This window comes from Nesterenkonia suensis (assembly GCF_054782935.1).
This window is the reverse complement of the sequence record NZ_BAAGRN010000027.1, coordinates 169882-213381: the sequence shown is the minus strand read 5'-3', so window position 1 is coordinate 213381 and position 43500 is coordinate 169882. Positions and strand designations below refer to the sequence as shown.

Below are 43500 nucleotides of genomic sequence, written 5' to 3'. Positions count from 1 at the left end.
ATCACGAAGCTCAACAGTCGCAGTGCCCTCCGGGGTGTAACCCTCACCAGTCACCTGGGTCGAGTCACCAGCAGGAACCTCATCCGGGTCAACCGCCAGCTGCGGGTCAACCACCGGGTCCTCATCAGACTCAGTGATCACCAGCGTCTCGGAGATGTCCTCACCGGTGGTGTCGTCCGTGGCGACCACGGTGTAGTCGCCCGGCTCAGCATCAGCCGGAGTCGGCAGCTCAGTGGTGAAGTCACCGTTCTCGTCGGTCGACACCTGGATCGGGTCACCCACGTCGTTACCGTCCGGGTCGACCAGCTGCACCGTGGCGGTGGAGTCCGGAGTGAATCCGTCACCAGTCACCTGAGTGGAGTCACCGGCAGGAACCTCAGACGGGTCGACCAGCAGGCCGAGCTCCAGCTCATCCTCGAAGAGACCACAGGCATCGATACGAGCACCTGCGTTGCCGAAGTTCAGACGAGCGCCCTCACCTTCGAACAGCCCGATGCTCAGGGCGGAGACCTCCAGGGACTCCGTCAGCACGGAACCGTCAGGAGCCTCGCAGAACTCCTCCACCTGGTGGTTCAGCTGCACCGAGACCACAGTGGCCAGGGTCTCGATGAACGGCTCCAGGGCCTCACGGATCGGCACCGTGATGGCACCGGTCTTGATGTCCCGGATCAGCAGGTCGAAGAGCTCCTGACCGGCGTCACCCACCAAGAAGTCCCGCACCGGAATCAGCGCGGTCTCCACGGCTGGCTCGATGATGGTGTTGAAGGTGGTCGTCAGCGTCGTGCACAGTGCTGCACCACCGAAACCAGTGGACTCACAATTGAACGGCTCCAGCTCGTCACCCATGAGGTTGACGCTCCAGGTGCCGGTCGCCGTCCCAGTCGCCCCACCGTCGAGAGTCATCTCGAAGTCCAGCGTGATGCTGCCCAGTGCACCCTCGACCGCGCCGAGCGTGATGTTGGTGACCTCTTCCATCAGATCGTGGACGGTCTCCGCGATCATCGGGTAGAGCTCATCATCGATCAGCTCAGTATTGGGGTTCTGGTTGTTCATCCCAGTGGGCTGATCCGGACGCAGCTCCCCTGAGAGCAGCTGGTCCAGGTGCAGCTCCGCAGTGCCGGTGGAGAAGTCCACCGTGAGCACCTGGTTGTTCGTGGTGATCGGCTCCGCCAAGATGGCGGCGAAGATCTCTTCCTGCATCTCCGAGGTCACCGTGACGTCCAGCGAGGTGTCCCCCGGCAGTGCATCGATCAGGTCGGTCAGGTCGAGGAGGTCGTTGACGGTCTCCTCGGCCAGATCGTCCATCTCACCGATGGTGTCGTAGATCATCCCCGCGGCCTCTTCGATGGCCGGTGAGGCGAAGAGCACGCTGGCCTCGCCCACCCGGTACTGGCCCAGGCCGCCGACACCGTCCTGGTCGAGGAACTCACCGTCTTCGGCGATCACCTCGGCACCACCAAGACCGAACAGCAGAGTCGCCTCAGAGACGATGTCTTCCGTGATGCCATCAACACCTGCTGCGCTGAACAGCGAGAGCAGGTCCAGCTCAGCAGCACCGAAGCCGGCGTCATCACCGTCCAGGGTGACTGAGCCGTCCCCTCCGGCGATGCCGGAGATCGCCCGGGCGTCCACCGGGCCGGTCGTCTCAGACTCTGAAAGCAATACTCCAGCCTGACCGAAGTCGAGGATCTGATCCACCGGCACTTCGATGTTGCCGATCCCGATGAGCTCATTGCCCAACAGGTCGACGTTCAGTGCCTCGTTGTTCGGCCCCGGGTTCCCATCCCAGAAGGCTGTCGTACGCCCAGCGCCGGCCAGATCCAGGCCAGCCAGCGTGGAGTCGACGTTGCTCGCTTCAGCCTCGGCTGGCGCGTCAGGATGATTGTCGACAGCGGCGACTGCCGGTACTACGTAGGCGCCGACAGAGATCGTCGAGGCCGCGCCGATCGCGAGGGCGCGTTTGAGCGCCCTTTTCCAGGGGGGCCGCGATTTGCCCCCACTTGCATGATGCATGGATTCCCCTTGCATGCCTTCCTCTCCATTCAGGTGGTTGGCGAGAGACCGACTCTCCGGCGCGCAGGCCGGTCGGGTCCCTGTATCAGCCAATCCAAATGAGAGGGTCGTGTCAAGGCCTTCTTCAGGTTCTTTGAAGGACCGCCGTGGAGCTTTTCTTTCAGATCTGAAACGGCGGAGAAGGCCTCATCAGGAGTGGTTGCGCCGCCCAACGACCAGCGCCTACTATGGGGTCTGCATATGCCCGAGACGGAGCCCCTCCAGGATTCACCGGGGTTTCACAGGTCGACTCCCCTGGAAACACGGCCTTGACCGGCCTCTCCGTCACCTGCGGGAACGGCGCCCGCCGACAACCATGCATATGAAGCGGTTCTTTCATGACACATGGAGGACATCCCACGGCGTCCTTTGTGCCACCTGTGCCGAAGCTGTGAATTCTCTGGACTCTGCTGTGTGACACCAGGGTGAGCAGCCCCGCAGACGGGACCTCCCTGGACATCCAGCCGGACACACAGAAAGCCCCGGGCCGGAGATCCGACCCAGGGCTTTCCCTGACTGTGGAGCCTAGGAGATTCGAACTCCTGACATCCTGCTTGCAAAGCAGGCGCTCTACCAACTGAGCTAAGGCCCCGCGATCCTATGAACGTGTCACAGCTTCCTGGTCCTGTGGACGTGATCAGAGGGAGTCCGTCGCCCCGTGCCATACTCGGCGACCCTCTTCGCTCTGCTTCCAGCGTCGATATCCGAGGATGCCCACCACCAGCAGGGCAGTCACCGCTAGACGTCGCATGGAATGCTCCTCCCGATCGCCGAACGATCGTGGATTCCGTCTGTGCTCACAGACCAGGAGTGGGCGTACGAGGACTTGAACCTCGGACCTCATCGTTATCAGCGATGCGCTCTAACCGCCTGAGCTATACGCCCTGGAACGCCGTCACCGAGGGATTCAGCCCATCCGGGCCTCGCCTCCTCAGGACGACCACTCCACATTACATCAGCTGCAGAACTGCTTCCAAATCGAGGACTCAGTCATCGGTGAGAGTCACACCGACCCCGCCCACCAACGAGGCGGAGAGGTTGTAGAGCACCGCTCCGAGCATGGCCAGCACGGTCAGCAGCACCACGTTGATCACAGCGATGATGGTCGCGAAGGACGCGACCTGACCCAGCGTCACCATCTGCTCCACGGCGAAACCCTCGCCCTCTGTGCCCAGCACCTGAGCCAGCAGGTCATTGACCCGATCGAAGATGCCGGTCAGATCCATGACCGACCACAGCATCACCGCACACACCACCGTCATGATGCCCAGCGCCACGGAGAGCAGGAAGCTCATCTTCAGCACCGACCACGGATCCATCTTCGAGATCAGCAGACGCGCCTTGCGAACCTTCGCCTTCGGCGTCGGACGCACCAGACCCGGCTGACGAGCTCCCCCACGAGGAGCCTGCGGGCGCGCCGGGCGCCCCCCTGCGCCTGGGGCAGGACGCGGGGCCGCCTGGGGACGCCCCCGGCTTGCCGTCGGACGCGGTGCGGCACCGCCCGCGCCCGACGACGGCCGAGACGCGGTCACAGTGCTGCCGTCCTCGGCAGACCCGGAACCCTGGGCACGCGGACGGGGCGCCGGAAAACGGTTCGTCTGACGTGCCGAGGAGGAGCCTGTCTGGCTCTCAGGGGTGTTCGCGCTCACTGATGACCTCCATCGCTGTCAGAGTCCAACGCTACTCCATCGACCGCATCAGACCCCTGCACCGGCGCGACATCGCCCTCCGGTGTCGTCTCCTCGGAATCCTGGCCCTCCCCCGTGGCGGCCAGGGCCGCCCCCGAGCTCCGCGCCACCTTGATGATCCGGTCCTTCCCCCGCGGCTTGGCGAAGATCACACCCATAGTGTCGCGACCCTTGGACGGCACGCCCTCCACTGCGGAGCGCACCACGTTGCCCGACTGCATCACCACCAGGACCTCGTCATCGTCCTCCACGACCATCGCACCGACCAGGTCCCCGCGATCCTCGACCAGCTTGCCGACCTTGATGCCCAGACCACCACGGCCCTGCACCCGATACTCATCGACATGTGAACGCTTCGCGTAACCGGCCTCGGTGACCACGAAGACGTAGGAGTTCTCCGTGATGACATCTGCGGTGAGCAGCTCGTCGTCCTCGCGGAACTTCATGCCCGTCACTCCCGAGGTCGCCCGACCCATCGGGCGCAGCGCCTCATCGGTGGCGGTGAACCGCAGAGACTGCCCCCGCCGGGAGACCAGCATCAGATCATCCTCGGAGGAGACCAGCTTCGCCGAGACCAGCTCGTCGCCGTCGCGCAGGTTGATGGCGATGACGCCCGCCTGCCGGGGAGAGTCGTAATCGGTCAGCGGAGTCTTCTTCACCAGGCCGTTCCGTGTGGCCAGCACCAGATACGGCGCATCCTCGTAGCTGCGCAGCGGCAAGACTCCGGCGATGGTCTCATCCGGCTGGAAGGCCACGATGTTGGCCACGTGCTGGCCCTTGGAGTCACGGCCGGCCTCCATCAGGTCATAGCACTTGGTGCGATACACCCGCCCCAGGTTCGTGAAGAACAGGATCCAGTGATGCGTGGTGGTCACGAAGAAGTGCTCCACCACATCATCGGCACGCAGCTGCGCACCTCGGACGCCCTTGCCCCCACGGTGCTGGGCCCGGTAGTTGTCGATCCGGGTCCGTTTCACGTAACCGTCCCGGGTGATCGAGACGACCACATCCTCCTCGGGGATGAGATCCTCCATGGACATGTCCCCGTCGTAGCCGCGCACGATGTGGGTGCGCCGCTCGTCACCGTGCTTCTCCACGATCCCGTCGAGCTCATCGGAGATGATCTGACGCTGCCGCACCTCGTCGCTGAGAATCTCCTTGTACTCGGCGATGCGGCGCATCAGCTCGTCATACTCCTGCTGCAGCCGCTGACGCTCCAGAGCTGCCAGCTTGCGCAGCTGCATGTCCAGGATCGCCTGCGCCTGGTCATCGTCGATGTCCAGCAGGTCCTTCAGGTTCTGCCGCGCTGCCTCCACCGTGGAGGACTCGCGGATCGTGGAGATGACCCGGTCCAGGTCATCGAGGGCCTTGAGCAGACCCACCTTGATGTGCGCCTCCGCCTCGGCCTTCGCCAGACGGAACTGTGTGCGCCGGACGATGACGTCGATCTGGTGGGTCACCCAGTGGTGGACGAAGGCGTCCAGGCTCAGCGTGCGCGGAACCCCGTCGACCAGCGCCAGCATGTTCGCCGAGAAGTTCTCCTGCAGCTGGGTGTGCTTGTACAGGTTGTTCAGCACCACCTTGGCCACGGCGTCCCGCTTCAGCACCACCACCAGGCGCTGACCGGTGCGGCCGGAGGACTCATCCCGCAGATCCGCGATGCCGCCGACCTTGCCGTCCTTGACCAGATGCGCGATCTTGATCGCCAAGTTGTCCGGGTTGGCGTGGTACGGAAGCTCCGTGATCACCAAGCAGGTCCGGCCCTGCAGCTCCTCCACGCTGACCACCGCCCGCATGGTGATCGAGCCACGGCCGGTCCGATAGGCCTCCTCGATGCCGCGGGTGCCCAGGATCTGCGCCCCGGTGGGGAAGTCCGGTCCCTTGATCCGCTCCAGCAGCGCCTCCAGGAGCTCCTCCCGGGAGGCCTGCGGATTCTGCAGATACCATCGGACACCGGCGGCGACCTCCCGCAGGTTGTGCGGCGGGATATTGGTGGCCATGCCGACGGCGATGCCGGAGGAACCGTTGACCAGCAGGTTCGGGAAACGGGCCGGGAGCACCACCGGCTCCTGCTGCTTGCCGTCGTAGTTGTCCTGATAGTCGACGGTATTCTCGTTGATGTCCCGGACCATCTCCATGGCCAGCTGGGCCATCTTGGTCTCGGTGTACCGCGGGGCCGCCGGACCGTCATTGCCCGGGTTGCCGAAGTTCCCCTGGCCCGCGGCCAGCGGATAACGCATCACCCAATCCTGGATCAGACGCGCCAGCGCATCATAGATCGCCGAATCACCATGCGGGTGATAGTTGCCCATCACGTCGCCGACCACGCGCGCGCACTTGTTGAAGGACCGGTCCGGGCGGTAGCCGCCGTCGTACATCGCGTAGAGCACACGCCGGTGGACCGGCTTGAGCCCGTCACGGACGTCAGGCAGCGCGCGCCCCACGATGACAGCCATCGCGTAGTCCAGGTAGGACCGCTTCATCTCCGTCTGCAGGTCCACAGCCCGGACCCGGTCGGTCATCACGGTCCCCTCGACGCCCGCCTCAGGCTGCGGCTGGTCGGGGTTCTCGGTGTTCTCGCTCACGTGTGGTGCTCTCCCTTGGGAAGGTGACGATCAGGCGATCAGATGTCGAGGAAGCGGACATCCTTGGCGTTCTGCTGGATGAAGCCACGCCGAGACTCGACGTCCTCCCCCATCAGGATGGAGAAGATCTCATCCGCAGCGGCGGCATCATCCATGGACACCTGCAGCAGGGTCCGGTGATTCGGGTCCATGGTGGTGTCCCACAGCTCCCCATAGTCCATCTCCCCCAGACCCTTGTAGCGCTGGATGCCCAGGTCCTTGGGCAGCTTCCGACCAGCGGCCAGGCCCTCCTGCAGCGCCTGATCCCGCTCCGCGTCGGTGAAGACATAGTCATGGGGGGCGTTCGACCACTTCAGCCGGTACAGCGGCGGCTGGGCCAGATACACGTGGCCGTGCTCGATGAGCGGACGCATGTAGCGGAACAGCAGGGTCAGCATCAGCGTGGAGATGTGCTGGCCGTCGACGTCGGCATCAGCCATCAGCACGATCTTGTGATACCGCAGCTTCGAGATGTCGAAGTCCTCACCCACACCAGTGCCGAAGGCGGTGATCATCGACTGGATCTCCTGGTTGCCCAGGGCCTTGTCCAACCGGGCCCGCTCCACGTTGAGGATCTTGCCGCGCAGCGGAAGGATCGCCTGGGTCTCCGGGTTCCGGCCACGCTTGGCCGACCCTCCTGCCGAGTCCCCCTCCACCAGGTAGACCTCACACCGCGAGGGGTCCTTCGAGGAACAGTCCGCCAACTTGCCCGGCATGCCCAAGGTCTCCAACGGCGACTTCCGCCGGGCGTTCTCCCGGGCCTTGCGGGCCGCCATGCGCGCCTGGGCGGCCGACTGGGCCTTGCGGACGATGTCCCGGGCCGGACCGGGGTTGCGCTCCAACCAGTCGCCGAGATGTTCGGTGACCACCTTGTGCACGAAGGCACGGGCCTCAGTGTTGCCCAGCTTCGTCTTGGTCTGGCCCTCGAACTGCGGCTCCGAGAGCTTCACCGAGATCACCGCGGTCAGCCCCTCGCGAATGTCTTCACCGGTGAGGTTGTCGTCCTTCTCCCGCAGGATCTGCTTCTCGCGCGCGTAGCGGTTGACCAGACCGGTCATCGCCGCACGGAAGCCCTCCTCGTGGGTACCGCCCTCATGGGTGTTGATCGTGTTCGCATAGGTGTGGACCGACTCCGAGTAGGTCATCGTCCACTGCATCGCCAGCTCAGCGGTGATGCCGCGCTGGTCGTCGTCGGACTCGAAGGCGATGACGTCCTCATGGACGTCCTCCGCCTTCTTCGCGGAGTTCAGGTGGTTCACATAGTCCAGCAGTCCGTGGTCGTACTGGTAGACGACAACACGCCCGGCCCGAGTCTCCCTGACGACGTCGGTGGCCTCGCCCGGCTCCGACGAAGAGCCCTCCTCCTCTTCGGCCTCCGCGGCGGCGTGCTCTCCCTCGACGATCTCGTCAGAGACGATCCGGTTGGCCTCGATGCTGCGCTCATCGGCCAGCGTGATCCGCAGCCCCTTGTTCAGGAACGCCATCTGCTGGAAGCGGGCCCGCAGCGTCTCGAAGTCGAACTCGGTGCTCTCGAAGATGTCCGGGTCCGGGTAGAAGATCTGCGTGGTGCCGGTCTCCTCCGTCCCCTCCCCGCGGCTGAGCTCCTTGACCGTCTTGCCCCCGTCGGCGAAGGAGATCGACCACTGGTGGCCCTGGCGCCTCACGATGGTCTCCACCCGGGTGGAGAGCGCGTTCACCACAGAGATGCCCACCCCGTGCAGACCGCCGGAGACCGCATAGCCGCTGCCGCCGAACTTCCCTCCTGCGTGGAGGACCGTCATGACGACCTCGACCGTCGGGCGGCCTTCGGTCGGATGCATGTCCACCGGGATTCCACGGCCGTCGTCGCTGACACGCACGCCGCCGTCGTCCTGCAGGGTGATCTCGATGTGCGAGCAATGCCCGGCCAGAGCCTCGTCGACGGAGTTGTCCACCACCTCATAGACCAGGTGATGCAGGCCCCGCTCGCCAGTGGATCCGATGTACATCCCTGGGCGCTTGCGAACCGCCTCGAGCCCTTCCAGGACAGTGATGTCCGAGGCGCCGTAGTCCCCGGACTGTGCCGGGATCGCGGGTGAGACCGGCTGGTCAGGCTGCTCGGCGTCGGACGGGGGGATGTTCTCTTCCGAGGTCACGGGCTCTGCCGTCTCCTTTATCACCAGGGGCGCGGCCGCACGAGGCGACCGGGTCATGACATGGACTGACCCGAGAACCAGATGCGCTCGGGTCAGGCTCCCATTCTACCGCGTCATCGACTGAAATCCCGATTCCCCGGACGATACGGACACGCCGAAATCACTCCCTAAAGCCGTCGACGGCTGGTGGAGCGCCCTGGAGGACCCACAGATGAGGACCTGTTCCACCTGCGGGCTGTGGACGCGGCAGGATCGCATCTGAGACCCCGGCCGTCATCGCCCCGTCCTGGGCCCCCGATGTGGAGGACTCATCCGTAGGTGTCCCGGGGGCCCGGCCCACGCACCGACCACCGGCCCTTCTTCCAACTGGGCGCCTGCGGCCCACGGATGCGCAGCCCCGTCACGATCCCGCGGCCCAGCTCCCGGGTGAACATCTCCATCAGCTGCGGCTGCATGAGCTTCAGGTTCGTCGCCCAGGCCGTGGAGTCGCAGACGACGTCGACCACCCCGTTCTCGAAACGCTCCGGTCGGCAGTGCGCCGCCACCTGGGCGCCGACCAGCTGGTCCCAGCGCGCGATGACCGAGCCCACCGCCACCGGTGAGGACCAGCCACGGGTGTTGATCAGCCCGTCGACCACCGAACCCAGCAGGCTCGGATCGCGGCGGTCCCCTGCTCCGGCCCGCCGCGAGGTCTCTTGCGGGGCCCCCGCCTTGCGCGGATCACCGGCCAGGGAGGACCCCCGAGGCAGGCCCCGCATCCGGTGCTCACCGCGGGCCTCCGCCGCCCGCCTCATCCGAGCCAGGATCAGCGCGGCGGCGTCCTCCACCTCATGAGCCGGGACACCGTCAGGGCTGGGCTCCAGCTCCGGCGTCTCCTGGCCTCCAGCTCTGTGCTCCCCACCGCGTGGCCCACCACGGCTCATCGCGGCACTCCTCCCGGCGGATCTTCGGCCGCATCGAAGGCGCTGATCCGACTGAGCTGGTCGACTGACTCCACACGCAGAGCGTGCTGCAGCAGAGACTCGGGGACGTCGTCGTCGACCGCGGCGGTGACGATGAGCTGTTCCGCCTCGCCGGCCAGTTCGGCCAGGCGGCGACGCCGACGAGCATCCAGCTCGGCGAAGACATCGTCGAGGATGAGGATCGGCCGGGCACCGTCGGCGGGATCATCCTCGACCATGGTGCGGTAGGCGGCCAGACGCAGCGCCAGCGCGAAGGACCAGGTCTCCCCGTGGGAAGCGAACCCCTTGACCGGCACATCGTCAAGGTTGAAACCGATGTCATCACGATGCGGCCCGACCAGCGTCTGGGCCCGATCACGTTCCTCCCGGCGGGCATGCTCCAGTCCACGGAGCAGCATATCGGCCAGCTGACTCCGCTCGGCGTCCTCCAGCGCCGAACGGTCACCTGCAGGGTCGGCGTCCTCTCCCCAGGTCTGGCCGGCCCCATCCTGCAGCCCGGACTCATAGCGCAGGCGGGCCGTGCGCACGCTGCCCGAGAGCTGCCGATAGGCCTCGGCCACATGGGGACGCAGCGCAGCGAGGACCTCCAACCGCGCCTGCAGCAGCCGGGAGCCCGCCTCGGCGAGCTGCTGGTCCCAGACCGCGAGCGTCGACTCATGGGTAGGGGTGAGGCCCTCATGCCGGATGGACTTCAACAGAGCGTTGCGCTGCCGGAGCACCTTCTCATAGTCCAGCCGCACACGCCCCAACGCCGGGCGCAGCTGCACTGCCAGATCGTCGAAGAGCCGGCGCCGGACTCCAGGAGAGCCTTTGATCAGCTCCAGATCCTCCGGCGCGAAGAGCACTGTGCGCAGGATCCCCAGGACCTCCGTCGCCCGCACCGCGGCACCCCGATTGATCCGCACCCGGTTGCTGCGCCCCGGGGTGATCTCCAGCTCCAGCATCGCATCTTGGGAACCCCGATGCGCCTGGGCACGGATGATCGCCCGCGGCTGACCATGGCGCACGAGCGGAGCGTCATGGGTGACTCGGTGCGAGGACAGTGTGGAGAGGTAGCCCACAGCCTCAGCGATGTTGGTCTTGCCGACCCCGTTGAAACCCAGCAGCACGTTCGGGCCGGGCTGCAGAGTCAGCTCGACGTCGGCATAGCTGCGGAAATCGTTCAGGGTGAGGGTGGAGAGCCGCATCGCCGGAGGCAGGCTACTGGTTGATCAGCCGGACCGGCATCAACAGGTAGCGGAAGTCGGTGGAGTTCTCCCCGTCAGGGGTCTCCTGGCCGGTGATCATCGCCGGCTTCGGAGCCGAGACGAAGGAGAACCGCAGGTACTCCGTGTCGATGACGTTCAGGCCCTCGTTGAGGTAACTGGGGTTGAAGCCCACGGTGATGGGTTCGCCGGTGAGGTCCGCGGAGATCACCTCGGAGGCGGCTGCGGCGTCGTCGGCCCCGGCATCCAGGATGACCTGCCCCTCCTCGGTGAACTGCAGCCGCACGTGAGAGTTCCGCTCCGCGACCAACGAGACGCGCCGCGAGGCCTCGATCAGCTCCGCAGTGCGCACCACGGCGTGGATGGGGGTCTCCTCCGGGAAGAGCTGGCGGATCTTGGGGTAGTCTCCGTCGACCAGCACACTGGTGGACCGGCGTCCGCCCGAGCTGAAGCCGACCAGCTCGGCCTGCTCGCTGAGCGCGATGGAGAGTTCCCCGGAACCCGCCAGCGATTTGGCGACGTCGTTGAGGGTCTTCGCCTTGATCAGCGCTGAGGTCGAGATGTCGGGCTGGGCCGGCGCCCAGGTGATCTCACGCATGGCCAGGCGGTAGCGGTCCGTCGCCAGGAAGGTCATCGTGTCACCTTCGAACTCGACCTTCACTCCGGTGAGGATCGGCAAGGTGTCGTCCTTCGAAGCCGCGGTGATGACCTGTGAGACGGCACGGGCGAAGGCGGCGCCGTCGACCGTGCCGGCAAGCTCCGGAAGCCCGGGAAGCTGCGGGTACTCGTCGACCGGCATGGTGGCGAGGGTGAAACGTGAGGACCGACAGGTCACCACCGCTTTGGAATCGACCAGCTCGATGGTCACCGGAGCATCCGGCAGAGCCTTGACGATGTCGTTGAGGAGGCGACCGGAGACGAGCACAGTGCCCTGCTGCTCGACATCGGCCTCGATGTGCAGTTGCGCTGAGATCTCGTGATCGAAGCTGGCGATGGAGACCGTCTGGTCCTCGGCGGTGATCAGCAGACCCGAGAGGACCGGGGCCGGAGGCCGGGGGGAGAGGGAACGAGCCGTCCAGGAGACCGCCTCGGTGAGGACGTCACGCTCCGCAGTGAACTTCACTGATCTCCGCCTTTCGGTGCTTCCGGTGCTCACCAGCCGTGAAGGACCCGTCCTGTCAGACCGATGGAGTGCCTGAGGAGCGGATGTCAAGCATCACGGCTGCTGTGTCGAAAGTCGAGCTTACCTGCTGGTCCGCTCTTGATGCCACCGGGGTGACCACGATATATGCCCACGATGGTGAAGATCAGAACCACATCTTGTAGCAGGGCGTGTCTCAGGGCTGTCTGCGACAGCCACCGTCATGTGCATGTCGTGTGCTGGTCGTGGGTGGGTCGGATGCGGGTCACCTCGGGAGGTCAGGCTCGGCCCTGTAGATGTTCTCTTTTTCTCAGTAGGGGAGTGGAGCAGTGTTAACAACAGGTGTGGATTCTGTGGATAACCCGATGCATCGGCGGATGCGCCAGGATCATGCTGTGCACTCCGTGGTGAAGTTCCGCCGCTTGCGCTGTGGGCGTCCGGTGGAGTTCCACGAGGGGGTCCATCCCGTTCTCCGCAGGCCAGGGCGGATCGTCCCCAGGATCTGGGCAGTTCTTCACCGGTCTCTCCACCTGGTTTTCCACAGGTGTGAGAACGGCCGTGGAGAAACTCCACCGGTGCCTGTGGATATGTGGGAAAAACTGTGGAATACGGGGACGAGCGAGGAGCCGGATCCCGCTGATCCAGGGAAACTACATCCGTGTGAGCTGTGCATGAACTCGTCGTCCACAACCGTGGACCACGGACTTGACACCGGTCCCGCTCAGGATCAGCGCTGCTGCTTGATCTTGTTGGTCAGCTCCGTGACCTGGTTGAACACCGCACGACGCTCGGCCATCAGCTCCCGGATCTTGCGCTCGGCATAGATCACAGTGGTGTGATCCCGGCCGCCGAGCGCCTGGCCGATCTTCGGCAGAGACATCTCGGTCAGCTCCCGCAGCAGGTACATCGCGATCTGCCGCGCCGTCACCAGCGTGCGATTGCGCGACTTCGACATCAGGTCTTCCACTGTGAAGCTGTAGTACTCCGCGGTGGCATCGATGATCTGCTCGGCGGTGATCTCCTGGACGTGATCATCGGAGATCAGATCCCGCATCACCTGCTCGGCCAGCGGAAGGTCCACCGGCTGCTTGTTCAGGGAGGCATAGGCGGTGACCCGGATCAGCGCCCCCTCCAGCTCACGGATGTTGGTGGAGATCTTCGAGGCGATGTACTCCAGGACGTCGTCCGGGCAGGAGAAGTTCTCCGCGGTGGCCTTCTTGCGAAGGATCGCGATACGGGTCTCCAGATCCGGGGGCTGAATGTCGGTGATCAGTCCCCACTCGAACCGGGAGCGCAGACGCTCCTCGAACCCTGAGAGCTGCTTGGGCGGCAGGTCCGAGGTGATCACGACCTGCTTGTTGTTGTTGTAGAGCGTGTTGAAGGTGTGGAAGAACTCCTCGACGGTGCGCTCTTTGTCCGCGAGGAACTGGATGTCATCGAGCAGCAGCACATCGACGTTGCGGTACAGGTGTTTGAAGCTGGCACCCTCGTCGTCACGGATGGAGTTGATGAAATCGTTGGTGAACTCCTCCGAGTTGACATAGCGGACCCGGATCCCGCTGTAGAGCCGCTGGGCGTAGTGGCCGATCGCATGCAGCAGGTGGGTCTTGCCCAGACCGGAGTCCCCATAGATGAACAGCGGGTTGTACGCCTTGGCCGGGGCCTCGGCCACGGCGTTGGCCGCCGCGTGGGCGAAACGGTTGGAGGAGCCGATGACGAAGGTGTCGAAGGTGTAGCGCGGATTCAGCCGCGAGGTCTCGAAGATCTCGCTGGACTGCAGTCCCGAGGTGGCCGGAGGGATCGTGCCGTTGTCAGCCAGCCCCGACGGCGGCACAGGCACCTCGGCCGGTGCGCGGGGAGGCCGGGCCGGGCTGTGACCAGGCAGGTCCTGTCCGGCATGGACCCGCGGGCCGCCATGGGCCTGGCTCGGACCCGGGTAGACGTCGTCGACGGCGGTGGAGGAGGCTGAGGACGCCGAGGTGGCCGACGGAGCGGCGGGTTCGCCACGGTCCTCGGCGGCAGGAGCTTCGGTGGACTCGGCCTTCTGCCGAGCGGCGAGATGAGGGTCGATCACATAAGCACAGAGGATGTCCCGACCGAAGACGCTCCGCAGTGCCTCGGAGAGCTGCTGCTGCAAAGTGGACTGCATCAGCTCGCGCACGCGTTCATGCGGCACAGCCAACAGAAGGGTGTCTCCGATGAGCTGGTCGCCCTGGGGCACGGCCCGGCCGACGTCGGTCAGCTTCAGCCCGGTGATGCCATGGTTCTCGCGGAGTTCCGTGAGCACCTGCTGCCACTTGACCGGCACGTTGACTTCCGAGTCGGCAGACACGCTGCTCCTCCCTGCGACGATGATCAGTTGACGACGGGAGAGCATCTCCGACGCCCGCCCTGTGCCCTCGACTGTATCGCGCACACCTGTGGATTTCCGCGTCCACCATGTGAAGAAGCTGTGCAGTCGATGTGCACTCTGCCTGGGCGGAGCGTGTCAGCATCGCGGCCGGGCAGTGGGGCGAGTCTACTGCCTGCGCAGCCGCCACGTCAGGCCGGGATCCGGGTCACATCCCCTGCCATGACAGGGGAAGCGGGGCGTTATCACGGATCTGCCGCCCGAGCTGGAGCCGGGGCCTGGCGCCCGGTGAGGAGGGCTCTCCCCCGGGCTGCGGACGCGGTCGCCGCCCACTGTGGAGCCCTGAGTCCCCAGCCTGTGGACAGTGTTGTGGAAATGTGGACGATCCGCAGTCAGCGCGGATCGACCTCCCGGCCTCGCCAGCCCACCAGGCCCACTCCGATTCCGGCGGCGCCGACGCCGAGGAGCCACAGCAGCGGTGTCAGCGCCACCGCCTCCACCGGAACCTGTGCCAGATGACCGAACAGGTTCAGCGCCAGGACAGGCTCCGGCAGCTCGAGCAGCGGGCCGAAGTTCGTCGCGATGCCGGCGAAGGCGATCATCACCCAGCCGAGGGCCCCGGCGATCCTCGGCACCCAGCCGAAGAGGGCCACCACCAGTCCCACCACAGCGAACACCGCAGGGAACTGATGCAGACCGGCCAGCAGCAGATCGCCGGTGAGAGAGGCATCGCCGAGCGCCGCCGCCGCCCCCACAGCGGTGCCGAGTCCGATCAGCAGCAGCATCACCACCAGGCCGATCAGCAGCACGACCAGATGCGCCGCCAGCCAGCGGACGCGGCTCAGCGGCAGCGAGAGGACGAGCTCCGCGCGGCCGTGGACCTCCTCACCGCGGAGGACCTGCATCCCGCTCACCCCCGCGGCGGCCACGAAGATCGCCAGGAACAAGGACATGTACGCCAGGTAGCCCAGCATCAGGTCATCGCCGCTCATGAGCATCGCGACCTCCTCAGGCAGCCCCTCGGCGGCGTCGACCATCGACTCCGCGTAGCCGCCGAACATCATCGCGGCCAGCACCAGGGCCACTGCCCAGCCACGCAGCACCCCGCGCAGCACCCGCAGGGCCAGTCCCGTCGCCGTTCCCAGGGACGGCCGCGCGGTGGCCCGGCCCAGCCGCGGAGGCAGCAGGCTCGCGCCGACGTCGCGGCGTGCACTCAGCCACAAGCCCAGCGTGATGAGCGCGGCCGCCGAGCACAGGGGCAGCAGCAACGGCCACCATCGATCCTCGACATAGGGTGCGGTCTGCTGGGACCAGGCCAGCGGGGAGAACCAGGACAGCGCGCTGCCGCCCTGCTGAACCATGTCCCCACCCAGACGGATCAGATAGGCCAGCCCCAGCACTGCACCGGCCATCGCGGAGGCGCCGCGGGAGGACCGCGTGATCTGCGCCGAGACCGTCGCAGCCCCCAGGAAGAACAGGCCGACGGCGAATCCGCCCGCGGCCACCAGGGCGGACCCGACGGCGTCGTAGCCGGCGAGCGGCCCGGAGGCCGTCCAGACCAGCACCGCCACCACCGCGTTGGCCGCAGCGGTGAGCAGCAGTGCGGCGGTCAAGGTGGCGTGCCGGCCCACCGCCGTGGCTCGGATCAGCTCGACCCGGCCGGCCTGCTCCTCCGCTCGGGTGTGCCGCACCAGCAGGAAGATGCTCATCAGCGCGATGAGCAGGTAGACGAAGAGCACGTACCCGGCGGAATAGAACCGTGCGAAGGAGGGCGCGTCCATGCCGAAGGCGGGTCCGGTCATCATCCGGCCGACCGGATCGCCGAAGAGCGTGGCCATCTGCGCGAGTTCGGTGACGTCGTCGGCGATCATCTGGATGGCGGTCGCGAAGTACAGGGCCAACACCCCGATGCCGAGCACCCAGATGCTCAGCCGGAGCCGATCACGGCGGAGCATGAACCGGATCAGGGCACCGGTGCGAGCCCACGGGGAGGTCTTCGCCGGGACCGGGGCGGCAGTGGAGGTGGCCGGGGAGCGCGTGTCAGCCATCGGTGCTCACGCTCTCGGGGCGCTGTCGGTCGGGGCGTTGTCGGTCGGGGCGCTGTCGGTCGGGGCGTTGTCGGTCGGGGCGCTGTCGGTCGGGGCGTTGTCGGTCGGGGCGCTGTCGGCCGTCCCCGGGTGGGCGAGGTCGTCACCGTCGTCACCGTCGTCACCGTAGTGGCGTATCAGCAGCTGCTCGAGAGTCGGAGGATGGGCCACCAGCGACCGGACCCCTAAGGGGGCCAGCCGGTGGACGAGATCCTCGACGTATTCGCCGTCGACCTCGAAGACGACCCGGGCGCCGTCGGTGCGGAGATCGTGGACACCTGGGATCTCAGCGAGCTCGTCAGCCGGGCGCGCAGTCTCAGCCTCGATGGTCGTCCGGGTCATGTGGCGCAGCTGAGACAGGCTGCCGGATTCGACGATCCGTCCGGCCCGGATGATCGAGATCCTGTCCGACAGCGCCTCCACCTGCGCCAGGATGTGGCTGGAGAGCAGTACCGAGCGCCCGTTCTGCGTCGCGTCGGTGATGGTCTCCTGAAAGACCATCTCCATGAGCGGGTCGAGCCCGGAGGTGGGCTCATCGAGCAGCAGCAGGTCGACATCGGAGGCCAGCGCGGAGATCAGGGCCACCTTCTGCCGGTTGCCCTTCGAGTAGGTGCGGGCCTTCTTTCGCGGATCCAGCGCGAAACGGTCGATGAGCTCGTCACGACGCCGCGTGGAGTACGGGCCGCGCAGGCGCAGGACCATGTCGATGACCTCGCCCCCGGTCAGGGTGGGCCACAGCTCGACATCGCCTGGGACATAGGCCAGGCGGCGATGGAGCTGCACGGCGTCCCGCCAAGGATCCCGTCCGAACATCTCCACCGTGCCGGAGTCGGCCCGAAGCAGGCCCAGCAGCACGCGCATGGTGGTGGACTTGCCCGCGCCGTTGGGGCCGAGGAATCCATGGACCTCCCCCGGGGCGATGGTCAGGTCGAGTTCGTCGAGGGCCGGTACGGTGCCGAAACGCTTGACCAGTTTCTCGGTGCGGATGACGGGGTGGTCCTCACGCATCACGCATGCTCCTCTCGCCGGGTCCCGCAGGTGGCGGGTGGTGCGTGGTTCCCCGGCCGGTGGGGTCGGGTTCGTGGTGGCGGAGCTGCTGGGCGAGCTCTCCGTACACCTGCTCGTCGAGGAGCGGGCGGGTGTAGAGCTCCAGGACTGTCGACATGTACGGGGCGAGCTCCTCGGGTGGGTCGTCCACCGGAGAGACGCCCAGCAGACGCTTCATCTGCTGATGGAGCATCAGCGCGCCGAAGGACTGCAGAAGGAGCACGATCGCCCTGTTGCGGGGATTCTCACTGGAGTTCATCAGGCCGACGCGCTCGGCCTCGGCGGTGTACTCCAGGAAGTCCTCCAGCAGCCGGTCCATGAGCGCGTCGATCTCCTCACCGCCGGCGAGCAGGGCCTGCAAGAGGTACCGGATGAGCGGGCCTGAGGCATGGAGGGCCTCCATGACGTGGTGTCGGGGCAGAGCCGGCTGTGTGGCGGTGTGTGCAGGGGTGTCCGTGGCGGGGTGAGATGCGGCGATCGACTCGCTCTTGAGCTGATGGACCAGATCGGCGACACGGATGTCGCAGGCTGTGCGCAGACCAGCCTTGGAGCCGAAGTGGTGGATCACCAGAGGGGCCGAGACTCCGGCCCGATCCGCGATGGCCTTCAGACTCGTGCCGGTGAAGCCCTGTGCGCCGAACAGTTCGATGGCCGCCTCCACGATGCGGTCAGCCCCGGAGGGACCCAGCTTCGGAGGACCCGTCGGGTCCGCCGGGACGCTTGCCGGGGTGCCTGCCGGGGTGTCGTCTGGTGAGCTTCGTGCGGGACGGGCCATCGGGGTCTCCTGATCAGTGCGCGCTCTGCCCGGTGCTGCTGAACGGCCGTTCAGCCAGAGAGGACCAGGCTAACTTAACGTTCATTCAGCCACCAGGGGTGCGGGCCGCAGAGCCGTGGGAGGCGTCATGGAATCTCGGATCCCGACCCTGGTGCCCTGTCACGGCGGTGGGCCGGGTGTGGAGGACGTTGAGTTCTGCACAGGTTTATTCACAGCAGTGGATAAGTCGTGTAGGGTACGCGCGCCAGGCGGGGACAGGGGGAGACCCTGACGTCGGAGGAGGACCCTGACTTGACGACGCGCCGAGTCGACGTCTAGTGTTGACAGGTCGCTCTCCAAGCGCATGCCCTCTGGCGTGCCCAGCGGGGCGAAAGACCGACTCAGCGCAGCGGACGATGCCATCGCCACGCTGCCGACGGAGCCGACCAGACGGTTCGGACTCCACGCCGACTTCGAACCATCCAGTGGGAGTACACAGTGAGCAAGCGGACTTTCCAGCCGAGCAACCGCCGTCGCAGCCGCAAGCACGGCTTCCGTTCTCGTATGCGCACCCGCGCCGGCCGTTCCATCATTTCGGCCCGTCGCAGCCGGGGCCGCAAGGCGCTCTCGGCCTGAACCACGCCAGCTGAGCCGCGCAGCGGCTCCCGGCGGTGCCTGGAGGCAGGCACTGCCGCACCTACGGCCCGTCCCGCTTGAGGGTACGGGCCGTTCGTGCATCTGCGGGCCCGTCACATTTCGGGCCACACCTGATCGCCAGCACCACCTGACCGACCGGAGGACCACGCGCACATGCTTCCCCGCCGGCATCGTGTCAACGCGGCGAGGGACTTCCGTGCCATCACGCGCAGTGGTGCGCGGGCCGGAGGCTCAGCAGTGGTGCTCTCCGCGAAGCTCGTGCCGATCGACCCCGCCGCTGACCCGGATCCCGCGACCTGGCGCAGCGGATTCATCGTCTCCAAGGCGGTGGGCAACGCCGTCGTGCGCCACCGGACCCAGCGCAGACTGCGCCACATCCTCTGGAGCCTCATGTGCGAGGAGCCCCTGAGCCTTCCGGAGGGGACACGCGTCGACGTCGTCGTCCGGGCCTTTCCGGCTGCCGCCGAGACTGCCCATGACGAGCTCGCCGCCGAGGTGCGGTCCACTCTGCGCCGCGCGGTGCGGAAGGCGCGCCGCCGTCGTGAGGAGCCCTCCGATGGGCGCTGACCAGCGGCGTCAGTGGGTGAGGCACGCCGACTACTACGTCCCTGCTGGCGAGACGCCCGGGGTGCCGAGCCGGCAGCCCGACGCCGAGGAGCTGCGTCGCCAGCACTGGGGGCCCCTGCGCGGGTTCGCCGCGCTCCTGCTGGCCACACTGCTGAAGGCCTACCGGAAAGTGATCTCCCCGCTCTACGGGCAGGTCTGCAGCTACTACCCCAGCTGCTCGGCCTACGGCCTGGAAGCGGTGACCGTCCATGGGGCGCTGCGCGGATCCCTGCTCACCGGCTGGCGGATCCTGCGGTGCAACCCCTTCACCGGAGGCGGAGTGGACCATGTGCCGGTGGGGCGACGGATTTGGCCCGAAGGGTCAGCACCGTCGATCATAGAGACAAACCATCCGCCGATACCCCTGGACCACGACTGCGCCCATGACGACGACGGGCGCCCACCGAACGATGCGGAGGCGCCCGCAACGCTCGGCGGCAGTGCGCGTCCGGCAGACACCGAGCAGCGCTGACCACGCTCGGCACGACGACTTGAGAGACATATGGGCTTCTTCGACACACTGATGACGCCGTTCACCTGGGCGGTCTCCTTCATCCTGAGCATGTTCCACACGGGGCTCACCTTCCTCGGGCTCGATCCTGAGTCCGGTGCGAACTGGACCCTCTCGATCATCCTGCTGGTGATCGTCATCCGTGTGATCCTGATCCCACTGTTCGTGCGGCAGATCAAGTCCCAGCGGGGGATGCAGATCATCCAGCCGGAGGTGCAGAAGCTCCAGGCCAAGTACAAGGGCAAGAAGGACCCCGTCTCTCGCCAGGCGATGGCCCAGGAGCAGCAAGCGCTGTTCAAGAAGCACAAGGTCAACCCCTTCATGACCTGCCTGCCGCTTCTGGCGCAGATGCCGATCTTCTTCGCGCTGTTCTGGATGCTGAACCGCATGCGGCAGGAGCAGTATCAGCAGGAGGGATACGGGGCGCTCAGCGCCAGCGAGGTGCAGAGCTTCGACGGCTCGGAGATCCTCGGCGTCGGGATGTCCGACATCTTCCTGCCCTCCTTCCAGGCCGAGCCCACGCAGTGGAACGTCGTCATCATGACCTCGATCATGATCGTGGCGATGGTGCTCACCCAGTTCTTCACCCAGAAGCAGCTGATGAGCAAGAACATGTCTGAAGCAGCGCTGCAGGGACAGTTCGCCCAGACGCAGAAGATGATGCTCTACATGCTGCCGCTGGTCTTCGTCATCGGCGGTGTGAACTTCCCCGTCGGTGTGCTGATCTACTGGACCGCCACGAACTTCTGGACGATGGGCCAGCAGTGGTGGGTCATCCGCAACAACCCGACGCCCGGCTCGCTGGCGGAGAAGGAGCTCAATCTCCGCCGCGCCGCGAAGGGTCTGCCCCCCGTCAATGAGAAGCCCGAGCCCACGAAGGAGGAGAAGCCCAAGCCGACCGGCAAGCACCGTGGTCAGCAGGCACAGCCCTCCAAGAAGAAGAGGAAGAAGAAGTGATGAGCCAGACCCAGACTGAGCACCCCATGGAGTCCGAGGACGTGCCCAACGAGCAGGCGCAGGTGGACGCGCAGGAGGCGGCCCAGGAGACAGAGGCGGCCCCTGCCTCGGAGCAGGTCGTCAGCGGGCCGGAGCAGGGCCAGGACGGCGTCGCCTCCAGCCAGGAGGACGACGGCGACAGCGACGGCGGGGACGGAGGCGACGGTGACGGCGAGGAGGCCCCCGCGGTGGACACCGATGAGGGCGACATCGCGGCGGACTACCTCGAGGAGCTGCTCGACATCGTCGACCTCGACGGCGACATCGACATCGAGATCCGCGGTGACCGGACCTTCATCTCCGTCGTCGCCGAGGAGGGTGGCGACGAGCTGAACGACCTGGTGGGCCCGAAGGGCGAAGTCCTCGATGCGCTGCAGGAGCTCTGCCGACTCGCCGTGCTGACCGCCACCGGTGACCGTACCCGCCTGGTGCTCGACATCGCCGGGCACCGCGACCGTCGACAGACCGAGCTCAAGGAGCAGGCCGATGACGCCGTCGCCCAGGTGCGCGAGCACGGCGAGGACGTCCACCTGGAGCCGATGGGGGCCTACGAGCGCAAGATCGTTCACGACTTCGTGGCCGAGGCCGGCCTCGTCAGCGAATCTGAGGGTGAGGGTAAGCGTCGACACGTGGTGGTCTCGGCCTCCTGAGCGCAGCAGAGCAGACGAAGCATCGGCCGGGAGGCCGGCAGATTCACGAGGGGGCGGACCATGAGCGGACAGCAGCAGGAGAACGACACGGGCGAGCAGAGTGCCGTGGAGCGGGCCGAACAGCCCGCTGCGGCCGCCGAGCAGGCCCAGCGGGACGAGCCTGTCCTGTCCGCGGCGGGAGAGGACCTCGGGTCGGCGCAGGAGGCCCCGAGGATCACCCGTCAGGAGCGGCGTGCCGCCGAGACGCTCTTCGGTGAGCGGCTGCCGCTGGCCGAGCGTTTCGTGGACCACCTCTGCAGCACCGGTGTGGAGCATGGCCTCTTGGGTCCTCGGGAGGTGCCGCGGATGTGGTCCCGGCACGTGCTGAACTGCGCGGTCCTCGGGCCTGAGCTTCCTGCCGGGGGCACGGTGGCCGACGTCGGTTCCGGCGCGGGACTGCCCGGCCTCGCCCTGGCGCTGGTGCGTCCGGACGTCGACTTCCAGCTGATCGAGCCGATGGAACGCCGCATCCAGTGGATGGACATGGTGGTGAAGGATCTGGGCCTGCAGAACGTGGAGCTCATCCGAGCCCGGGCGGAGGAGGTCACCGACGAGGTGATGGCCGATGTGGTCACCGCACGGGCGGTGTCAGCACTGAAGAAGCTCCTCCCCCTGACAGCTCCCTTGCTCGCCGATGACGGTGAGCTCCTGTTGCTGAAGGGCCGCAGCGTGGATCAGGAGATCACCGCGGCCCGCAAGGCGTTCTCGGCGCACCGCCTCGGCCGCCCGGAGGTCCTCCAGCTGGGCGAGGGGCTGCTCGAGGAGACCACCACCGTACTGCGGTGCCCCCGCCGCTGACCGGTCGGCTGCCGGTCTGCTGGCTGATGGCCTCCTTGCGGGAGACCACTCCGCCGCGGAGGGGTTTCCTCGACCACACCTCGAAGTCGCAGATGCCCGCTGTCAGGCCGGTGTCCTAGACTGCTGGGGGTGCCCTTCGGCAGAGGCCGGGGGCCGACGAGCAACGGATCCTACGGAGGGATGACCTGTGGCGAGCCAGGACAAGACACGAGGCACGGGTGCCTCGACGGGCGAGGCTGCTCAGCAGGCCGCCGACACGGCTCGAGATTCGTCGATCCTCGACGGGATGGACGCCTCCTCCCCCTTGGCTGCTGAGCTCGCCGATGAACGCCGACGTCGACAGGTCCTGTCCACCACGGAGCTTCAGCGACCCGAGACCACCCGGACCATCACGGTCTCCAACCAGAAGGGCGGGGTGGGGAAGACCACCACCACAGTGAATCTCGCGGCCGCGCTGGCCAGCCAGGGATTCAACGTCCTCGTCATTGACATCGACCCGCAGGGCAATGCCTCCACCGCATTGGGAGTCCAGCATTCGGCGGACACCGACTCCATCTATGACGTGTTGATCGATGACCTCAGTTTCGCCGACGTCGTGGCCGACTGCCCGGACCTGGAGAGACTGCAGGTGGTTCCCGCCACGATCCATCTGGCCGGGGCGGAGATCGAGCTGGTCTCTTTGGTGGCACGCGAGCAGCGCCTGCAGAGGGCCCTCGATGAGTATCACCGTTATCGGGCCGAACAGGGCCTGGAGCGCCTGGACTACGTCTTCGTGGACTGTCCCCCGAGCCTCGGCCTGCTCACCGTGAACGCTTTCGTGGCAGCACGAGAAGTGCTGATCCCCATTCAGTGTGAGTACTACGCGCTCGAAGGCCTCAGTCAGTTGTTGAACAATATTCAGATGATTCAGAAGCATCTGAACCCGCCCCTCACGGTCTCGACGATTGTGTTGACGATGTACGACGGACGGACTCGCTTGGCGTCGCAGGTGGCGGAGGAGGTCCGGGAGCACTTCCCCGAGGCTGTGCTGGACACGCTCATTCCCCGGAACGTGCGGATTTCGGAGGCGCCGTCCTATCAGCAGAGCGTCATCTCCTATGACCGCTCCTCCACCGGAGCGCTGGCCTATTTGGAGGCAGCGGCCGAGATCGTCACGCGCGGAGGCCCGGCCGCAGACGACTGAATGCGGCGGCGGGTGGGATCCGGCCGACCGCTACGGGTCCACGAGTCAGGGGACCGATCCATGGATCGGTCCCCTGACTCGTCTCTGGATCCCTTGCTTGGGCATCCCGGGACATCCCGGGCATCTCGGTCGGATTGTGCTCTCCCGGTGGTGTTTCACGTGGAACTGCGGGCAGGGGCAGACGGCGTGATGAGATTCTGTGCCGAGTCAGGGTGGGCTTCGATCTGTGTGTTGCCCGAGAACATCACAGGACACCACAGGGCACCGCAGGGCACCCCAGGACATCCGAGGACGCCGAGGAACGCCCAGGGACGCCGTGGAGACGCGGTGGAGACGCGGTGGAGACGCGGTGGAGACGCGGTGGAGACAGTGGCCCATGCGGCACTGACATCCAGGTGACTTTCCGTCCCGTCTCGCGGGGGCGCGTCTAGGTGGAGAAGAGTCCAGTGTTTCACGGGAAACCCCCTGGGGCCTGCTGCCCAGAGATCGGGGTGGATGGGGAATGCTTCCAGGATTGGCGCAGGGGTTGCTGTCCACGACTCACCGGTGGGTTTCTGCGCGCAGCACGCGTACTGGATCTCGGCCCTGGGGTCGGTAGCTGCATCGGTCGTCGTGACGATGTACGTCGGAGTGGATGGTGCCGCCCTCTGGGGCATAAGACAGCTGATCAGAAGGGTGACCTGCCGCGTTTCACGGGAAACCTCGACGGGATGAACAGTCTGCCGGTGATAGGACTCCGGATCGACAGGGAGCCTCCCGACGCGGCATTCAGCAGTGCCGGCTGAGGTCACGTGGCCCGGCCGACACGCGACGTGCGCTGGGCCTGACACGTGACGGGCCCTGAGGGCGGAAGGCACCCTCTCGGGGTGGAGAATGAATGCTGGTCGGTGACCTGTCGGTGGGGAACGGAAGCAGTGTTTCACGTGGAACAAGCTGAGCCGGATCGGGCCACGTCCATCGCTCGGGATCTTCGTAAGGGAACCGCGTCCATGCGATGCGCCAGTTCCTCGTCCCGTTCCACGTGAAACGCAGGGTTGAAGGTCACCGCAGCTGGAACCAGCTCGCGCCGTAGAATGGTCTTCGGTTGAATGTCGGATGGGTCCGACAGATGAGGAAGGTGGCTCGATATGGCGGAACGTAGACGACGGGGGCTCGGGCGCGGTCTCGGCGCGCTGATCAACAGCGATGCCCAGGAGGAAGAGGCCTCCGGGGCGACCGCTCATGCGGTTGCTGCGGGTGTTTCACGTGAAGCAGTCGACGAGCAGGACTCGTCGGCTCCAGAAGAAGGGGATCGTGACCTCGCGGCAGCCCCGTCGGATGCGTCGAACGGTGGAGCAGGTGGTGAATCGTCACATGCGGAGTCACTGAGCGGCCCAGTGGGTGCCCGCTCCGAGGAGCAGGCTGTCAGCGCTGACGGTTCCGCGCAGGTCTCCACAGAGGACGATGAGGAGGTCCTGCGCTCCTCCCCCACGAGCGTGGAGGACAGCTGGCAGCACGTTGCCGGGCAGACCGAGCCGGAGGAGACCGAGCCGGAGGAGACCGTCGAAGCGTCGGATACCCCGAGTCAGCCCGCGGAGAGCACGCCAGACGGTGAGGAGAGTGGCGACGCCGCGCAGGAGCAGACCACAGAGCAACCCGCCGAACGTCCGATTGATGTGTTCTTCTCGGCGAAGTCCCATCTCGGGACGCATCGTGTTTCACGTGGAACCCGGACCGTGGGGAAGAGTTCGACGACGAGTCGGCGCAACGGGACGGGCCGGGCTCAGATGCCGGACTTGTTGAGCGAGCGGTCGTCCGTTCGCTCCGCAGCCTCGGCGTCCTCGCCCGTGGTGGGCTGGGAGGCTGCGGAGCAGGATGTGAGTGAGGGGCCGTCGGTGGTCGAGCCTCCCGCCTCAGACGCCGAGGAGACCTCGGCAATCCAGGGAGACGTTGCGGAGAGTCCGAGCACCCCCGAGAACAGCGCGTGGACGGCTGGTGTCACCCGGGCCGAAGGAGGAGGCACCGTGGAGGGCGCTGAGTTCCGGGCTGTCCCTGTCGAGGCCATCCAGCCCAATCCCCGTCAGCCGCGTACCGAGTTCGACGAGGATCATATGGCCGAACTGATCCATTCGGTCCGGGAGATCGGGGTACTGCAGCCGATCGTGGTCCGTGTGGTCGGAGACGGCGAGTATGAGCTGGTCATGGGTGAGCGCCGCTGGCGAGCGGCCAAGTCGGCTGGGCATGCCGAGATTCCGGCCATCGTGCGTTCTACGAGGGACGACAACCTGCTCCGCGACGCCCTCTTGGAGAACATCCACCGTTCCCAGCTCAACCCCTTGGAGGAGGCAGCGGCATATCGCCAGCTGCTCGATGACTTCAACTGCACACAGGATGAGCTGGCCGAGCGCATCGGGCGGTCTCGCCCCCAGATCAGCAACACCCTTCGTCTGATGAAGCTCCCTCCGGCAGTCCAACGACGCGTGGCCGCCGGGGTGCTGAGCTCTGGACATGCCCGTGCCCTGCTCGGGCTGACCACTCCTGAGGAGATGGAATCACTGGCGACGCGTATCGTCGCTGAGGGGCTCTCTGTCCGGGCGACGGAAGAGGCTGTCACCATGGCTCAACAGAAGGACAACGAGAATGGGGTTTCACGTGGAACGAACCGGCTGCCGTCGACGGCCCGCTACCAACAGCTGGATGAGTATGCGGAGGCGTTGACCGATCGTCTCGACACTCAGGTGAAGATCACCTTGGGGGCGAAGAAGGGGCGGATCGCCATCGACTTCGGCTCGATCGAGGATCTGCATCGGTTGATGGAGCTGATAGCCCAGGAGCAGCGCGTCAGCTGAGAACACAGGGGACGTTTCCCGTGAAACATCCCCTCGGGACGGCAGAGAAGGGCCCCGACAACCTGAAGAGGTTGTCGGGGCCCTTCTCTGTGTGCTCACCCGCCATTCCACCGGGCGGATGGACGATCAGCTCAGGAAGTCGGAGAAATCGGACTCCAGGGCCTGCTTCGGCTTGGCGCCGATGGAGGAGATCACGTGCTCACCGTCCTTGAAGCCATAGATGGCGGGGATGGAGGTGATGCCATACTTCGCCGCGATGCCAGGGTTCTCATCGACGTTGACCTTCACGACCGAGACCTTGTCCTGGTTCTCGGAGGCCAGCTCCTCCAGGACCGGGCCGACCATGCGGCAGGGGCCGCACCATTCTGCCCAGAAGTCCACGATCACGGGCTTGTCCGACTGCAGCACATCCTGCTCGAAGCTTGCATCGGTGACACTCTTGAGCTCTGCCATGGTGTCTGTCCTTTCCTACGGGGAATGAAGGGTCTGGGAATCAGGAGGTGGACTCGGCCGCAGCGCCCACCAGCCCGGCGGCATCGGCGGCGTCGGACTCAGCGTTGTCGGCCAGCCAATGTTCCACGTCCAGGGCGGCGACGCAGCCGGAACCGGCCGCCGTGACGGCCTGCCGATAGGTGGGGTCCAGCACGTCGCCGGCGGCGAAGACACCCGGCAACGTGGTTCGTGAGCTGCGTCCCTCGACCCGAACGGTCCCCTCCTCGGTGAGCTCCAGCTGGTCCTCGAAGAGCTCCACCCGTGGGTCATGACCAATAGCAACGAACAGACCTGTCACCTCAAGCGATGACTCGGTGCCGTCCACGGTGTTCCGCAGGGCCAGGCTGGAGAGCTTGGAGTCGCCCTTGACCTCGGTGACCTCGGTGTTCCAGATGAACTCGATCTTCTCGTGAGCCTTGGCGCGGTCCGCCATGATCTTGGAGGCCCGCAGCTCGTCCCGCCGGTGGACGACAGTGACCTTGGAAGCGAACTTGGTCAGGAAGAGCGCCTCCTCCATGGCGGAGTCGCCACCGCCGACGACGGCGATGTTCTGCTCGCGGAAGAAGAAGCCGTCGCAGGTGGCGCACCACGAGACGCCGTGCCCAGAGAGCGCCTTCTCCCCGGGCACGCCCAGCTCGCGGTAGGCGGAGCCGGTGGCCAGGATGACTGCCCGGGCGTGGAGCACCTCTCCGGAGCCGATGGTGATCTCCTTGATCGGTCGGTCCAGTCGCAGCGCCGTGGCGTCCTCACGGCGGATGTCGGCGCCGAAGCGTGCGGCCTGCTCCTCCATCTTCATCATCAGGTCCGGACCCATGACGCCCTCGGGGAAGCCGGGATAGTTCTCCACGTCAGTGGTGTTCATCAGCTCGCCACCTGTGGTGACGGAGCCGGCCAGCATCACCGGGTTCAGGTTAGCCCGGGCGGTGTAGACGGCGGCAGTGAAGCCGGCCGGGCCGGAGCCCACGATGACCACATCGTGGACCTGGTCGGGAGTCTGTTCAGTCACGTCTGCAGTGTCCTTCTCGTCGAGAGGCCTCCGGCGCGGTCTGCCGGCGGCTGGCATCGGTTCCGAGTGGTGAAACCACCCGGAGGGGATGAAAATTCCGCACGACGGCACCGGGGGGGCGTCCCGCGGGCTACGACCCAGGGGTCATTCCAGGACGATCTGGGCGAGCTCCAGGCCGTAGGGCAGGTCAGGGTTGTCCGGGGCCAGCCGCTCAGGAAGTGCGGTGGTGTTGATGATGACGTACTGGCCCTCGGCGTCGTCGAGCTCCACAGTGGTCTCCGTCCAGTTCCATGTGCCCGCACCGATCTGCTCGGCACCGTCCAGGCTCGGTGAATCATTGACCAGGACCTGGAAGGATCCGCCCTCGACCTGCCCCTGCTGCGTCAGCGTCACCGCTGACACCGGCGAGGACTCCTCCAGCTCCACCACGAGGGCGAACTCGGAGACCAGACCGCCGAACTCGGCCGAACCGTACAGGAACGAGTTCCAGGTGGTGGAGGTGTCGCCGTCGAAGGTGTTGGACAACTGGCCGTCCGTGGCCTCGTTCAGCTGCGGGCTTTCCGGAACCAGCCGGGTGACGGCGGTGATCGGCGCCGGTCCGTCGGCCTCCGCCTCGTCTTCGTCCTCCTGGGGCTCGGTGTCTGCCTCGGGCTCCTCCCCGGGCTCCTCCTCGGGCTCCTCCTGAGGAGCCGCCTCGGTCTCAGCCTCCTCGGGCTGAGTCGTCTGCTCATCATCGGCGGCCGGCGCGGGCTCGTCGCCACCGCGCAGCATGAAGAACCCGGCGACGGCCGCGAGCAGCACCACCACGGCGAGCACACCCACACCGATCCAGCGCCCGTTGCCCGAGCGCCCGGCCACCGGCGCTGATGCCGGTTGGTCGTCGGCGTCGTCGGCGTCGAGGGCAGGCGCGTCAGCGGCCGTTGCCGCGTACGCGCCGCCTGAGGGGCCGGCGGGGAAGGCGCTGCGGCGTTCCTCGGGGACGGCGGAGATCAGGCCGGTGAAGCTCGGGCCCGCCACAGCACCCAGCCCAGCGGACGGGGAGCTGCTCTCGGCAGGGACCGGCTCATCCGGCGGGTCGTCGATGACCTCTTCGCCGTCGTCCTCATCGGAGATCGTCGGGCGCTGCGGGGCAGGATCATCCAGTGCCGGGCCCTCCGCCGGACGGTCCTCGACGATCGCATCCTCGTGCGCGTCCGTCGCGCCCGCAGGCGAGGATCCGGCATCGGGGCCGACGACCGTGCTGACGGGGCGCCACTGCCCGGCCTCATCCAGAGCGACGCCGAACTCCTCACCGGCGTCGGCCTCGGGACGCGGCTCGACGATCTCCCGGTCGGCGTGCAGATCCAACCCGCCGTCGGCGCTCTGATCGAAAGGGCCTCCCGCGGAGTCCGGAGAGACCGCGCCGGGCTCCGCCGCGCCGGAGAACACAGCGCCGGAGGGCGAGACATCCGTGGAGGACGGCTCAGCGGGCGACCCCTCGGCCGGAGAGGCCCCAGCGGGTGCCTGCTGAAGCCGATCCGCATCACGATGGGTGCCCAGTCGGCGGTTCAACGACTCAGAGACCCGGCCCAGGAAGGCGGGACGCCGCCGGCGCGACGGAGCCTCGGAGTCTCCCGGCTCCTCCTCCGCCCCGGGGGCGACCTCCTGCAGGCCGGCGTAGTACTCGGCGTCATCATGGAAGGTTTCGGGCTCCATCACCCGGGACTGCCCGAACAGCTCTGAGCCCAGCGAATCGGTGAAGAACGGCTCCACATAGGGGGCTGCGTCCGGGACCACCAGATCCAGCAGGTCATTGGGGTGCGTCAGGGTGGAGATCAGATAGGTGCGGTCCTCCGCCAGGCCGAGGTCCAGGACCTGCACCTCGGAGCTCCGCTCACCGGTGGCCAGCTCCTTCGCGGAGGTCGCCACCTGCTTCGCGTTCTGCGTGGAAGCCAGCAGGATGCTGACCTCCCGATTCAGCACCTGGTCGATACCCTGAAAGACGATGTCCTGATCCGCAGAGGTCACCACATGGTGGGTGATGCGGTAGCGACCTCCCACCACATCCCCGATGCCGAACGGCTGGGCCACGAATCCTCCTGCGTCACTGATGCTCTCGTCGAGCGGTCCACTCGGGCGCCGTCGTCCGGGCCGGCCGTCCCCTGCGGGCATGCTGGCAGCCGGACGCAGACGCCCTTCTCGGGGCCAGCCTACCGGCTCAGGCGGGCCAGAGCCGGGATTCTGCGGGACAGCGGCCCCATGACGTCGGCGAACTCCTGAACGCGCATCACCTTCAGCATCACCACGAACACCACGCCCATGACGGCGCCCACCACGGCGCAGGTCAGCAGCGCAGTCAGGATCGACTGCCAGGCGAAGCCCCAGGAGTACCCGCCCATCAGCCACAGCACCGCCGAACCCACCAGTCCGGCGACGACGGCGGCCCAGCCGGAGCGCGCGTAGGCGGCCACCACGGAGCTGAAATCGAAGCTCCCCCACCGGCGGACCACCCACACATGGCACAGCACGTACTGCACCACATGGAAGAAGGAGAACAGACCGATCACCAGGTAGGGCAGCGCCTCATTGGGCAGCACCAGGGCGCCCCCGTAGGCGCAGCCCAGGCACAGCACGGCGATGATCGTGTGCACCAGCATCGGGGTGCGGGCGTCCTCCGCCGAGTAGAAGACCCGCATCAGGTAGAAGTTCGCCGAACGGAACGGCATGCCCAGGGCCAGCAGGATCAGCAGCTGGCCGATGGCCGCCCCGGAGAGGTGCGCCGTCTCGGCGGAGCCGCCGAACAGCCGGCCCAGCGGACCCGCCAGCACGATCACCGCGACCATGGAGAACATCACCGGGATCGCGAACATCCGCAGACCCTCGTTGATGATCTCCCGGGCACGGCCGTACCGACCCAGATCCATGGAGCGGGCCAGCTGGTTGAACAGCACGGTGGCCAGCGAGAGCACGAACACCGAATGCGGCAGCACGGTGATCAGCTGGGCAGTGTTGGCCGCATACTCACCGGGGATGGAAGCGCCGCCGTCGGCCATCTGCTCACGACTGGCCGTGGCCCCGGAGATCAGTCGCATGTAGAGCAGGTTGGCGATGTTGCTGATCAGCATGGTTGCCAGCGTCCAGGCGGCGATCTGCCCGGTGGAGCGCAGACCCATGCCTCGCCACCCGAACTTGGGGCGGATCGGGAACCCGATCTTCATCAGCGGCCAGATCAGGATCACCGCCTGGGCGACGATGCCCACCGTGTGGCCGGCGGCCAGCCAGATGGTCTGCTGGGAAGTCCATTCGGTGGCCTGGTCGGTACCGGCGGTGTACCGGCCGAACATCACGATGTAGCTGCCGATGACTCCGATGGCGATCAGGTTGTTCAACACCGGCGCCCACATGTACCAGCCGAACTTCGCGTTCGCGTTGAGGATCTGCCCGATCACCGCATAGAGGCCGTAGAAGAACACCTGAGGCAGGGTCCACACGGCGAAGGCGGTGCCCAGGGCGAGCATCGGCTCGGTCCAGTCCTTGGTGAGCGCGACCATCAGCGGGTAGGCGGCCAGAGTCAGCAGGACCGTGAAGGCCCCGAGCACGATCACCGACAGGGTCAGCAGCCGCGAGGTGTAGTCCGCCCCCCGATCCCGGCGTTTGGCCGCTTTGATCAGCTGAGGAACCAGCACCACGTTGAACATGCCTCCGGCCAGCAGCATGTAGATCACGTTCGGGATCGTGTTGGCCTTCTCGAAGACGTCGGCCACCAGGGCGGTGGAGCCGATCGCCACCGCCAGCAGCGCGGTCCGGATGAAGCCCAGCACGCGGGAGAGCATGGTCCCGGAGGCCATCAGGGCGCTGGCCCGCGCCATCCCACCCTGCGGGATGTGGGTGTCGGGGGGCCTGTCGCCGTCGTGCTGGCGGCTGTCCTGGTCTTCGGAAGTGTGCGGCATCGGCGATGACTATAACGTGTCCGCGATGACCTGCTTGGCAGCGTTGACGATACGTCGCTCGTTCGGGAAGGACAGCGTGCGCTCCAGATCGTCCAGATTCACCCAGGCGACGTCCACCGCCTCGTGGTCCGGATCGTTCTCCGTGGTGAGCTCCCCGCCGACGGCCTCCAGCAGGAAATGATGCACCGTCTTGTGGACCCGATGGGTGGGGACGGTGAACCAGTACTCGATGCTGCCCAACGAGGTCAGGATCGCCCCGGCGATGCCGGTCTCCTCCTCCACCTCACGGACAGCGGCCTCCTCATGGCTCTCGTCGTTCTCCGGGTGCCCCTTGGGCAGACACCACTCGAGCCGGCCGCCGCGGTTGTAGCGGGCGATGATCGCCACCTCGAATCCCTGCACCGCGGGGCGGATCACCACGCCGCCGGCGCTGACCTCCTCGACAGTGGGCAGACGGCCACCGCCACGGGGAGGCTTGGGGACCGGCACGCGGCGAGACCCCATCGACACCGTCAACGGGGTCTGGGGTTCGTCGCCGGTCTCCGATCCGTTCATGATCACTACTCTAGCGGGAAGCATGCCCTGTCCCGATCGCGCTCGACCCGCTCCCTGGACTGTGGGGAGGAGAGCCGGATCGGCCTGTGGGAAACTGTCTCTGTCATGCCTTATCTCCCTGCTGGATTCCCCAACGGCGCGTGGCTGCCCGACGTCGTCGTCGCACTCGGTGAACAGTTCGCCTCCCACGGCCATGAGCTCTCTCTGGTCGGTGGGCCGGTCCGCGACCTCTTTCTGGGGCGGACCTCCCCCGACCTGGACTTCACCACCGATGCCACCCCGGACGAGATCATCGCCACCGTCTCCGGCTGGGCGGATGCCCACTGGGACATCGGCCGCGACTTCGGCACCATCGGCATCCGCAAGGGCGAGGCCACCATCGAGGTGACCACCTACCGGGCCGAGGCCTACGATCCGGCCTCCCGGAAGCCGCAGGTGCAGTTCGGGGACAACCTCGCCGACGACCTCGTCCGCCGGGATTTCACCGTCAACGCGATGGCGCTGCGACTGCCGTCCTTCGAGCTGGTCGACCCGCACGGCGGGGTGAAGGACCTCGTCGCCCAGCGGCTGCGCACCCCATCCACGCCGGAGGAGTCCTTCTCCGACGACCCGCTGCGCATGATGCGCGCCGCGCGCTTCGCCTCCCAGCTGGGGCTCGACGTCGCTGACGACGTCCGGACGGCGATGACCGCCATGGCGGAGCGGCTCGAGATCGTCTCCGCCGAGCGGGTCCGCGAAGAGCTGATCAAGCTGATCTGCGGGGCGCATGCTCGCGCCGGGGTGGACCTGATGGTGGACACCGGCTTGGCCGACGTCGTGCTGCCTGAGGTGCCCGCGCTGAAGGCCACTGATGACGAGCACAGGCGGCACAAGGACGTCTACCAGCACTCGCTGCAGGTCATGGAGCAGGCCGCCGACCTGGAGACCGACGCCGACGGCCCGGTCCCCGCACCGGACTTCATCCTGCGCTTCGCGGCTCTGATGCACGACGTCGGCAAGCCGAAGACCCGGCGTTTCGAGCCCGGCGGCGGGGTGAGCTTCCGGCACCACGACGTGGTCGGAGCGAAGCTCACCCGGAAGCGCATGCAGGCGCTGCGCTTCGACAAGGACTCGATCAAAGCCGTCACCCGGCTGGTGGAGCTGCACATGCGCTTCTACGGCTACGGCGACGCCGGCTGGAGCGATTCCGCCGTGCGTCGTTACGTCACCGATGCCGGGGATCAGCTGGAACGCCTGCACCGGCTGACCCGCTCCGACGTCACCACCCGGAATCGGCGCAAGGCCGACCGGCTCGCCCACGCCTACGACGACCTCGAGGAGCGGATTGCGGAGCTCGCCGAGCAGGAGGAGCTGGCCAAGATCCGGCCGCATCTCGACGGCGAGCAGATCATGGAGATCCTGGGGATCTCGCCGGGCCCGACGGTCGGTCAGGCGTACCGGTTCCTGTTGGAGCACCGCATGGAGCACGGACCCGTGGAGGAGGATGAGGCCGTCCGGGTGCTGAAGGAGTGGTGGGCCGAACAGGACTGAGCCTGGTGTGGTGGTGACTCGTGCGGCCAGCCCCGGTTCACAGATGGTTTCCTTTGTGGGAACCTGACCATGGAACTGGTATACCGCAAGAGGGGAGTCGGGCCATGAAGAAGGCTCTGATGGGAGTCGGGCTGTCGGCGATGCTGCTGGCCACCGCCTGTGCCGCGGAGAACGGACAGGCAGCCGCCGAGGAGGATGCCGACGGCGAGGAGGCCGCGGAAGATTGCGACGTCCGGGAGTTCGCGATGGCTCTGCGGTGGCAGCAGCAGAGCGCTGAGGCCAAGACGCTGCAGACCCAGACCTTCCGGCTCGCCGCCGAGCGCCTGGAAGAGCTCGTCGACGAGGCTGACGGGGAGGATCTCGCCCTGATCTCCGACCTGGACGAGACTGCCGTGGACAACACGGAGCTGCTCGCCCGGGACATGGCCGAGTGCCATGGCTACTCCGATTGGGAGACCTGGGACCACTGGGAGCGTGAAGGCACCGCACGGGTGATCCCCGGGGCCCTGGAGTTCTTCGAGCGCGCCGACGAGCTGGGCGTGACGATCTTCTACCTCTCCGACCGTACGGAGGACAACTTCGACGACACAGCGGCCATGCTTCAGGAGCTGGACTTCCCGCAGGCTGACCAGGAGGACCAGATCCTGCTGCTCGGCCCGCCCAAGCAGGAGCGCCGGGAACTCGTGGAGGCCGACTACGAGCTCCTCATGCAGCTCGGTGACACGCTCCACGACTTCCACGACGGCTACGCCGGAGCCGACCTCGAGGAGCAGCACGAGCTGATCGAGGAGCACGCCGACCGGTGGGGCAACGACTGGTTCGTCTTCCCCAACCCGACATACGGCACCTGGGAAGAGGCGGAGCTCGACGAATGGGACGCCGAGATGGAGTTCGGGACCTACGACGAAGAGGGCAACCACTGAACACCTCGAGGTGCTGAAGACGCAGAAGACCGGGGGCGGTCCGCTGGTGCGGACCGCCCCCGATCGGTGTCACCAGGGGCCGCCGGAGCGTGGACGACGTCCGGCTCGTCAGGGGGCGGAGCTGGACTCCTGCGTCGAGCCGGATGACCCAGGCGAGGTGCCAGTGGGCGTGCGGATCTCCTCCAGTGGGGTCACTTCGAAGATTCCCTTCTTCATCACGAACTTCACCCAGACGACCGAGTAGATCGCGGTGATCCCCAGGAGGATCAGGACGGTGGTGTAGATCTCTGCTGCCTGCTCCGCATCGCCTGAGATGTTCGCCATCACGAACACCATCCCCAGGATGCCCACCACCTGGAAAGTGAGGCCCAGCGGTGAGCGGAACGGGCGATCGGCATGCGGGTGACGGATCCGCAGGACGATGACGTTCAGGTGGGCGATGATGTAGGCCAGCACCCAGCAGAACACGCTTGCCAGGATGAAAGTGATGATCGACTCGCCGTCGGTGAAGCCTGTGATCAGGAAGAGCACGAACATCACTCCGAGCACCAGGACTGCGACCCAGGGGGCGCCGAAGCGGTTCCGGCGAGCCAGGATCGAGGGCATCTCGCCCTCCTCCGCCTGCGCGGCCAGCATACGAGGGATCGCAATCATCAGCGTGTTGAGGGTGCTGGCCGTGGCCAGGAAGGTCATGATGCCCATCCAGAGGACCCCGACGGGACCCGCGAGGGCCTCAGCCGCCAGCAGATGGGGATTCGGACTCCCTGCCAGCTGCTCAGGGAGCAGATAGTTCAACGCGCCGAAGCCGAACAGGATGTCAGCGGCGAAGATGACCACCAGGCCCAGGATCATCGCCAGAGGCAGGTAGAGCCGAGGTCGTCGCAGCTCCTCGGCCAGCGGCGTGATGAACTCGACGCCGATGAACAGCCAGAACGCCAACGCCGTCAGAGACAGCACTCCGACGCCCAGGGGATTGATGGGCAGTTCCGTGGTGACCGGCTCCCCCGCGCCGAGGCCGGTGAGGCCGATGACGCCGAGGACTGCGATGGAGAGGATCAGCGCGGTGGCCAGGACGATCTGGACTCCTCCGTAGACCTTGACGCTGAAGATGTTGACCACCACCAGCGCGGCCACGAAGAGCAGCGAGATCAGCAGCGGGTCTGCGCCGAGACCGAACACGTCGGTGACCACCAGACCGGCGATGCCGGCCTCGGCGCTGCCGGCGAAGAGAGTGACGAGCACGTAGCCGCTGATCACAGCGATCATACTCACGGTCGAGCCCAGCGCGGGGGCTGTGTACCGGTTCAGCCCGCCGGCTCGGGGGATCATTCCCGAGAGCTCGGCGAAGGAGAACGCGACGCAGAGGTTCAGCGCGAAGGCGGCGACCATGGCGATGATGAACCCGCGTCCGCCCAGGCCGAAGCCCTCGCCCAGGGAGACCATGGCGCTCGAGCTGACGACGATGCCGACCGCAGTGGCGATGGCGGCCCACAGGCCGATTTTCCGAGTGGGGGTGGTTGACATGCTGTTCCTCCCAAGAGGCAGTCGGGACGCGGCGGTGCTTCCGCGTCGCTCATGGAGCCCGGGCAACGGTCCGCCGGTGCGGTCAGGCATGTCGCGGGAGGGCTGCGAGTGTGATGCTGTGGAGCAGTCCCGATCGATGACCTGCGGGCTCACTGCCAGTGTTCTCCGTGATCACGCTCACTTCAAACATCAGAATATGAGCTGATTCATCAGGTGATGTGATGGAGGTCGCGAATCGATGCCGGGCCCCTGCGGGCCGGGTCGAGCCGGGCAGGCGGGACGGCCTGTGTCTGCGCCGAGGTGGTCAGCCCTGGTCGGCGCTGCTGTCGAACACGGTGCGGCACGTGGTCAGGAAGGCCTCTGCCTTGCGTGAGAGCTGTTCGTCAGCTCGATGCGCGACGCCGATCTTCAGGCCGGACGGGACGCCGTCCAGAGGAACCGTGACGAGTCGTCGCCCGTCATTGGTCAGGTCATGGGCCGGACTCTGATTCAGAATCGTGAATCCATGGCCGCGAGCGACCATCGAACGCACCACTTCGAAACTCTCGAATCGTTGGTGGATCCGAGGCTGCAGATCGGCCGCGCGGAACAGGGAGAGGAAATAGTTGGAGCTCTTGCCCAGGTCCAGCAGGACCAGGGGCTCATCCACCAACTCCTGGAGTGTCACCGAGTCCCGCTCTGCGAACGGGCTGGTGGTGGCGACTGCCGCGTAGATGGGTGCATCGCACAGTGGATCGAAGGTGACCTCGCGGCCGTAGTCGAAGCTGTAGGTGAGTGCGATCTCGAGCTCTCTCCGCTGCAACATCGGTTCGATCTGGTCTGCGGTGACCTCTTTGAGTCGTATGGCGAGCTCCGGGTGACTCACTCGGAGGGCATCATGAACCGCTGGGAGCCAGAACGGGGCGAGAGTGGTGAAGATTCCGGCTGTGAGTTGTCCGGTGATGACCTCCGGGTGCACCGAGTTGACGGCATCATCCAAGGTGAGCATGACCTCGAGGACGCCATGGTAGAAGTTCTTGCCCTGTTCGGTGAGCACCACACCACGGGAACGACGTCGGATCAGCAGCTGACACCCCAAGGTGTCCTCCAGCTGGGCGATGGCGGTGGAGACCGCGGACTGTGCCACGTAGAGCTCACCGGCGGCCTCCGTCATGGACCCGAGCTCCGCCGTGCGAAGGAAGTAGCGGATCTGCGAGACGGTGATGTCCTGCGTGGACTTCGGCATGGTCGGAGGCCCTTCGTCGGACTGCGCACCAGATGCGTGGGACCGCATGGCTGGGTGATCGATGCTCGACTCCATGATAGGGGCTTCACCTCACCTGCTCAGATGAGACGGATGCCGTCGGCGTCGTCACCCGGCTGACCGGGGATCACCAGATGGCCGTCATTCCGTCCTCGTCGGTGGACCTGCATAGTCCAGCGCGGTGAGAGCCAGGGCCGCGGCACCGTCGACGATCGCCTTCTCGGCGGCAGCTCCGACGCAGTGCGCCGCAAACGCCGGCTGATGGTTCGACACCGGATAGGTGCCCAGACCGATGTAGGGATGGATCGCCGGCACGACCTGGGAGATGTTCCCCATGTCTGTGGAGGCCCGGTTCATGGTCGCGTGCTCAGCCGGGGCGTCGAATCGACGTCCCAGCGACTCGGCATGGGTCCTATAGAGCGCCAGCGCCCGCTCATCGGTGCGGAACTCGGAATAGGGCTTCGATTCGGGGGTGATCGTCAGGTCGCTTCCCGTGGCATGGGCTCCTGCCTCGAAGCAACGCTCAACCCGCTCCTGCAGCCCCTTGAGGCTCTCCAGCGTCTCGGCACGGACGTACCAGCGCCCTTCGGTGCGCTCTGGGATCGCGTTGGGCGCCTCGCCGCCGCGAGTCTGGATGCCGTGGACCCGGGTCCCGGCCGGAAGCTGCTGACGCAGCAGCCCCAGGGCCATCTGCGCGATGAGGAACGCGTCGTTGGCGTTGACTCCCTGCTCCGGATAGGCGGCTGCATGGGCTGCGCGACCGCGGTACTCCACGTGAGAGTGGGAGACGGCGTAGGGCTTGGCTTCGGCGGAGTCCACTGGTCCCGGATGAGCCATCAGGGCCAGATCCAGGCCGGCGAAAGCACCACGTTCGAGCATCTCGATCTTTCCGCCGCCCCCCTCCTCGGCGGGGGTGCCGTAGACCTCGATGGTGAGATCCTGTTCGGCGGCGAACTCGGCCAGCGCCAGAGCGGCGCCCACGGAGATGGCGGCGATCAGGTTGTGTCCGCAGGCATGTCCGAGGCCGGGAAGGGCATCATATTCGACCATCAGTCCGATGCGTCGGGATCCGGAGCCCCGTTGCGCATGGACGGCCGTGGCCAGACCGAGGTACTCCCTGGTCACGTCGAATCCGTGGGCAGCGAGCAGCTCAGCGGTCCATGCGGCGGCGCGATGTTCCTCCCAGGCGGTCTCCGGGTGGGCGTGCAGCCGGTCTGCGAAATCGATCAGGGAGCCTCGGTGCTCGGCGACAGAATCCAGCACACGGGTCCGGGCCTCAGCGGCACCGTGCTCACGGGGGGTGTCCGGGTTCATCTCAGCGCTCATCCCCCGGCACGCCGTAGCCGACGGACGCGTCGGGGTCGAGCGCGCGGATCACGTAGTCCTCGCGTTGGGGGAGCCAGACCTCCAGGAGTCGGCCCAGCTCTGCGATGGGGGTCTCATGCCAGTCGACGCGCAGATCGGTGTCCCTCCACCCGTGGCCGGAGACCACCGAGAGGCCCGCTGAACGCACCGGGCCAGCCTCTCCGCCGGCGTCGAGGCCGGCCCGCAGTCCTGCCAGGAGGCGAACCTCGAGCTCACCGGAGGTGGTGGTGAAGGCGTCGCAGACGGCATCGGTGACGGCCGGTGAGGAGAGCATGTTGCCCGCGGCGACGCAGTCAGCGCCCTGCGCGGAGGCATGCACGCCCAAGGTCCCGGAGCCGCTGAAGACCGCGGAGCGGCCGACCGCATCGAGGACCACCAGCTGGCGGTGATCCCGCGTGGGCTCCTGGTCGACGATCTCCTGGAGCGCCTCATCAGCGCTGCGACCGCCAGCCAGGAGAGAGAGCAGCGCGGGGCCCAGCCGCGGGTCCGTGATGTTCTGTGAGCTCACGGCACCGATCCCGTCGGCCAGGTGGATGCAGCGGGCGGCGACGGCTGGAGAGGAGGAGGAGACGGCGATGCCGAGGCGACCGGCCTCGTCGCGTCCGGCGATGCTGAAGGTCACTGATCCTCACCCCCGGAGAGCACGGCGGTGGCGTCGATCTCGACGAGCCACTCCGGCCGGGCGAGTGCAGCCACCACCAGCCCCGTGGAGACCGGGTGCACGCCTCGGAGCCAGCGCCCCATGACCCGGTAGACGGGTTCCCGGTACCGGATGTCCGTCAGGTAGACGGTGACTTTGACGATGTCCTGAAGGTCACCGCCGGCCTCGTCCATGAGCATCGCGATGTTCGCCATCGCCTTCTCCGCCTGGGCCTCCACGTCGCCGATGCCGACCGATTCGCGGGTGTCCAGATCCTGGCCGATCTGTCCGCGCAGGTAGACGACGCCTCCGGCCACGACGGCTTGGCAGAGGTCGTTGTCGAGATTCTGCTCCGGGTAGGTCTCAGCGGTGTTGAAAGGTCGGATCCGGGTGTGTCTCATGGCAGCTGTCCTTCTCTCAGGGGATGTCTCAGGGGGGGGTCCGGGGAACGTGTGGTCAGGTGACGGTCGGCGCCGTGGCGGCGGAGCGATCCGCCTTCTGCTGCGGCGTGTACGCCAGGTAGGCGCGCTGGATCCCGATGTGCTCGGCCAGGTGACGAGCGTCGTGCCAGACGCCCCAGATGAAGCTCGAGCCCCGGCGGGACTGCCAGGGCAGCCCGAGGAAGTGCACGCCGGGCTCGGAGGACACGCCTCGTTGGTGCTGTGGACGGCCGTGCTCATCGAAGGCGTCGACCTGCAACCAGCTGTAGTCCACGGTGAACCCAGTGGCCCAGATGATCGTGGTGATTCCGGACGTGGTGAGGTCCAGTTCGCGCAGTGGACTGGTCACGCAGTCCGGAAACGGCCCGAGTCGGTGCGCTTCCGGCTCCTCCGGGAGGTCCAGGCCATTGCGCTCGACGTAGGAATCAGCCTCCTGGAGCAGGGCCAGGTAGTTGGCGTCGCCTGCCGCGACGTTGCGCTCCAGGTCGTCGGCGAACCTGACGGTGCCGTCGTGGTACGCCTCAGCCCGACCCACCAGGTGGATGCCGGTGGCGGCCAGGTCGCGGAAGTCCACGGTGCGTCCTCCGTGGGCGCCGGAGACGGCGATGGTCACATGGCTGGTCTCCGGGGAGGGAGCCGTGGCCTCCCATTTGTTGAGGACCCCCAGCCACCACACGAAGTCACGCCCGCGGTAACGGCGCGGCGGGCGGTCGTGAGGGCCGATGGCCAGGTGCACCTGGCGGCCGGACTGCTGCAGCTCCTCGGCGATCTGCACGCCCGACGAGCCCGCTCCGACGACCAGCACGTTCCCCGCCGGCAGTTGCTGCGGATTCCGGTAGCCGCTGGAGTGGAGCTGATGGACGCCTGAGCTCTCCGGGACGAGGCTCGGAATCACCGGCTTCTGGAAGGGTCCGGTGGCGGCCACCACGTGGCGGGCCAGCACAGTGCCCTCGGAGGTCTCGGCGACGAACCCCGGAGCACCGTCACGGCGTTGCACCGAGGTCACCTCGACACCGCAGCGGATGGGTGCCTCGAAGGTCCGGGCGTAGGAGGCCATGTAGTCGGCGACCTGATCCTTGGTGGCGAACTCGTCGGCGCCGACCTCGGAGAACTTCAGGCCGGGGAAACGGTCGTGCCAGGCGGGGCCGTTGGCGACCAGGCTGTCCCACCGTTCCGTGCGCCAACGCTCTGCGATCCGATGGCGCTCCAGCACCAGGTGGTCGATGCCCTGCGCGGTCAGGTGTTCGCTCATCGCAATGCCGGCCTGGCCTGCGCCCACGACCAGCACGTCGGTCTCCTGTGTCACTCTTCCGCCTCCACTTCCGTCAGCCGGTGGGTTCGGACTCTCGTGGCTCCCGATGTCTCACGCTGCGCATGATGAGCGGTGGGCTCACGGCCGATCCCGTCGACGCCAGCTTCCAACCCGGGGACGAGAACATCAAATAGTCGCTCCTGCAGAGCGATATCAGTTCTGATGATGCATCTCGAGATTCGCTGTGGCGGGACGCCGCTGACGCGCCGTGAGATCACGGACGTGACGATCATGGAGTGCTGAATCTGATTTTTCGATGATCCTCTCCATATCCCAGCGATTGATGTGCCGATCGCATCTGCGTAGCGTCGCGGACAGGAGTCGGATCGAGGCCGCCGCGAGTCGTGGGGAGTGACGCCCCACCCGATTCCGGACGTTCTTCGAGAGACGACGCGAGGCCGTGCCTCATCCGGTGACTCAAAGACGAAGGAGAGAACAGTCATGGCTCTGCCACAGAACATCGACGGACGCGCCTACATCGGGGGTCGGACCCCCAGCTCCGACGGCGGCACCACCGTGGACGTCAGCCCCGTGGACGGAGGGACACTGGCTGAGGTGGCCTCCTGCACGCGCAGCGACGTCGACCGGGCGGTCGCGCTGGCACGGCAGAGCTATGACGCCGGACTGTGGAGTCGGGCGGACGCCGGGGCCAGGAAGACCGTCCTGCTGCGTCTGGCGGAGCTGATCGAGGAGAACGCTGAGGAGCTGGCCCGTCTCGAGACCGTAGACATGGGCAAACCGCTGGCCCAGTCCACGGCTGTCGACGTCGCGGGAACCGCCGAGATCTTCCGCTGGTACGCCGAGCTGGCGGACAAACTCCTCGACGAGATCCCTTCCACGCCCGGGGACTCCATCGCCCTGGTGCAGCGGGAGCCGCTGGGCGTGATCGCCGCCGTCGTGCCGTGGAACTACCCGCTGGAGATCACCACGTGGAAGCTCGCTCCCGCTCTGATCACGGGAAACTCGGTGGTGCTGAAGCCGGCGACGCAGTCTCCGCTGACTGCGCTTCGACTGGCCGACCTGGCCGCCGAGGCTGGACTGCCCGACGGCGTGCTCAGCGTGGTTCCGGGGCCGGGCGGAGTCACCGGCGATGCGTTGGCTCGCCACATGGAGGTCGACATGCTGACCTTCACGGGGTCCACGGCGGTGGCCAAGCGGCTGCAGATCGCCTCCGGGGAGTCGAACCTGAAGCGCCTCGCTCTGGAGGCCGGGGGCAAGAGCGCGAATCTGATCTTCGCCGACACTCCGGACCTGAAGAAGGCGGCACAGATGGCTGCCTTCGGCGCCTTCTACAACAACGGACAGGTCTGCTCCGCCAATTCACGGATCCTGGTGGAACGGACCGTCCACGAGGAGTTCGTCGAGCTGCTCGTCGAGGCTGCTGACGCCTTCCGTCCGGGGGATCCGCTGGATCCGCAGCATCAGGGCTGTGGAGCCGTGGTGGACGCCGGCCACGCCGATGACATCATGGCCGCGGTGGACGAGGCTCGGGAGGCGGGGGTGCTGCGCAGCGGAGGGCAGCGTCTCGAGATCCGAGGCTCGGACTGCTACATCGAGCCGACGATCGTCACCGACCTGCCGGTGGAGCATCGTCTGCACCGCGAGGAGGTCTTCGGGCCGCTGGTCACCGTGACGCCCTTCGACACGGAGGAGGAGGCCGTGGCGATGGCCAATGCGACCGACTACGGGCTGGCCGCCTCGCTGTGGACCAGCGACGTCGGCCGGGTCCACCGGGTCTCACGCAGCCTGGTGGCGGGGACCGTCTCCGTGAACACCGTCGATGCCCTCGGCCCGACGACGCCCTTCGGAGGGTTCCGTCAGTCAGGCTTCGGCAAGGACCTCTCTGCCCATGCGATCGAGAACTACACGGAGCTGAAGACCACCTGGATCCAGTTCGGCTGACAGTTCCGCCCGAGGTGCCCCGCCATGCCAGGATGGAGCGCATGCCCAAGAAGGTCGATCGACGGCAGCGTCGACGGGAGATCGCCGAGACGTACGTGAGGATCGTCGCGCGCGACGGCATCGAAGCAGCCTCGACACGGGCGCTCGTCCAGGAGTTGGGGACCTCGACCGGATCGCTCTGGTACTGGTTCGACTCCTTCGACGAAGTGCTCTCGGAGTCCTTCCAGCTGACCTTCGCCCGCACCAACGAACGTATCGCAGACCGTGTGGCCGGGCGGAGTGGGCTGGCGGCTCTGGTGGCGATGCTCCGGGAGATCGCGCCGCTG

General features: G+C 66.7%; 35 protein-coding genes and 2 tRNA genes (1 of these 37 only partly in view). 12 read left to right on the top strand and 25 right to left on the bottom strand.

Annotated features, from left to right (window positions below):
- The 14 genes from ACYVKI_RS15335 to ACYVKI_RS15270 form a co-directional block, all read right to left on the bottom strand.
- A partial coding sequence (locus tag ACYVKI_RS15335) for a hypothetical protein (protein ID WP_460691229.1) occupies nt 1-2028 on the bottom strand: 2028 nt, incomplete at its 3' end.
- A gap of 543 nt (nt 2029-2571) precedes the next feature.
- A tRNA-Ala gene (locus ACYVKI_RS15330) sits at nt 2572-2644 on the bottom strand.
- A gap of 45 nt (nt 2645-2689) precedes the next feature.
- Entirely contained in the window at nt 2690-2803 is a 114-nt protein-coding gene (locus tag ACYVKI_RS15325) for a DLW-39 family protein (RefSeq protein ID WP_460691228.1), read from the bottom strand.
- 60 nt (nt 2804-2863) lie between these two features.
- Nucleotides 2864-2937, bottom strand: a tRNA-Ile gene (locus ACYVKI_RS15320).
- A 101-nt stretch (nt 2938-3038) separates the two neighbouring features.
- Nucleotides 3039-3701, bottom strand: a complete 663-nt coding sequence (locus tag ACYVKI_RS15315; RefSeq protein WP_460691227.1) for a DUF3566 domain-containing protein — start codon at nt 3699-3701, stop codon at nt 3039-3041.
- Entirely contained in the window at nt 3698-6262 is a 2565-nt protein-coding gene (gyrA, locus tag ACYVKI_RS15310) for a DNA gyrase subunit A (protein ID WP_460691239.1), read from the bottom strand. Before gyrA ends, ACYVKI_RS15315 begins: the two co-directional genes overlap by 4 nt.
- A 101-nt stretch (nt 6263-6363) precedes the next feature.
- Nucleotides 6364-8556, bottom strand: a complete 2193-nt coding sequence (gene gyrB, locus ACYVKI_RS15305) for a DNA topoisomerase (ATP-hydrolyzing) subunit B (RefSeq protein WP_460691226.1) — start codon at nt 8554-8556, stop codon at nt 6364-6366.
- A 251-nt stretch (nt 8557-8807) separates the two neighbouring features.
- Nucleotides 8808-9422 (bottom strand): DciA family protein, encoded by a 615-nt coding sequence (locus tag ACYVKI_RS15300; protein WP_460691225.1) that lies wholly within the window; start codon nt 9420-9422, stop codon nt 8808-8810.
- Nucleotides 9419-10648 carry a DNA replication/repair protein RecF gene (gene recF / locus ACYVKI_RS15295; RefSeq protein ID WP_460691224.1) on the bottom strand — a complete coding sequence of 410 codons (1230 nt, stop codon included), beginning with the start codon at nt 10646-10648 and terminating at the stop codon, nt 9419-9421. Before recF ends, ACYVKI_RS15300 begins: the two co-directional genes overlap by 4 nt.
- A 13-nt stretch (nt 10649-10661) precedes the next feature.
- Nucleotides 10662-11789, bottom strand: a complete 1128-nt coding sequence (gene dnaN, locus ACYVKI_RS15290; RefSeq protein WP_460691223.1) for a DNA polymerase III subunit beta — start codon at nt 11787-11789, stop codon at nt 10662-10664.
- Between the two features lie 745 nt (nt 11790-12534).
- Nucleotides 12535-14139 carry a chromosomal replication initiator protein DnaA gene (gene dnaA, locus ACYVKI_RS15285; protein ID WP_460691222.1) on the bottom strand — a complete coding sequence of 535 codons (1605 nt, stop codon included), beginning with the start codon at nt 14137-14139 and terminating at the stop codon, nt 12535-12537.
- Nucleotides 14140-14549: 410 nt separating this feature from the next.
- On the bottom strand, nt 14550-16205 hold the full coding sequence (locus ACYVKI_RS15280; RefSeq protein ID WP_460691221.1) for an ABC transporter permease: 1656 nt from the start codon (nt 16203-16205) through the stop codon (nt 14550-14552).
- Between the two features lie 6 nt (nt 16206-16211).
- Nucleotides 16212-17252: an ABC transporter ATP-binding protein gene (locus ACYVKI_RS15275; protein ID WP_460691220.1), complete on the bottom strand. Its 1041-nt coding sequence runs from the start codon at nt 17250-17252 to the stop codon at nt 16212-16214.
- Nucleotides 17245-18066: a TetR/AcrR family transcriptional regulator gene (locus ACYVKI_RS15270; RefSeq protein WP_460691219.1), complete on the bottom strand. Its 822-nt coding sequence runs from the start codon at nt 18064-18066 to the stop codon at nt 17245-17247. Before ACYVKI_RS15270 ends, ACYVKI_RS15275 begins: the two co-directional genes overlap by 8 nt.
- Before the next feature lie 477 nt (nt 18067-18543).
- Here ACYVKI_RS15270 and rpmH point away from each other — a divergent pair, with 477 nt between their 5' ends.
- The 8 genes from rpmH to ACYVKI_RS15230 all read left to right on the top strand — a co-directional run bounded on the left by rpmH (nt 18544) and on the right by ACYVKI_RS15230 (nt 26313).
- Nucleotides 18544-18681 (top strand): 50S ribosomal protein L34, encoded by a 138-nt coding sequence (rpmH, locus tag ACYVKI_RS15265; RefSeq protein WP_460691218.1) that lies wholly within the window; start codon nt 18544-18546, stop codon nt 18679-18681.
- A gap of 174 nt (nt 18682-18855) precedes the next feature.
- Nucleotides 18856-19269, top strand: a complete 414-nt coding sequence (locus tag ACYVKI_RS15260) for a ribonuclease P protein component (RefSeq protein WP_460691217.1) — start codon at nt 18856-18858, stop codon at nt 19267-19269.
- A gap of 91 nt (nt 19270-19360) precedes the next feature.
- Complete coding sequence (yidD, locus tag ACYVKI_RS15255; protein WP_460691238.1) at nt 19361-19780, top strand: membrane protein insertion efficiency factor YidD; 420 nt, start codon at nt 19361-19363, stop codon at nt 19778-19780.
- A gap of 30 nt (nt 19781-19810) precedes the next feature.
- Nucleotides 19811-20776, top strand: coding sequence for a membrane protein insertase YidC (gene yidC / locus ACYVKI_RS15250; RefSeq protein WP_460691216.1), 966 nt, complete (start codon nt 19811-19813; stop codon nt 20774-20776).
- Complete coding sequence (locus ACYVKI_RS15245) at nt 20776-21465, top strand: Jag family protein (protein WP_460691215.1); 690 nt, start codon at nt 20776-20778, stop codon at nt 21463-21465. The genes yidC and ACYVKI_RS15245 overlap by 1 nt, the downstream gene beginning before the upstream one ends.
- Nucleotides 21466-21525: 60 nt before the next feature.
- On the top strand, nt 21526-22302 hold the full coding sequence (rsmG, locus tag ACYVKI_RS15240) for a 16S rRNA (guanine(527)-N(7))-methyltransferase RsmG (RefSeq protein ID WP_460691214.1): 777 nt from the start codon (nt 21526-21528) through the stop codon (nt 22300-22302).
- Nucleotides 22303-22588: 286 nt separating this feature from the next.
- On the top strand, nt 22589-23485 hold the full coding sequence (locus ACYVKI_RS15235; protein WP_460691237.1) for a ParA family protein: 897 nt from the start codon (nt 22589-22591) through the stop codon (nt 23483-23485).
- Nucleotides 23486-24861: 1376 nt separating this feature from the next.
- A complete protein-coding gene (locus ACYVKI_RS15230) occupies nt 24862-26313 on the top strand; it encodes a ParB/RepB/Spo0J family partition protein (protein ID WP_460691213.1) in 1452 nt (483 codons plus the stop codon).
- A 126-nt stretch (nt 26314-26439) separates the two neighbouring features.
- Here ACYVKI_RS15230 and trxA read toward each other — a convergent pair whose 3' ends face one another.
- The 5 genes from trxA to ACYVKI_RS15205 all read right to left on the bottom strand — a co-directional run bounded on the left by trxA (nt 26440) and on the right by ACYVKI_RS15205 (nt 32244).
- On the bottom strand, nt 26440-26766 hold the full coding sequence (trxA, locus tag ACYVKI_RS15225) for a thioredoxin (protein WP_460691212.1): 327 nt from the start codon (nt 26764-26766) through the stop codon (nt 26440-26442).
- Between the two features lie 40 nt (nt 26767-26806).
- The gene (trxB, locus tag ACYVKI_RS15220; RefSeq protein WP_460691211.1) at nt 26807-27811 is read right to left on the bottom strand and encodes a thioredoxin-disulfide reductase; all 1005 of its coding nucleotides are present in this window, start codon (nt 27809-27811) and stop codon (nt 26807-26809) included.
- A 144-nt stretch (nt 27812-27955) separates the two neighbouring features.
- Nucleotides 27956-29881, bottom strand: coding sequence for a hypothetical protein (locus ACYVKI_RS15215; protein WP_460691210.1), 1926 nt, complete (start codon nt 29879-29881; stop codon nt 27956-27958).
- Nucleotides 29882-30000: 119 nt separating this feature from the next.
- The gene (murJ, locus tag ACYVKI_RS15210; protein WP_460691209.1) at nt 30001-31740 is read right to left on the bottom strand and encodes a murein biosynthesis integral membrane protein MurJ; all 1740 of its coding nucleotides are present in this window, start codon (nt 31738-31740) and stop codon (nt 30001-30003) included.
- Nucleotides 31741-31749: 9 nt separating this feature from the next.
- On the bottom strand, nt 31750-32244 hold the full coding sequence (locus ACYVKI_RS15205) for an NUDIX hydrolase (RefSeq protein WP_460691236.1): 495 nt from the start codon (nt 32242-32244) through the stop codon (nt 31750-31752).
- A 156-nt stretch (nt 32245-32400) separates the two neighbouring features.
- On the opposite strand from ACYVKI_RS15205, the gene ACYVKI_RS15200 reads away from it, so the two are divergent.
- Entirely contained in the window at nt 32401-33825 is a 1425-nt protein-coding gene (locus tag ACYVKI_RS15200; RefSeq protein ID WP_460691208.1) for a CCA tRNA nucleotidyltransferase, read from the top strand.
- Nucleotides 33826-33929: 104 nt separating this feature from the next.
- Complete coding sequence (locus ACYVKI_RS15195) at nt 33930-34748, top strand: 5'-nucleotidase, lipoprotein e(P4) family (protein ID WP_460691207.1); 819 nt, start codon at nt 33930-33932, stop codon at nt 34746-34748.
- A gap of 108 nt (nt 34749-34856) precedes the next feature.
- On the opposite strand, the gene ACYVKI_RS15190 is transcribed toward ACYVKI_RS15195, so the two are convergent.
- The 6 genes from ACYVKI_RS15190 to ACYVKI_RS15165 form a co-directional block, all read right to left on the bottom strand.
- Nucleotides 34857-36272 (bottom strand): APC family permease, encoded by a 1416-nt coding sequence (locus tag ACYVKI_RS15190; RefSeq protein ID WP_460691206.1) that lies wholly within the window; start codon nt 36270-36272, stop codon nt 34857-34859.
- Between the two features lie 304 nt (nt 36273-36576).
- Entirely contained in the window at nt 36577-37497 is a 921-nt protein-coding gene (locus ACYVKI_RS15185; RefSeq protein WP_460691205.1) for a LysR family transcriptional regulator, read from the bottom strand.
- A gap of 159 nt (nt 37498-37656) precedes the next feature.
- Nucleotides 37657-38829, bottom strand: a complete 1173-nt coding sequence (locus tag ACYVKI_RS15180) for an amidohydrolase (RefSeq protein ID WP_460691204.1) — start codon at nt 38827-38829, stop codon at nt 37657-37659.
- Between the two features lies 1 nt (nt 38830).
- A complete protein-coding gene (locus ACYVKI_RS15175) occupies nt 38831-39502 on the bottom strand; it encodes a DUF1028 domain-containing protein (RefSeq protein WP_460691203.1) in 672 nt (223 codons plus the stop codon).
- Entirely contained in the window at nt 39499-39921 is a 423-nt protein-coding gene (locus ACYVKI_RS15170) for a RidA family protein (RefSeq protein ID WP_460691202.1), read from the bottom strand. The genes ACYVKI_RS15175 and ACYVKI_RS15170 overlap by 4 nt, the downstream gene beginning before the upstream one ends.
- A 55-nt stretch (nt 39922-39976) precedes the next feature.
- Complete coding sequence (locus ACYVKI_RS15165) at nt 39977-41266, bottom strand: flavin-containing monooxygenase (protein WP_460691201.1); 1290 nt, start codon at nt 41264-41266, stop codon at nt 39977-39979.
- A gap of 447 nt (nt 41267-41713) precedes the next feature.
- Between ACYVKI_RS15165 and ACYVKI_RS15160 the strand changes: the two genes are divergently transcribed.
- Together ACYVKI_RS15160 and ACYVKI_RS15155 are read left to right on the top strand one after the other, a co-directional pair.
- Nucleotides 41714-43174, top strand: a complete 1461-nt coding sequence (locus ACYVKI_RS15160) for an aldehyde dehydrogenase (protein WP_460691200.1) — start codon at nt 41714-41716, stop codon at nt 43172-43174.
- Between the two features lie 41 nt (nt 43175-43215).
- On the top strand, nt 43216-43500 hold the 5' portion of the coding sequence (locus ACYVKI_RS15155) for a TetR/AcrR family transcriptional regulator (protein WP_460691199.1). 330 nt of this gene lie beyond the right edge of the window; only the first 285 of its 615 coding nucleotides appear in the window; it begins with the start codon at nt 43216-43218; its stop codon lies off the right edge, out of view.

Bases quoted from the DNA above. Each gene is read 5' to 3' on its own strand.
- ACYVKI_RS15325 (WP_460691228.1), bottom strand. From the start codon at position 2,803: ATGCGACGTCTAGCGGTGACTGCCCTGCTGGTGGTGGGCATCCTCGGA.
- gyrA (WP_460691239.1), bottom strand. From the start codon at position 6,262: ATGACCGACCGGGTCCGGGCTGTGGACCTGCAGACGGAGATGAAGCGG.
- gyrB (WP_460691226.1), bottom strand. From the start codon at position 8,556: ATGACCCGGTCGCCTCGTGCGGCCGCGCCCCTGGTGATAAAGGAGACG.
- ACYVKI_RS15300 (WP_460691225.1), bottom strand. From the start codon at position 9,422: ATGAGCCGTGGTGGGCCACGCGGTGGGGAGCACAGAGCTGGAGGCCAG.
- recF (WP_460691224.1), bottom strand. From the start codon at position 10,648: ATGCGGCTCTCCACCCTCACCCTGAACGATTTCCGCAGCTATGCCGAC.
- ACYVKI_RS15280 (WP_460691221.1), bottom strand. From the start codon at position 16,205: ATGGCTGACACGCGCTCCCCGGCCACCTCCACTGCCGCCCCGGTCCCG.
- ACYVKI_RS15275 (WP_460691220.1), bottom strand. From the start codon at position 17,252: ATGCGTGAGGACCACCCCGTCATCCGCACCGAGAAACTGGTCAAGCGT.
- ACYVKI_RS15270 (WP_460691219.1), bottom strand. From the start codon at position 18,066: ATGGCCCGTCCCGCACGAAGCTCACCAGACGACACCCCGGCAGGCACC.
- ACYVKI_RS15260 (WP_460691217.1), top strand. From the start codon at position 18,856: ATGCTTCCCCGCCGGCATCGTGTCAACGCGGCGAGGGACTTCCGTGCC.
- yidC (WP_460691216.1), top strand. From the start codon at position 19,811: ATGGGCTTCTTCGACACACTGATGACGCCGTTCACCTGGGCGGTCTCC.
- ACYVKI_RS15245 (WP_460691215.1), top strand. From the start codon at position 20,776: ATGAGCCAGACCCAGACTGAGCACCCCATGGAGTCCGAGGACGTGCCC.
- rsmG (WP_460691214.1), top strand. From the start codon at position 21,526: ATGAGCGGACAGCAGCAGGAGAACGACACGGGCGAGCAGAGTGCCGTG.
- ACYVKI_RS15235 (WP_460691237.1), top strand. From the start codon at position 22,589: ATGGACGCCTCCTCCCCCTTGGCTGCTGAGCTCGCCGATGAACGCCGA.
- trxA (WP_460691212.1), bottom strand. From the start codon at position 26,766: ATGGCAGAGCTCAAGAGTGTCACCGATGCAAGCTTCGAGCAGGATGTG.
- murJ (WP_460691209.1), bottom strand. From the start codon at position 31,740: ATGCCGCACACTTCCGAAGACCAGGACAGCCGCCAGCACGACGGCGAC.
- ACYVKI_RS15205 (WP_460691236.1), bottom strand. From the start codon at position 32,244: ATGGGGTCTCGCCGCGTGCCGGTCCCCAAGCCTCCCCGTGGCGGTGGC.
- ACYVKI_RS15200 (WP_460691208.1), top strand. From the start codon at position 32,401: ATGCCTTATCTCCCTGCTGGATTCCCCAACGGCGCGTGGCTGCCCGAC.
- ACYVKI_RS15195 (WP_460691207.1), top strand. From the start codon at position 33,930: ATGAAGAAGGCTCTGATGGGAGTCGGGCTGTCGGCGATGCTGCTGGCC.
- ACYVKI_RS15190 (WP_460691206.1), bottom strand. From the start codon at position 36,272: ATGTCAACCACCCCCACTCGGAAAATCGGCCTGTGGGCCGCCATCGCC.
- ACYVKI_RS15185 (WP_460691205.1), bottom strand. From the start codon at position 37,497: ATGCCGAAGTCCACGCAGGACATCACCGTCTCGCAGATCCGCTACTTC.
- ACYVKI_RS15180 (WP_460691204.1), bottom strand. From the start codon at position 38,829: ATGAACCCGGACACCCCCCGTGAGCACGGTGCCGCTGAGGCCCGGACC.
- ACYVKI_RS15170 (WP_460691202.1), bottom strand. From the start codon at position 39,921: ATGAGACACACCCGGATCCGACCTTTCAACACCGCTGAGACCTACCCG.
- ACYVKI_RS15160 (WP_460691200.1), top strand. From the start codon at position 41,714: ATGGCTCTGCCACAGAACATCGACGGACGCGCCTACATCGGGGGTCGG.